The following is a 49257-nucleotide window of genomic DNA, read 5'->3' as shown; positions in this document are numbered from 1 at the left end:
GAGGCTGACCGCGCCGCCGTTGCTGGCGATCGCGCCGCCCGCGGTCAGGGTGCCCTTGGCATAAACGCTCAGAGACCCACCGTTGGTGGTGATCGCACCGAGATTGGCCGTACCGGTGTCGGTTGCGTAAGGAACATTGCCGACCGGATTGACGCCGGCATACATGGCAACATTGCCACCGGCCGTAGTCAGTGAAGATCCGTTGACAAAGTTGATATTGCCAAGCGCAGTATTGTCACCGGACTGAAGTGTGAGGGTGTTGCTGGTCAGGGCAGTCAGACTGACGGCCTGGGACGCGCCCGCAAACGTACCGACCTGAATCAGGTTTTTCGCCTGCAGGATGATATTGACGTCGCCAAGGCTATCGAGTTTGCCGTCGCTTATCTCGCCATTGCCGATGTTCACGTATGCAAAATCGATGGCCGATGCCGTTACGTTTGCATCCTCGGACCCAGTCGTGTCGGCACCATGAATCAGGTAGATATCATTCGGGTCGAGCAGAAGCGTCCCTGTCTTGCCCATGGGGGCAGCGGCACCCACCGTGCCATTGAAGGCAAGTCCGTCGCGGCCGGAGACTTCGACGAGGCCGCCATCCCCACCCTGTGCTCCGCCAGTTGCGCTGATGGAGCCGTCAAAACGTGTGCCTTGATCGGACCAGACCACCACCTTGCCGCCATCGCCGGTTCCAACGGCATCGGCCTTGATGCTCACATCCTTGCCGACATAAGTCGCGCTGGCGTTCTGTTCCTGTCCCTTGCCCTGCCAGTTGCCGCCGACCAGCGCCGTGCCGCCAGCGCCAACTCCCGAAACGTCGATCTTCGCCTGAGCGAAGAGACCGACCTTGTCGCCCAGCACCTTTACCGTACCGCCGGCCTGCCCGGCCCCGGTGCCCGAGGCATCCAGAGTGCCGGTGACACTGACCACGCCCGAACTGCCGCCACCGAGCCAGATTTCGCCGTTGCGGCTTTCGAGGCTACGCGCGCGAATGACGCCGTCGTTATTGAGCACGGTGGACAGCAACGCATCCTTGGCCTGCGCATTCATGACGACGCGGCCGCCGTCGGCGACGATGACGCCGCTGTTGTCGGCGCGCGCGGCAGCGGCGGCGACATCGACCTGGAAGCTCAGCAGGCCGTCGTGGTCGAAATCGAGATTCACCGAATCGCCGGCAGCGAGGCCGACGCTGCCGTTCGTTGCGGTGATGGTTCCGCTGTTGCTGACTTGCGGCGCGATCAGGGCAACGAAACCGCCATTGGCGACATTGATGCTGCCTTGATTGACCACCGTGCCGCCAGCACCAACTCTTTCGAACTGATATTTTCCGGCGAGGAAGTTGGCATCGGAAATGCCCAGCGACGAAGCCACCAGGCCGCCCACATCGACCTGCGCACCGGGAGCAAACAAAATGCCGCCGGGATCGACGATGAAGACGTTGCCGTTGGCCGTGATCCGGCCGAAGATCGCCGAGCCGCCGCTGGCACGATTGAGGATGACGGCGGAGGCATCCGGCTGAGCGAAGTTGACGTGGGCCTGGCTGCCGATATTGAAGCTGTCCCAGTTAACGATGGCGCTGCTGGAGCCCTGCTTGACGTCCATGCGCGCGCCGCTGCTGCTGATGTCGACCTGCCCGGCCACTACCTGGCCGTTGGTCGGCAAGGCAGTCGGCGACGGCTCTCCGGCGGCGGTCGCGCTGGCGGCACCCAGCGCGAGCACGGTACCGATGGCCACCGCGCCGGAAGCGCGCTTGCCGCGCGTGCGGGCAAATTCGGCGACGGCGATCCAGGTATTGCGCAGCTCGCTCCAGACCAGGCGGTAGGCGCGATTCAGGGTGGCGTGCTTGAACATGACGATGTCCTCTAGCAGTCGTTGCGCCCGGACGCAATGCTGTCCGGGGGGCGGGACGACATAACATTTTCGGCATTGCGTCCGCCGGCGGCAGACATCAGCCTGTTCTGAAACCTGGGCTTCCGGGCGGAGTGCACGGCGGCGCTTCCCAAATCAGAAGAATTTGCTGAACTGAAAGTAGAAGCGCGGATAGCGCAACAAGTGGTCCGCGGTGGCCTTGGTGGTGTCGCGGAAGGCCAGCGTGGTGCGCAGATACCAGTCGTTGGGAACTTCCCAGTTGAGGCCGATGCCGGGGCCGGCAATGCGGCGCAGCCGTTCCGCGTTGGCGGCGAAATCTGCGGCGGTGGGACGCTTGATCAGGATGGCGCGACCGAAATCGTAGAAACCGGTGAGCACCAGACTGCCGGGCAGATTTTCCTCGAAAGGCAGACGGTAGCGGAGTTCAAGGCTGGCGAAGTAGCCTTCGTCGCCGGCGCCTTCTCCCTGCGGATAGGCGCGCACGGCATTGGGCCCGCCAAGACTGAACTTTTCGCTCGGATCGAGGTTCTTGTTGGTGAACTGCTGGCTGTAGGAGCCATACAGCGCCAGTCGCTCTGCCACCGCCTGCAGGCGCGACACCGAAATGTTGGTCTTGCCGTAAAGACCCTTGGTCTTGCGGCCGGCCAGGTCGGCGGCTTCCAGGCCGGCGTTGCCGAATTTCAGTTCGCCCAGGGTGTAGGCGATATTGAAGACGTTGATGCCGCCGCCGCCGACACGGTCGCGGAAATCGCCGGACAAACTCAGCGAGCTGACGTCGGTTTTCTTGAGCGTCTCGGCGCCGGACGCCAACTGCATGTCGTAGAACTTGCGCTTGTCGTGCTGGCCGATTACCAGAAGATTGGTATTGCGCGAACGAATGATCGGATGAATGGCGATCAGCGAGTTGACCGCCGCCGCGCCATTGACCTTGAGCGCATCGAAAAGCGGAGTGCCGAGGCGGTACTTGAGCTCCGAGTAAGCCGCGCCCAGCTTGGTGCCCCAAGGGCCGAACGGAACCAGGATCGAGGCGCGGGCAAAGCGCAGGTTGCCGTCGATGGCATTGCTCGCGCGCAGGTTGATGAGTTCGCCGTAACCCAGCAGGCTGTTGCCGTCCACGCCGCCGCCGACGCGATGCAGGCCGGTGTAGATCGACCCGTTGGCGTCGAAATCGAGATTGGCGTCGAGCTTCTTGCCGGCGCTGACCTTGATGGTCAGGTCGGCGGTCCCCGCCGTTGCGCCGGGGGCGAAGCTGCTGCTGGCCACGATGCCGCGCAGGTCGTGAATCTGGAACAGGGCGCGCTCCACGTCCGCGGTCTGGATCAGTCCGCCCTCCTCCAGCGACGCGATATAGGATTCCAGCAAGGAACGGCTGATCGACACGGCAGGATCGACCTGTAGGCGGACTTTGCCCAGACGCCCTTCGAGAACCCGAAGTTCGACTATGCCGTCGCTGATTTTTTGCTCGGGAACGATGGCGTCGGCGAGGAAGTAGCCGCGCCCCGCAAGCTCCCGCTTGACTGCCGCAGCGGCATCGAGCAGATCCTGAAAGCGCTTGTTCGGACCGATGAAGGGAGCCAGTACTTGCGCCATCTCCGTCTCGGGCACCACCGTCAGACCGACAATGCGAAAGCCCTTGATTTCCAGTTGCATGCCCTCGACATCAGCAATGGCCCGTGGCTTGGAGAATCGGTCGTCGATGCTGGGGCCGCTGTCGGGACGAACCGTAGCCGGGGGCACGGTCTGCAGTATCTGGCCGGCACCGGGCGCTGCCTGGCCAAAAGCGGCCGCGGAGCCAAGCCATAGCAGGGCGATCGAAACCTGTCGGAGGGCGCAGGACACACCCCGACCGCGGAAAACGGCGGATCGATGCTTCAAGTTCATTGTTTTTGTTGCCCCTCCAACCGAATCAGCCGCGAGGGCGCCCGGAAAATTGCAGGACTATCCTGTCACTTCGCAATATGTTGCATAGTCCGTCAGCGCCCCAACCAAGTCAATGCCATCCCGATGCCATCAACATCATTTCGACATCGGACGTAGTAATCCTACCACAAGTGTATGCCTTCCGGCGCCCGGATGCCGAGGTCCAACTTCCCGATCGGGGCCGGCCGGGTCAATAACCCCGGGTAGGCAGTCGAAACGGCGGCCGGTAACCAAGCTCGACGGCCCGTTTTTCGAAGCGTGCGGCATCCGCCACGAGCCCGCCGTAATTGTAGTGCTCCGCGAGTTCCCAGCTTGCAAGGCCGCTGCCCAGTTCGGCGGCGAAACGCAACCATTGCTCCATGCGCCGGGAACTCGCCGCGACGCCGGACGTGCCCAACCTGTAGGCTAGCGCGATCAGGTACGCCGCGTCCTTGTCGCCCCGCACGGCCTTGCCCAGATTGCGCCGAAAGCTCGCATCGCCAACGGAATCCTCGAAAAAATCCCCGGAAAGACCGATCGAGCGCTGAATATCCAGCGCCCGGCGCGCGTGCGCCGCCACATCGCGGATCTGCGTGGCATACCGACCATCATCCGGTAAATCGCGCCCGCATTCCTCGCTCAACCGGATCAGTCTGGCCGGCTGTGAGGTCGCCTCGATCCGCGTCCAGCACTGTTCGCTACCATTGGTTGGCGTGGCCACCGGGAGCGGCGGTGGGTGACGGTCCGTGCGACTCGATTTCGCCTGAAACTTGACTTTGGTCTGTGCCTTGAGCGGACGTCCGGGCTCATCTTTCGGCTTGGCCCGAAGCCTGGCTTGAACTTTGCGGGCCTCCTTTTTCGCAAGGGCCTTGGGCTTGGGTCGATCCGCTGTCTCGCCGACAACACCCGCCGCAGCACCGCTGGCGGTGACGGGCGCGACCGGCTGTATCTCTCCGGTCCAGTTGCGGTTCTGGCCGAATGCCACGCCGGCACCCAAAACCATCGCCAGGATGGCGCCGCACCACAAGCCTGAACCGAAGCGACTTACGCCCGCGCTAGCTGCAAGAGTTGGCGCTGGCGAGACGGCGTCCGGCATCGTGTCGCGGCAGCGGGCCATGCCGATCTCAGTATCCGCGCGTCGCCAGCCGCGGCGGCGGCCGGTAACCCAGATCGAGCGCCATTTTCTCGAACCGGGCGGCATCGCCGACCTGTCCGCTCTGGTTGTAGAGCTCCGATAGTTCCCAACTGGCGATGCCGTTGCCCAATTCCGCGGCAAAGCGCAGCCATTGCTCGGTGCGCCGCGAATTGACGGTCACGCCCGAAGTGCCGTCGCGATAGGCGATCGCGATGCGATGCGCCGAATCCTTGTCGCCGCGCAGGGCCTTGAGCAGATCGTCGCGATAGCCCTTGTCGCCGACCGCCTCCGTGAACAGGTCGCTGGAAAGGCGGGCCGAGCGCTGGCTTTCCAGAGCCTGCTGGGCGCCGACTATCGCCACCCGGATCTGCTGGCTGAATTCGCTGCCGGGAAAGTCCCGCTCGAAATCCTTGCACAGGCGGATCAGGGTCGCCGGCCGCAGGGTCGCCTGTATCGCCTGCCAGCGCTGTTCCATGACCGCGACATCGACACCAATCAACGCCGGCCCCTTTTGCGTGCGGCGCAGCTCGAGTTCGCGGTTGCGAATCACGAAGCGACCGCGCAAATTGCCAGTGCTTTCCGGGAACTGCGGCGGTATTGTCAGCTTGACCTTGTCGAACTCCGCTTTAACCCGCGCCTGGCACTCGACGGCAGCAATCCGGAACAGGTCATCGATCGGCGTCACGCCGTTGGCCTCGCGCAGCACATCGACCACGGCGCCGGCAAAGAAAGTGTTGCGATCCGGACTGATCGGCGCCAGGGCCGGACGGCCGGCCCGGGTGGCGAAGAACACCAGCATGCCCTCGGGTGCCGCAATCTGGTTGAAGTCGTCGACACCCTTGCGGATGAAGGGGTCGGTGCGACAGGCGTCGATCAGCGCGATGCTGATACCGGGATAATGTTGGGGCAGGGCGACCAGGATGTCCTCGTTGAGCCGCAGGGATGAACTCAGCGCCTTGCCCGAAGATGGATCGACGCCGGCCGGCACCAGATAGTTGCGGCCTTCCGACTGGAATCCGTGCCCGCAGAAATAGAACACCACGGCGACGCCGCCTGGAAGATTGGCTTCGGAGACAGTGCGCAGTTCAGCGCCGAACTCGGTCAGCACGCGCATCATTCCCAGCGCATCGAGGTCACGATAATCCTTGACCTTGAACTCGTAGTATTGGAGTACATCCTTGAGGTCGGTGACGTTCTTGTGCGCCGGCGCAATATCCTTGCGATTCGGGTAATCCCGATTGCCTATCAGCAGCGCATATTTGGCACGCGGCGCATAGATGTCCTGAATCGGCTCGCCGCCGGACTGGGCGAACAGTTCCGGAGCAAACGACAGCGCACCTAGCGCCAGACCGGCACTGCCGCCGAGCAGCAAACTCCGCCGCAAGGGGCTGTCAAGTTCGTCAGGCGCCCGCGGCAACTTTGGGTGGCGACGGCCGGTCACGGCAGGGAACGCGCGACACGGAAACCAAGATTGTCGTGGCGCTCGTCTTTCGACGAGCGATCCCGATAAGCGGCGCGCAAGGTGGATGGCGGGCTGTTCCAGGCACCGCCGCGAAACACGCGCTCCGTACAGGAACCCGAAAGGCGCGGCGCGGCCAATTCAGGTGCGCCTGCGTAACCTTCGTTCCAACAGTCCTCTATCCATTCCCAAGCGTTGCCCAGCATGTCGTGCACACCGAAGGAATTCGCCGGAAAGCGGCCGACCGGTGAGGTATAGGCAAAACCATCGGAACACGGAAACATCGGGGAGCCGGGCGAAACGCTCTTGTACGACGTATCGGCGACGCTGGCGTAGCGACACACGGCAGCATTGTCCGTCTCGGCCCAGTGGCGGCTGCCGGTGCTGCCGGCACGGGCGGCGTATTCCCATTCCGCTTCGTTCAGCAAGCGATAGGGCTTGACAGCCTTCTTGCTCAGCCACTGGACATAGGCCTGGGCATCGTCCCAACTGACACAGACGACAGGCTCATCGTCCTTCTGCTCGAAACCGGGATTCTGCCAGGTGGCTTTCGGATTCTTGTGGAAAAACCCGCCGCGAGTGGAATTGCATCCGGGCTTGTGCTCGCGTCCGCTTTCCTTGACGAAAGCGGCATACTGGGCGCGCGTGACTTCGAACTTGCCGACCGCGACCGAAGCGGCAATGCGCACGCGATGTGCCGGTTCCTCGTCAGGCTCACGCATTTTTTCCTTCGGCCCGCTCCCCATCGTGTATTCCCCCGCCGGCGTCGCGATGAGTTCGGGGCATTCGGCACAATCCTGGATCAGCGTGCCGGGCGACGGTACCGCGGCTCCGGCCGCCACGGCAGCGGCGGCAGCGGGTGGCGCCGGCAGCACCGCAGCCGGCGAGGCCATCGACAACTGCTGCGGCGCGGGAGGCGCCGCTACCGCCTGGCGCTGGGCAGGTGCCGGCAGCACACCGCCATATTTCTGCACCAGCCAGCGCGCATAGGCCGCGCGCTGCGCGCCCGAGAACTGCTCCAGATAGGCAAGAAAATCTGCAGGGTTCCGGCTCTCCTTGATTCGCTCCCAATGAGCCCTTTCCTGCACCGGATCATAGGGAATCTGCGCCGCTTCCGCCGCCGCTTCATGCGTGGCAGCGACCGAGGCCGTGGGACGCTGCAGCGCGGCAATGTCTTCGGCGACATTGAAATAGAAGCTGCCGACTACGGAACTGGATGTCCATGGCACCTGTTCGCCGTTGGTATCCTGGACGACGCCGGTGCGCACGCGGCCGAAGACCTTGTCGATGTCGGTATCCTTGGTTTCGAGAGCGCGCAACAGATGCTTGGTGTAGAGACCGTTGCGTCCCGTGCCGTCAGCCGCGGTGGAACCCGGCGAAGTGGCGTAGGCGATAAACGTACCTCTTTCCGCCCGACCGACATTCATCACCCCGAGGCCCTTGTTGATCGTTCGTCGCGCCAATTGCAGGGGGTTGTTGCGGCAGGCATCGAGAATCACCACATTGATGCGGTTGCCCGCCTCGGCCATGCGCGAGAGGACGTACTCGGCACTGATCGACTTGTAGGCGATATCGGTTTCGTTGTCGAAGCCGACATCGACGGGAAGCAGAAAGTTCTGGTCCTTCAGCTGAATGCCGTGCCCGGCAAAGAAGAACAGGCCAATACCGCCCTTTTTGAGGTGCTTGGAAAAGATATCGACGGCTTCCTTGAGTCCCCGCTCACCGACATTCTCGCGCACCAGAACGGTGAAACCCTGCTTTTCCAGAGCATTCGCCAAGTCGCTGGCATCGTTCGCCGGATTATCCAGCGGAGCCGCCTTGTAGTCGGAATTGCCGATGATCAGGGCGACGCGACCTTCCTGCGGCTTCACCTGCCCAAACGCATTGCCAAGGGAGCCAAGCACCATCAGTCCGAGCACGATGGCGCAACACCATCGGCTGAAGTGACCCGATGACTTCCAGGGTGAATTGGCTAACGCGCTGATCGGCATCGGAAAATGCTGAATAAAAAATTATCCCGGGACTCAAAATCCAACTTTTTTTGATTATCCCACCCAAACTAGAAATTTCAACCATCTATGCATCATTGACAGGGTGCGCCTTGTCCGGTTCCCACCCTGCCTTCGATTCCTAATCGAACAGCACCTCGAACACTTCGATCGACTCGGCCTTGCCCTTGACGTGTATCACTTCGCGACGGCCGGTGCGTATGCCCTCGCCCGCAGCCTTGATCGAGGCTGCGCTGGCAACCACCACGCAGCCCAGTTCCTTGGTCACTCCTTCCAGCCGCGATGCCGCATTAACGGTGTCGCCGATCGCCGTGAATTCGCGGCGCTTGACCGAACCGATGTCGCCCATCACCGCCGGCCCGCTATGGACGCCGATGCCGATGCCGAACTCCGGCAGGCCACGATCGGGAAAACGTTGCTTCATCCAGGTCTTGAACTTCTCCGCCTCGCGCGCCATGCCCTGCGCCGCGAGCAAGGCTCGGCGCGCGTGATCGTCGTAGTGCACCGGCGAGCCGAACACCGCCATCACCGCATCGCCGATGAATTTATTCACCATGCCGCCGTGTTCCAGGATCGGCTCGCAGGTCAGGCCGAAGTAGGCATTGAGCATTTCCACGACCTCCTCGGCATCGAGCTTCTCGGAGATCGTGGTGAAGTTGCGGATGTCGGAAAACAGCACCGACACCTCGAGTTTTTCGCCGCTCAGGTTGGGGCGCTGGCCCTCGGCGATCAGCTTGTCCACCACCACGTCGGACACATACTGACCGAACATCGATTTGAGATGGGCGCGCTGCCTTTCCTCACCGGTCAGGCGCAACGCCAGGGTTCCCAGATAGGCCGTGGCCAGGGCCAGGTGGAAAGGCGCCACCGACAGCAGCAAATCCTTCTGGAACAGCGCATAGGCTGGAACGAGAACCAGCAGGGACAAGCCAACGCCGACGCCGAGTCCGCTGGCGGGGTGCAGACGCAGATAGAGGGCGACCGCCACCACCAGCACCAGCACCAGGGCCGGCCAGGCCGCCCATAGCGAAAGATTGCGCGGATAGATCCCCGAGAGAATCGTCTCGATCGCGTTCGCATGGATTTCGCCGCCTATCATCGGCTCGGCCGAATGTCCCGGCAGCACGCGCGAGTAGGGCGAAAAATGCCGGTCCGAGGTGCCGATGTTGTTGGGCGCAATGATCACGGAACGGCCTTTCAGTTTCTTGACGTCCGGATCGTTCAGGGCATCGGCCTGCAGCAGCTTGCTCATCGATATGGTGAGCATGCTGCCCGGGGGGCCGACGTAGCCGATGCGGCGGCGCTCCCTCTGGCGCGGATAATTCTCGCCGGCAAAGCTCCAGCCATCGCCCAGCGTATCGCCGCCGGTGGCCCGCAGCACCAGCTGCATGGCAAAGCCGACACCGGGAAACTGTTTGTCGGGAATCACCACCGGATAGAAGGTGCGCACCAGCTTGTCATTGTCCGGATAAAGGTTGGCAATGCCGGTGTCGAAGGCGCCGTTGGGCATCATCAGCAGATGTTCCTGGGGGGGGCCCATCACCTCCATGTCGCCTTGTGAAGTCTCGACCAGTTGCGCGATCAGGATCGCCTTGCCCTGGGCCAACTGGCCGCGGAAAGGGGCGTCGTAATTGCGCGAGACCTCGCTGTCCGGCAAATTGAGTTTGCGCAGCCAGGCTTCGGCGCTGACCGCATAGATGAAGTCCAGCCCGATGGACTTGACGCCGGCATCGGTGAGGTTCTGCATCGCCACGGCAAAAATCGGTTGCCAGAACGCCAGCGGATCGTCCTTGTATTGCAGCAGGGTGTCGTCGTCCACCGCGATCACGGCAGCATGCTGCGCCTCGCGCCGCTGGCCCGAGATCTGGTGCCAGTAGTCGTAATAGATGTTCTCGTAATCCTGCAGCCAGCCCAGCCGCTCGCTGCCGAGCGAGACCAGCAGCGCGAGCACCGTCACGGCCAGAAATTGCCAGGTCTTGCGAAATCTTTCGGCAGACATCCAGTGCGGCAGCGTCATGGGCTTTCCTTATCGGGGTGCTGACCAGCAGCCATGCAGGGAAGGACCAGCCTGCCGGCACTCGCAGCGGGGCATCTTACCCATTCTCCGGCAGGAGTCGAGAGCCCGGTGCATGCACTTCCGCCGCCCGGTTGAAATCGCCCCCGGCATGCCAATCTATATAATTCACCGCTCAACCACTCGCCGAAAGTTCTCCGCCATGAGTTCCCGTCACGCCCGCCTGCTGATCCTCGGTTCCGGCCCGGCCGGCTACACCGCCGCTGTCTATGCCGCCCGCGCCAACCTGAAGCCGGTGCTGATCACCGGCATGGCCCAGGGCGGGCAACTGATGACCACCACCGACGTCGACAATTGGCCGGCCGACGCCGACGGCGTGCAGGGTCCCGACCTCATGGCGCGTTTCGAGAAGCACGCCGTGCGCTTCCAGACCGAAATCATTTTCGATCACATTCATACCGCGGCGCTCAAGGAAAAGCCGATACGCCTGGTCGGCGACGCAGGCAGCTACACCTGCGACGCGCTGATCATAGCCACCGGCGCTTCGGCGCAGTACCTTGGACTGCCTTCCGAGGAAGCGTTTTCGGGCAAGGGCGTGTCGGCCTGCGCCACCTGCGACGGTTTCTTCTACAAGAACCAGAACGTGGCTGTCATCGGCGGCGGCAACACCGCCGTCGAGGAGGCCTTGTATCTGTCCAACATCGCCAGCCACGTCACGGTCGTGCATCGCCGCAACAAGTTCCGCGGCGAAAAGATCCTGCAGGACAAGCTGTTCGAGAAGGAGAAGGCCGGCAAGGTCACCATCAAATGGGACCACGTCCTGGATGAAGTCCTCGGCGACAAGTCCGGCGTCACCGGAATGCGCATCAAGCATGTGACGACCGGCGCCAAGGAAGACATTCCGCTGATGGGCGTGTTCATCGCCATCGGCCACAAGCCGAACACCGATTTGTTCATCGACCAACTCGAAATGGAAGGCGGCTACATCGTGACCCAGGCCGGCCGCAGCGGCAACGCCACGGCGACCAGCATTCCCGGCGTGTTTGCCGCCGGCGACGTGCAGGACCACATCTACAAACAGGCCGTGACCAGCGCCGCGACCGGCTGTCAGGCTGCGCTCGACGCCGAGCGCTATCTCGACAGCCTGGAGTAGGCCGCCACACCACGGCGTTCAGGACTCGGACCCGCTCCCGGCACTGCCGTCGGACGTGAGCAAGCGCGCCATACCGTCGGCCGAAGAACGGGCCGCGTTCCAACAGGCGATGGCCGATGTCGAGCGCCTGGAATGGGACCGCGTGCATCACGAACCACCGCTGCCGCCCGCGATTCCACGTCAGCACCTGCACGACGAGGCCGCGGCGCTCGACGAATCCCTGCACGGCCCGGTGCTGATCGACCTCTATCTGGAAGGCGGCGACGAAGCCGCCTGGCGGCGCGACAGCCTGCCCAAAGCCTGGCTGCGCGACCTGCGCCGCGGGCGCTGGGTGACCCAGGAAAAACTCGACCTGCATGGCCTGAATCGCGATCAGGCGCGAACTGCGGTCCTGACCTTCCTGGCCGAATGCCGGCAGCACGGCTACCGCTGCGTGCGCATCGTGCACGGCAAGGGCCTGAGCTCGCCGGGCCGCGAGCCGGTGCTGAAGAAGCTGGTGCTGGGCTGGCTGAGCCAGCGTCAGGAGGTGCTGGCCTTCTGTCAGGCGCGCGCCGCCGAAGGCGGTGCCGGTGCGGTGGTGGTACTACTGGCCGCCTGAGACAGCCTTCGTGCCCGTCAGCGCCCGATGCGCGCGCAGGCGGGCATCCGGGACGTCAGGCCGGCAGCGGCGTACTGCTCTTCTTCTGCGTCGCGTCGAACACCTGGAAATGATTTCTGCCTTTCCGTTTGGCGACGTACATCGCTTGGTCCGCATGACGCAGCAAGGTCTCCGGGTCGCTATCGTCGAGGGGAAACAAGGTCACGCCAATGCTCGCGGAAATGGATACGGTTTCGCTCTCTATTCCAAAAGGCCGCCCCAGCGTGGAAAATACCCGCTCCAGCGCGGGTCGGCACTCATTTGCATCGTCGAGCTCCCCCAGCAGCAATGCGAACTCGTCCCCGCCGAGCCGGGCGACCGTGTCGCCGCCGCGGACAGCGTCCGCCAATCTGCCCGCGACCTCGGCCAACAGACGATCGCCAGCCGGGTGGCCGTAGATGTCGTTGATCGGCTTGAAGTCGTCGAGATCGAGATAGCAAACCGCCAACAGCTTGCCAGTGCGGCGCGCTTGCGCCAAGGCGATCCGCAAACGGTCGGCGAACAGCACCCGGTTCGGCAATTGGGTCAGCGTGTCGTAATGCGCCATGCGTTCCAGTCGGCGCTGGCTCTCCTTCCGCCCGGTCATGTCGGAATAGACCCCGACGTAGTTCCGCACCCGGCCATTGGCGCTGCAAATGGCAGAAAGGGTCAGCAGCTCGGCGTAGATTTCGCCGTTCTTGCGGCGGTTCCAGATTTCCCCGCGCCAGACGCCCTCCCGTGTCACGGCGGCCCAAAGGGCTGCGTAGAACTCGGGAGCATGCCGTCCAGATTGAAGCAGGCGTGGATTGTTGCCGACCAGTTCGTCGGCCGCGTACCCGGTGATCCGCATGAAGGCGTCGTTGACCTGGAGAATCCGCCCCGCCCGGTCGGTGATCACGATGCCGTCATGGGCGTGCTCGAATACGCTGGCGGCCAGTTGCCGCCTCTGCGCGTTGGCCGCACGGACAGTCTCCGGTTCACGCCGGCTTCGATCCCGTATCAAGATACCTCCCGTCGATTCCGTTTCCCCACCACGCCATAAATGAGTCGTAAAAGCCGTGGCTATATAAGGATCATAACGCCACGATTGGCTTTATGCCAAGCCAAGCGTCCAAACCCGACAACGCGCTCGTCCTGATCGGTGCAGCAATGCGTTCCCTGCGTAAGGAAAAGAAAATCTCCCAGGAGACTCTCGCCTACCTGGCCGAAATCGACCGCAGCCACATGGGGAAAATCGAACGCGGCGAACGCAATGTGACAGTCCTCAATGTCATCAAGATTGCCCGCGCCTTGGGTTGTCGTCCCTCGGAGCTATTTGCCCAGGCCGGACTTTAAGCGCAATGGCATGAATCGATACTAAGGAATCCTTAGTATCGGTCAATCAGAAATGCATGAACCTTGGGCGATTCACCTTTCCCAAGACTCATGTCCGATACGACGATTTTTTCAAAGCGATTGCGGGAAGCCCGATTGCGTTGCGGGCTCTCGCAAATGGCGCTGGGCGTGGCGGCGGGAATCGACGAATCCTCCGCCAGCCCTCGTATCAACCAATACGAACGAGGCAAGCATCACCCGGATGCCTTGACGGCAGCCAGGTTGGCGCGGGTATTGAAAGTGCCTTCCGCGTATTTCGCGGCGGACAATGACGATCTTGCGGAACTGCTCGCACTCTGGGAGGGGTTGGAGCCGAAGCAAAAGGACCATCTCCTTGCTACAGTCCGGGAAATGTCCTCGTCCTAATCCGGCCCATGGCCGCCACGGATGTCGCGGCGGTGCGGGTGGCTGCTGAATAATCGAGCGCAGCGAGCCAACATAGTCACTCCGTTCCCCGGAGCGAGGCGGGAATTCGCTGGGAGCATGCTCCGCGCCGCAGCCGGCCGGCTGCGCAAAGTCGGCCGGGAAAAGAGGCCGGGGGACAGGCCCTCCAGTTTGCCGCCAAGCAGCAATCCGGCCGGCCCAGAGTCCGGTCAGATGGCCGCTTCGTTCGCCTCACCGGTGCGGATGCGCACGACTTGCTCGACCGCGGAGACGAAAATCTTGCCGTCGCCGATCTTGCCGGTGCGCGCCGCCTTGATGATGGCCTCGATGGCCGGTTCAACGGTTTCGTCGGCGACGACGATCTCGATCTTGATCTTGGGCAGGAAATCGACCACGTACTCCGCTCCGCGGTAAAGCTCGGTATGGCCCTTCTGGCGGCCGAAGCCCTTGACCTCGGTGACAGTCAGTCCCGTCACACCGACGTCCGACAGCGCTTCGCGGACTTCGTCGAGCTTGAACGGCTTGATCACGGCTTCGATTTTCTTCATGTCTGGTTTCCCTTGATTCAGTACTCGTCTGGATAACGCGATGTTATCGGATAGCGCCAATCCTTGCCGAATCCGCGTTGCGTGACGCGAATCCCGACCGGCGCCTGGCGCCGCTTGTATTCGTTTTTCTTCAGCATGCCGACCACCTTGCGCACCTCCGCCTCGGGGTAGCCGCGGGCGATGATCTGGCGCGGGCTTTCGTCGCGCTCCATGTAGGCCTCGATGATCGCGTCGAGCACTTCGTAGGATGGCAGGGTGTCCTGGTCGGTCTGTCCGGGCTTGAGTTCGGCCGAGGGCGCGCGCGCGATGATGTTCTGCGGAATCACGTCGGAAACCGCGTTGCGCCAGCGCGCCAGGTCATAGACGAAGGTTTTCGCGACGTCCTTGATTACCGCAAAGCCGCCGGCCATGTCGCCGTAAAGCGTGGCATAGCCGACCGCCATTTCGCTCTTGTTGCCGGTGGTCAGCACGATGCGTCCGGTGCGATTCGACAGCGCCATCAGCAACATGCCGCGAATCCGCGCCTGCAGGTTCTCGTCGGTAGTGTCCCAGGCCGGTTTCGGGCCCGCAGTTTTCTCGATGGCGGCAAAAGTCGGCGCCAGCATGGCGGCGAACTGGTCCATTGCCGCCGCAATGGGAATCTCGTCGTACTGCACGCCGAGCCGCCGCACCATTTCGCGCGAATCGTCGAGGCTCATCTGCGCGGTCCAGGGCGAGGGCATCATCACGCAGCGCACGCGGTCGGCACCCAGCGCGTCGACCGCGATCGCCAGCGTCAGCGCCGAATCGATGCCGCCGGAAAGGCCGATGATGGCGCCGGGAAAGCCGTTCTTGCCGAGGTAATCGGCCACGCCCAGCTTCAGCGCGGAATAGACCTCCGCTTCGCGCGAAGGCGGCTCGGCCACGGGGCCGGGCAGCAGATTGCCGTCGGCATAATCGACGAATTCCAGGGCCTCGACGAAAGCCGGCAACTGGTGGGTGAGGCGGCCCTGTCCGTCCAGCGCGAAGGAGGCGCCGTCGAACACCAGTTCATCCTGGCCGCCCACCAGATTGGCGTAGATCACCGGTTTGCCGGTGGCCGCCACCCGGTCGCGCAGCACCTCGTAGCGCCGCGCCTGCTTGTTCATGTGGAAGGGCGAGGCGTTCAGCGTCAGGATCAGTTCGGCTCCGGCCACGGCGGCCGCCTCGGTGGCGCCGTATTCCCAGACATCGGCGCAGATCGCCAGGCCGCAACGGACGCCATTCAGTTCGATCACGCAGGGTTCGCGGCCTGCGGCGAAATAGCGCTCTTCGTCGAAAACTTCGTAGTTGGGCAGGCGATGCTTGCGGTAGGTCGCCGCCACCCGGCCGTTGAGCAATAGCGACGCGGCGTTGTAGCGCTTGCCGGCCGATTCCTCGGGATAGCCGATCACGATCGGCAGCGCGACAGCGCGCGCCAGACGATCGAGCTGTGCTGCGCAGGCGCGATAAAAATCCGGCCGCATCAGCAGATCTTCCGGCGGATAACCGCTGAGCGCCAGTTCCGGCGTCAGCAGTACATCGGCACCCGCGTCACGGGCGCGCGCGGCGAACTCCAGAATCCGGGCGGAATTGCCGGCAAGATCGCCAACATGGGCGTTGAACTGGGCAATGGCTACGCGAAGACGGCTCATGGGTCTAACTATAGCGGATGGCGCCGCATCCCACCGGGGGATACCGTCCGCGCCTCAGGCGCGGACATTCCTCTGGATACCGTCCTCGCTGCGCTCGGACATAAAAAAGCCTGCCTGGCGGCGGGCTCAGACGGGGCGGAAGAAACTCAAAACGCTGGCTTATCCTTGGCGGCCTCATAGGCGGCAACGCCTTCCATGATTTCCTTCTTGGCGTCTTCGACGCCCAGCCAGCCCTGAACCTTGACGAACTTGCCGGGTTCGAGATCCTTGTAGTGCTCGAAGAAATGCGAGATCTGGTCGAGCATGATCTGCGGCAGGTCGCGCGGGCTATCTACGTTCCGGTACATCGGCGTCAGCTTATCCACCGGCACGGCCAGCAGTTTCGCGTCCTCACCCGCCTCGTCGGTCATCTTCAGCATGCCGATCGGCCGGCAGCGCACCACCACGCCCGGCGGCAGGGCGAACTGCGACATCACCAGGACATCCACCGGGTCGCCGTCGCCGGCGATGGTGTGGGGGATGTAGCCGTAATTGCACGGGTAGTGCATGGCGGTGCACATGAAGCGATCGACGAATATCGCGCCGGAATCCTTGTCGACTTCGTACTTGATCGGCTCGGAGTGCATCGAAATCTCGATAACCACATTGAAATCATTCGGCAAATCCTTGCCGGAAGGAACGCGATCGAGGCCCATGGCCACTCCTTTTTGCTAAAGCGCGAATTATAGCGCCGCAAGATTTCGCCTTCCTGACGAAGCCATGTATGTGCGCCGCCACACGTCAGCCAGAAAACTCGGTATTCCCTATTGACAAAGCGGTCCTCATCATTGAGAATCATTCGCATTCCGTTTCGCATTTATCTCTAACCGCCATGAAGACCGAAGCCCTGCCGCTGAACATCAAGCCCGAACTGCCGCGCAGCAGCGCCGAGGCGCGGCACCCGCTGGACAGCGCGGTCCTGCTCGGAGCCAAGGGGGAAGTCGAGATCACCCATCAGGGCGAAACCTACCGCCTGCGGCGCACCCGGCAGGGCAAGCTGATCCTCACCAAGTAAGCCAGGAGCCGTCATGTACGTCTGCATCTGCAATGCGGTCACCGAAAGCGATATCGGCAGCGCCGTTGCCGAAGGCTGCTGCAGTCTGCGACAATTGCGCGAGCAACTCGGCGTTGGTGCCTGCTGCGGCCGCTGTACGGGTTGCGCGCGCGACGTGCTGAAGAATTCCCTGCACGCTCACACGCCCCATCGACCCGCTTCCGCCGGGCAACTGGCGGCAGCCTGAACGACAAGAGGCTCCCCATGAAAGGCGACAAGAAAGTCATCCAGCTCCTCAACAAGTGCCTGGTCAATGAGCTGACCGCGATCAACCAGTACTTCCTGCATGCACGAATGTACAAAAACTGGGGCTTTGACGCGCTGGGCAAGCATGAGTACAAAGAGTCAATCGAGGAAATGCACCACGCCGACCACCTGATCGAACGCGTATTGTTCCTCGAAGGCCTGCCCAACCTGCAGGCGCTGAACAAGCTGAACATCGGCGAAAACGTACCCGAATGCCTGGCCGGCGACCTCAAGCTGGAACACGGTGCGCACGCCGACACCAAGGCGGCCATCACCTACTGCGAGAGTGTGCATGACTATGTCACGCGCGAGATTCTCGAAGAGATTCTCGACGATACCGAAGCGCACATCGACTACCTCGAAACCCAGCTCGAACTGATCGAAAAAGTCGGCACGCAGAATTACCTGCAGTCGGCGATGGGAGAATCGCCCGCATCCTAGCCACACCCGGCGGCGCCGGCGCCCCAGCAGGCGCCGCCTTTTTCCAGCCAGCCAGCCCAGCCATCCCGAATGGCGGCAAGCCAGCCAAAGTTGAATTTTGTTTCCTTTGGAGGTTTGCCATGTCGTTCCCCATATCGTTCCCCTTGCGTCCCCTCGCTTTCGCCGCACTCGCCGCGACGTCCCTTTCCGCCGCCGCCCTGGAATATCCCATTGGCGTGCCGCAGAACCTCGCCGGCATGGAAGTGGCCGCCGTCTACCTGCAGGCCGTGGAGATGGAACCCGAAGGCCACATGCGCAAGGCAGCCGAGTCCGACATCCATCTCGAAGCCGACATCCACGCCCTGGCCAGCAATGCCAACGGCTTTGCCGAGGGTTTCTGGATTCCCCACCTGCTGGTCAAGTACGAACTGACCAAGCTGCCCGGCGGCGAAGTCGTCAAGGGCGACATGATGCCGATGGTGGCCAGCGACGGCCCGCACTACGGCGACAACGTCAAGCTCAAGGGACCGGGCAAGTACAAAGTGAAGTTCACCATCTATCCGCCCAACGCGAAAGAGAATGCCGCCGGCAACATGTTCGGCCGCCACACCGACCGCGCCACCGGCGTGCGTCCCTGGTTCAAGGCCGTCGAAGCCGAATGGGAATTCACCTACGCCGGCGTCGGCAAGAAGGGTGGATACTGAAATGAATTTCACCCGCAATCTCATGGTCGCGGCCGTGGCGGGGGCCTTCGCCCTGCCCGCCCTGCCCACGCTGGCCGCCGACGACATGAGCGTCCTCAAGGCCGAACTGAAACGCCTATCCGAGCGCATCGAGAGCTTGGAGCGCAACAACAAGGAAATGGAAAAAGCGCTGGCCACCGAGCGCGTCAGCGAGAAGGAACCGGAAGTCGTCACCCGCCTCAAGGCGGTCGAGTTCCAGACCCTGTCGATGCAGAAGCAGGCGCGCCAGATCGAGGCACTGGAAGGCATCACGGTCGGCGCCAGCTTGACCGGCGTGGTACAGAAAGTTGGCGCTGGCAGCACGGCGAGCGGCGTGGATGAAACGCGCGCCAACTATCGCGGCGATATTTCGGTGACCCTGCCGGGCGGCGAGATGGGCAATGCCGAAGGCAAGATCTTCGGCCACTTCCGTTTCGGCCAGGGCACCGGCATCGGCCTGCGCCCGACCTACACCAGCAGCGCCAACACCACGGCCTTCGAAGTCGGCAGCACGCCGGCCGACGATTCCTTCGGCATCCTGGCGCAAGCCTGGTACCAGCTCAAGATTCCGCTGATGGACGACGGCATGAAGGCCAACGCCCGCGAGCATCTGCACCTGACCGCCGGCAAGATCGATCCCTTCGTCTTCTTCGACCAGAACGCCGCCGCCGACGACGAATCGGCGCGCTTCATGAACAATGCCTTCGTCCATAACCCGCTGCTCGACTCCGGCGGCGACATCCGCGCCGACGCCTATGGCTTCGCCCCGGGCATGATCGTGCAGTACGCCAACGAGCGCCAGAAGGGCGCGGAGTGGGGCCTCTCGCTGGGCATGTTCGGTTCCGGACCGGGCGCCAACTTCACGGGTTCGCTGGCCGGCCCCTTCGTCATCGCCCAGGCCGAAACCGCCGCGCGCATCAACTACCTGCCCGGCAACTACCGCGCCTATCTGTGGCACAACGGTCGCGGCGCCGGCTATGACGGCATCGAGCGCAAGCACGCCGGGATCGGCTTCTCGGCCGACCAGAAAGTCACCGACGACGTCACCTTGTTCGGCCGCTACGGCCATCAGCTCACCGGCAAGACGCGTTTCGACCGCGCCCTGACGCTCGGCGCGGAACTCGCCGGCACGCCCTGGGCGCGAGCATCCGACGGTGTCGGCGTGGCCTTCGGCGCCCTGCGCACCAGCAACGACTTCCGCAACGACTCGTTGACCGTCGACGCCGATGGCGACGCGGTGCCCGACTTCGGCTACCAGGCGAGCGGTTCGGAAAAGCAGATGGAGATCTACTACCGCTACAAGTTCAACAGCCACGTCGAGCTGACGCCCGACTTGCAGTGGATCCGCCAGCCCGGCGGCAACGCCGGCGCGGCGACGGTGAAGGTCCTGGGCCTGCGCGCCAAGGTGGGGTTCTAAGCATGCTGCCCGTACCCGTGGTCCGCGTGGCCTTTATCCTGACACTCTGGTTCGGGCTGGGTTGGGCCACGGCACCGCGGGCGCAGACGCCGCCCGCGGAAGCGGTCACCTTCGACGTCGTGATCAAGAACGGGCGCATTGTTCCGGCCCGGCTGGAAGTCCCTGCCGGACGCAAGATCAAGCTGGCGATCAAGAACGAGGGGCCCGGCCCCAGCGAGTTCGAGAACCTCAGCCTGCGGGTCGAGAAAGTGCTGGCGCCGGGCGCCTCGTCCTTCCTCGTGATCCATCCGCTCAAACCGGGAAGCTACCGCTTCATCGACGAATTCCACCCGGACACTTCCGAAATGCTGCTGATTGCCAAGTAAGGATCCACCGTGCTCAATGCCCTCATCGTCGTCTTTCGCGAAAGCCTCGAAGCCATGCTGGTGATCGGCGTGCTGCTGGCCTGGATCGCGCGTCAGCCCAATCCGGCCGCGCTGCGACGCGGGCTGTGGGCCGGCGTCGGCGCCGGGCTCGGACTGGCGCTGGCGCTGGGCTTCGCCACCTTCGCCGCCCAGAGCCAGATGCAGGGGGAAGCGCTGGAGAAGTTCCAGGTGGGCATGGTGCTCTTCGCCGCAGGCCTGATCGTGCAAATGGTGCTCTGGATGCATCGTCACGGCCGCCACATGAGGCGCGAACTGGAAGCCCAGGCCGGCCGCGCCGCCGGCGCCCTGGGCATCGGCGCGGTGGCGGCTCTGGCCGTGGCGCGGGAAGGCGCCGAAACCGTGGTCTTCCTCTATGGCCTGGGCCTCGAAAGCCAGGGCGGCGACCGCCTCGGCCTGCTCGCCGCCGCGCTGGCCGGCTTCGCCCTGGCAGCCGCCACCGGCGCGCTGGTGGCGCGCGGCGCACGCTTTCTCAGTTACCGCACGCTGTTTGCCGTCAGCGAAATCCTGCTGCTGGTCATCGCCAGTTCGCTGCTGATGGCCGGCGTGGACCGCATGATCGGCCTCGACTGGTTGCCGCCACTGCTCGATCCGGTGTGGGACAGCTCGACCCTACTCGACGACGGCAGCGGCGCCGGGCGGCTCTTGGCGGACTTCGCCGGCTACCGGGCGCGGCCCTCGGCCAGCCTGCTGCTCGCTTACGCGGCGTTCTGGTCGTTTGCGCTCTGGCGTCTGCGCCGCAGCGCCAAACCGGTGTCTTGACATCATGGCGCAGACGCACATCCTCAACTTCGTCCCGCCGCTACCGCGCCCGCGCCTGGCCCGCCTCGGCGACTGGATGGCGCGCCGTCGCCGCGCCATCCTGGCGATCCAGTGGGTCATCGTCGTCTTCTACCTGGTACTGGTTGCGCTGCCGGCCTTCCTGCCCCACCCGCACCCGGAGGCGCGGCTGTTCTCCTCGGATTTCGGTGCGAGCTCCGCGATCGACCCCAATCTGTGCGCCACCGGCGCGCAAAGCCCGGTAGACAAGGCTGCCTACGTAGCCTGCTGGCGCGACCGCATGGTGCTGCTCGCGCAGTACCTGTTCTGGGGCGTCTGGTGGCCCTTCGTGATCCTCTCGATCATGCTCATGGGCCGCGTCTGGTGCGGCGTGCTTTGCCCGGAAGGCGCGCTGACCGAATTCGCCAGCCGCCACGGGCGCGGCGGGCACATCCCGAAATGGCTGCGCTGGAGCGGCTGGCCGGTGGTGGCCTTCATCCTCACCACCGTCTACGGCCAGCTCGTCAGCGTCTATGACTACCCGCAGGCGGCGCTGCTGATCCTCGGCGGCTCCACCGTCGCCGCAGTCGCCGTGGGCTGGATGTACGGCCGCGGCAAGCGCGTCTGGTGCCGCTACCTGTGTCCGGTGTCGGGCGTGTTCAGCCTGTTGGCGCGCATTGCGCCGATCCATTTCCGCATCGACCGCGCCGCATGGGACGCCCATCCGCAACGCAGTGCCGCCGTCGATTGCGCGCCGCTGCTCGACGTCAAGCACCTCAAGGGCGCCGGCCAGTGCCACGCCTGCGGCCGCTGCAGCGGCCACCGTGACGCCGTGAGCCTGGCGGCGCGCTCGCCCAACGCCGAGATCCTCGGCGCCGGCGGCGAAACGCCGCGCAGCAGCGAAGCCGCGCTGCTCCTGTTCGGCATGCTCGGCGTCGCCATGGGCGCCTTCCATTGGACCGTCAGTCCCTGGTTCGTGCAAGGCAAGCAGGCTGCCGCCGAGTGGCTGGTGGCGCACGACATTTTCTGGCCGCTGGCGGAGAGCCCGGCGTGGTGGCTGCTGACGCGCTACCCCGAAGTGGGGGACGTATTCTCCTGGCTCGACGGCTCAGCGATCCTGGTCTGGATCGCGGCCTATGCGCTGCTGCTCGGCGGCGGGTGCTGGCTGGCGGTGCGTACCGCCGCACGCCTGGCCGGCATCGACTGGCGCCGCCTGGCGCTGGGCCTCGTGCCCTTGGCCGGCATCGGTCTGTTTCTCGGACTGTCGATGATGAGCGCCACCCATATGCGCGCCGAAGGCGTGGCGCTGGGCTGGCTCCCGGCGCTGCGCGGCGTTCTGCTTGCCATCGGCATCCTGTGGTCTGCCTGGCTGGGCGGGCAACTCGTGAGAGTTGGCGCTGGCGGTACGGCGCACCGCCTGCTGGCCGGGCTGGTCTGGCTGCTGCCGCTGGGCGCCGTGGGCGGCATCTGGTGGCTGATTTTCTTTGTCTGGTAAGCGCGGCCGCCAGCATGCACGCCGCCCCCGGTAGAAATGCATGAAGCTGCCTGCTGAAACCAAACCCACGCTGGCAACCCTGGTCCTGGAACCGCCGGCCAGCGGCCAATTGCCGCTGATCGCAGCGGATCAACTGTTCCGCCAGGGCAACACCCTGCGCATCGAGCATGCCGGGCAGATTTACCAACTGCGCGTAACCCGCGAGAACAAGCTGATCCTGACCAAATAACCGCAGCCAGCGCGGCGCCGATATCGCGCGCCTGACCTCGGACATCGCCCTGCTGGAAGACGACATCGGCCGCGTCGCCGACGCCAAGCAACTGGCCAACGCCACCATGGCGCTGATCGGCCGCAATTTCCAACTGGCGCTCGGCGCCAACAGCGGCATCCTCGCCGCGGCGGCCTTCGGCGCGCTGACGCCGGTCGCCTCCTCGGTGCTGCACAACGGCAGCACCATCGCCATCCTGCTCAATGCCCTGCGCGGCGGCACCACGTCGCGCAAGATCCCGAACCAGTAAGCCGACATGTTGAAACCGATGGATGTAGGAGCGAGCTTGCTCGCGACAACGGCCTATCGCGAGCAAGCTCGCTCCTACAGGGAATGCGCCTTTTCCTTGCGCCTTTTCCTTGCGCCTTTTCCTTGCGCCTTTTCCTTGTTGACTGACTACTAGCTCTCAGCGCAGCAGCTGGCGGCGGTGCGAGGCCAGGTGTAGCGCCAGGAAGGCGAGGAACACGCCGCCGCTCACGGCATGCCAGCGCTTGCCGACGGCCAGTGCCAAGAGTGATGCCGCCAGGCTGCCGAGCATGCCGCGATTGACGTTGGTGTTGCTGCGCACGCGCGCGTGCCTGACGCGAAGCGGCGCGTGCCGCGCGCCGATCGCCGCGGCCGCAGCGGCGGCAACCGCGGCTTCCATGCGCCCGGCGTCGAACTCGGCGGCGTAGACGATCACCAGACTGCCCGCTGCCGCGTTGGCGCGCACCGAGCTGACACCCTCCAGCGCCGCCAGTTCCGCGCGCAGCCTTGCCAGCCGCTGCGGCTGGCGCAAAGAGGAATCGCGTAGCCGGATGCGTCCCGGCAGGGATGAAACGATATGGATCACGGAATAACCCTATTGACGGATGTAATGCGAATGGTTATCATTTAGTTACATTTTACCGGAGCCAGCCAGCCAACGCCAGCCAGCGTCTCCAAACCGGAAATCCCATTGATGGAAACCAAGCTGGCCCCCCCCCACGAAACTGCCGTCCCTAGCTGTCGCCTACGCGAACGACGGGTTCGCTTGTCATGACGGCTGGACCTTATGCTCACCGGCGCCCGATCTCCCGCGCCGGCCTGGGCTTCGTCGTCGCGCTCCATGCTGCCGCCTTCTGGGGCCTGTTGCAGATGAAGCTGATCGCCCTGCCGGCGCCGCTCGCCGTGCTCAGCGTGAGCCTGCTGGCGCCGGCCGAGGCGATCAAGCCGAACCCGGAGATCGTGCCGCCCAAGCCGAAGCCGGTGGAGCGGCGGCCGACCCCGGTGCCGCAGCCGATCCAGCTTGCCGCGCCCATCGATTCACCCGCCCCGGTCGCCGCCACCGTGGCGCCAGCGCCAACTATTGCCGCCGCGCCGGCCCCGGTTGCACCGGCGCCCGCGCCGGTGGCGACGCAGCCGCGCTTCGACGCCGGCTACCTCGACAATCCCAAGCCGGTTTATCCGGCAATCTCGCGCCGCCTCTCCGAACAGGGCCGCGTCGTATTGCGCGTCCAGGTCGAGGCCGACGGCCGCGCCGCCGAGGTGCAACTGCATAGCTCCAGCGGCTCGCCGCGCCTCGACCAGTCGGCGCTGGACACCGTGCGGCGCTGGAAATTCGTTCCCGCGCGGCTCGGCCAGACGCCAGTCGCCGCCTGGGTGCTGGTACCGATTGCATTCACCTTGAAGGATTGACCATGGAAACTTCCCTCGGCTTCGGCCACTTTCTCGCCAATGCCGACGGCATTGCGCGTTTCATCCTCGCACTGATGGCCATCATGTCGGTCGGCACCTGGTACCTGATCGTGACCAAGGGCCTCCAGTCGATCCGCTCTCAGCGCCTGAGCGCGGTCTTCCTCAAGGCCTTCTGGGCCGCGCCCAACCTCGACGCCGTGGCCCGCCACCTGCGCCAGGGCGGCGTCGCCGAGCCCTTCTCGCACCTGGTGCATCACGGCTTCACCGCCATCGAACAGCACAAGGCCGGGCGCGAGACGCGCGGCCTGGTCGATGCCGGCACGCCGGACGAATTCCTCACGCGGGCCATGAAGCGCGCCATCGCCCAGGACAAGTCGCGCCTCGAATACGGCCAGACCTTCCTCGCCACGGTGGCATCCTCCGCGCCCTTCGTCGGCCTCTTCGGCACCGTCTGGGGCATCTACCATGCGCTGATGGCGATCGGCATCAGCGGCCAGGGCACGCTGGACAAGGTTGCCGGTCCGGTCGGCGAGGCGCTGATCATGACCGCGGTCGGGCTGGCCGTGGCGATCCCCGCAGCCGTGGCCTACAACGCCTTCGCCCGCAGCAACCGCAACACGCTGGCCGAACTCAACTCCTTCGCCCACGACGTGTTCACCTTCCTCGCCACCGGCCTCAAGAACGCGCCGCAGCAGGGCGACGTCGCCGCCACCTCGGAGCGCATCATCGCCCGCATGCAGGCTGGCACGCGCGCCACAGCATAAGGACTGAATCATGAGCTTCGCCTCCCTCCACGACGATGACGACGGCAACCAGGCGCTGGCCGAGATCAACATGATTCCGCTGATCGACGTCATGCTGGTGCTGCTGGTGATTTTCATCGTCACGGCGCCCTTGCTGACCCACGCCGTCAAGGTCGACCTGCCCAAGGCCTCGTCGAGTGCCAACCTGACCAAACCCGACAACGTGCAACTCGCCATCGACGGCGCCGGCCGGGTGTACTGGAACGGCGAGGTGGTCGCCACCGCGGTGCTCGATCAGAAGCTGCGCGCCGCCGCCGCGCTGACGCCGCAACCCGAACTGCACCTGCGTGCCGACCGTGTCACGCCTTACGAAAAAGTCGCCGATGTCATGTCGGCCTCGGCGCGCGCCGGGCTGACCCGGATCGCGTTTGTGACAAATCCGGTCACGGATCCATCGCGAACGAATTAGCCACCGCCCACTATCCACCCGCAATCCGGCAAGCCAGGCGATTTCTCCCAGCCAGCCACAACCCTGAGGAGTCGCACCCATGTTGTTTCATCTCCGCATCAAACCCTTGACCATCGCCGTCATGGCCAGCTTCGGCGCCATCGGTCAGCTGCACGCTGCCGACACGGCCCTGCCGCAGGTCAACGTCCAGGACCAGACCGAACGCGCCGACGGCCCCGTCACCGGCTATCGCGCCACGCGCTCATCCACCTTCACCAAGACCGACACCCCGCTCAAGGAAGTCCCGGCCTCGATCAGCGTGATTCCGGAAGCCCTGATCAAGGACCAGGCCATGTCCGGCATGGCCGATGCGCTGCGCTATGTTCCCGGCGCCCATGGCGCGCAGGGCGAAGGCAACCGCGACCAGGTCATGCTGCGCGGCATCAACACCACGGCCGACTTCTTCGTCGACGGCGTGCGCGACGACATGCAGATATTCCGCGACTTCTACAACCTGGAGCGCCTCGAAGTGCTCAAGGGCCCCGGCGGCATGGCCTTCGGCCGCGGCGGCGCGGGCGGCGTGATCAACCGCGTGGTCAAAAAACCCCAGTTCGGCCACATCGGCGAAGCCAGCATCAGCCTTGGCAGCTACAGCCGCCTGCGCGGCAGCGTCGATCTCGGCAACAAGGCCAATGACACAACCGCCTGGCGCCTGAATGCCATGGCCGAGAACGGCAACAGTTTCCGCAACGGCTTCGACATGAAGCGCTACGCCGTGAACCCCACCGTGACGGTTCTGGTGGCGCCGCGGACCACGCTGACCCTCGGCTTCGAACATGCGCGTGACGAACGTACAGCCGATCGCGGCATTCCCGCCGCCGCGGCCACCCTGGCGCCGTTCGAGACCGATCGCTCGACCTTCTTCGGCAATGCCGACCAGAGCGAAGCGCGCTCCACGGTCAATGGCTTCTCGGCCGTGCTGGAGCATGATTTCGGCGGCGGCACCCAGATCAAGAACAATTTCCGCGCCACCTACTACGACAAGTTCTACCAGAACGTCTTTGCCAACGGCGCCGTCACCGGGGCCGGCCTGGTGCGCATCGAGGCCTACAACAACACCGACAAGCGCACCAACGTCTTCAACCAGACCGACCTGACGACGAAGTTCAGCGCGGGCGGCTTCGACCATACCCTGCTCGCCGGCCTCGAACTTGGCCATCAGGACAGCAGCAGCGTGCGCAAGAACGGTTTCTTCGGCGCCGCGACCTTCCTCAACGTGGCCGCCGGCTCGCCCTACGCCGTGGCGACGGATTTCCGCGCCGCCGGCACCACGGGCGACAACGTGGTCAAGGTCGACCTGGCCGCGGTGTACCTGCAGGACCAGATTGCACTGTCCAAGGAATGGAAGCTGCTGGCCGGCCTGCGCTACGACCACTTCAAAACCAGCTTCGACGACCGCCGCACCCTGGTCGCCGCCACCGATCTGGCGCGCACCGACAACGAGCTGAGTCCGCGCCTGGGCCTGACCTGGTCGCCCAGCGCGAACACCACCTGGTATCTCAGCTACAGCTCGTCCTTCCTGCCCTCCGCCGAGCAGTTGAGCCTGGCCGCCAACACCGCGCAACTGGCGCCGGAAACCGCCAAGAACTACGAAGCCGGCGTGCATTGGGACCTGCTGCCGAAACTGACGCTCTCCGGCGCCGTGTTCCGCACCGACCGCGACGACGTCAAGGTGGTCGATCCGAACAATCCCGCCCTGCTGATCCTCGCCGGACAGCAGCGCACCGACGGCGTCGAACTCGGCCTGCAGGGCGAAGTGGCGAAGAACTGGGATATCTACGCCGGCTACGCCAATCTCGACGGCCGCATCGTCAAGGGCACCACTATCCCCGCCGGCCGCCGCGTCGGCCTGGTGCCGCAGGACAGCCTGTCGGTTTGGAACAAGTTCGGCTTCGGCGGCGGCTGGAGCGCAGGCCTCGGCGTGATCCACCAGTCCGAGGTGTATGCCTCGACCAACAACACGGTCAAGCTGCCGGCCTACACCCGCGCCGACGCCGCGCTCTACTACGCCTTCGCCGACGGCAAGACGCGGCTGGCGCTGAACGTCGAAAACCTGTTCGACAAGAAGTACTACCCGACCGCGCACAACGACAACAACATCAGCCCGGGCGCGCCGCGCAACGCCCGCCTGACGGTGAGCACCCGCTTCTGATGCAAACCCTGCTGCGCTGGCGACCTGCCGGCGCAGCAGCCTCGCCGTGCCGCCAGCGCCAACTCTTGCGTCGGACGCGTCGAAATCAAGGAAGCACCGAAATCAATCCTTTGACTCGAAACTGCTTTACTTTCCAATTGCGAATGATTATCATTTGCTTCGTAATCCGAGTCGCCAGCCACCCATGGGATCTGCGCCGCAGCATCCGCCCGAGGCAGCCAGCCAGGAACACCCACTGTTCAACTGGAGACTGCACCATGCAAAGCCACGATCTCTATGCCGGGGCCCTGACCCTGGTAATGCGCCATGACCTGACCGGTTGCGCGCGCTCGGCCCACCAGGCCGTCGATCTGCTGGAACGCCTTGCCGCGTCGTCGACGCTCGATGGCGACACCCGCAGCCTGTGCGAACAGATGTGCGAGCGGCTGCTGGACCAGGCGGAACACGCGCTATGAAAGCCGACGTCGTCGCCGGCCTGTTCCCGACTATTCCCGGCACGGGCGCCGTGCTGCCAGCGCCAACTCTTGCGATGGCGCCGCCACACCGCCTCAAGCTGTGGGAACTGGAAGAAAAATACCATTGCCCGGTGATCGGCACCTGCGTGCCGATGGAGGATCTGGTGCGCTTCGCCAAGCGCTTCAATTTCTGCGCCGAACTGCATGACGAATTCGCCCTGCACGTGGAGGCAGTGAACTATTCCATCGCGCGCAACGAATTTGCCGAGGCCCTGCAAAAACATCTCGAACGCCGGTACGCCGTGACCGTCAAGCACTTCAACGCCGCGCGCAGCGACGAGGAGGTGCGCGGCCTCTGGCGCGAATCCCTGGCGCGCGGCGAGGTCGCCGCGCCGATGTGGGCGACGCTGACCCACAAGCACGCCAGTACCGCCACGCGCCACCTCGTCTACGCCGATATCCACATGCTGTCGCACCAGGTCGGCGCCGGCAAGGCGGCCGATGCGCGGCGGCTGGGCTTCCTCGAAAGGGAAAACGCCGAGCAGCGCCACAGCCTCGTAGCCGAGCGACGCACCGCCGAGCGGCGGGAAGCCGTACTGGCACGCCGCGTCGAGGAACTCGAAACGAAGCTGGCGCGACTGGGCAAGGCCGAACAGGAAGTGTCCGAACTGCGCGCGCGCCTGGTTCAATTCGAGGAAGGCGGCGTCATGGTCGGCATGGGGCGCCGCCTCGCCGAACTCGAACACGCCAACCAGCGCCTGCTGGCCGAATCCCAGCGCATCTGGCTACTCGAAAAAACGCTCGCCGCGACGCGCGCCGAAGCGACCCGGTTTGCCGCCGAGCGCGACCAACTCGGGGCCGAATGCGATGCGCTCGAGCGCATGTTGATGCCCGATGAAGGCTGCGATGGCGACTGCGACTCGGGGTGCACCCTCCCCGCCGATGCCGGCGACGAGCCGCGCAGCGTGCTCTGCGTCGGCGGCCGCACCGGGCTGGTGGCGCAGTACCGCGCACTGGCGCAGCGCCTCGGCATCCGCCTGGTGCACCACGACGGCGGCCAGGAAGAAGCGCTGTCGCGCCTGCCCGACATGATCGCCGGCGCCGATGCCGTGATGTGCCCCACCGATTGCATCAACCACGCCGCGTATCACCAGTTGAAGCGCCATTGCAAGCGCAGCGGCAAGCCCTGCCTGCTGTTCAGGGGCGCCAGCGTTTCCGGCTTTGCCGTGGCGCTGGCGCGCCTGTCCGCCGGCCAAGTCAGCATTGCCGCCGCACCCATGGCACCCATGGCACCCATGGGTTAAGCGGCAACCGGAGCACAGCCAGCAAGGTAGCCGCGCGTCGCGCAAGCCACCCAGCCAGCCAAGACAACGACATTATCTTGGAGGCTTTCCCATGCAGTTTTTCAGCAAACAAACCTTGGCCGTTCTCGTCGCGGCTGCCTGCAATCCGGCCGCCGCCAACGAGGCCGCGCTGAAGGACGTGGTGGTCACCGCCACCCGCAGCGAAGCCGAGATCGACAGCGTTCCGGCAACCGTCACCAGCATCGATCGCAAGGCGCTGGACCGGCGGCTGGCGGCCGACGATGCCGATCTGTTCAAGGACGAGGCCGACATCTCGATGGCGCGCGACCTGCGTCGTCACGGCTCCACCCGCGTCAATATCCGCGGCATCGAGGACAACCGCGTGATTCAACTGGTCGATGGCGTGCGCCTGCCGGATTTCTACAACGGCGGCGGCCCGACCAATTTCACCATGAGCGCCTCGCCCACCGCGATGCCGGATTTCCTCAAGCGGGTCGAAATACTGCGCGGCGCGGCGTCCAGCCTCTACGGCTCCGACGCCATCGGCGGCGTGGTCGGCTATGTCACGCTCGACCCCGCGGATCTGCTGCAGGCCGGCGCCCAGAACGGCCTGCGTCTGCGCGCCGGCTACTACGGCGCCAACCGGGGCCAGAGCCTGACCCTGCTCGGCGCGCGGCGCGGCGCAGCGGGCGAACTCCTGCTCGGCTACAGCCACGCCGGCGGCAAGGAAATCGACAACCAGGGCGACAACAATGCCACCTCGGCCAGCCGCAGCACGCCCAACCCGATCACCACCGAAGACGCCGGCGTGCTGGCCAAGCTGGTGGTCCGCCCGGCCGCCGGCCACAAACTGAGCGCGACCGTCGAGGGCCGCGACCAGGGCAGCGCAACCGACATCCTGCGTCTGTCGGCCTCGCTGCCGCGCGTGAGCTGGATGCACGGCGACGACAACAGCCGCCGCGTCCGCGCCAGCCTGGAATGGGAGCACCTGCCCGCCGACGCGGCCTTCTACGACCGCCTCACGGCGCGCCTCCACCACCAGCAGGCGGACACGAAAAACTACAATTTCCAGCGCCGGACCAACACCTCGGCCGGGTGCTCCGCCGTCGCCGCCGGCGTCAACACCTGCTATATCGAAAGCGATTTCTTCTTCGAGCAGCAGAATACCGGCGCCAGCGTCCAGATCGAGAAGCAGCTCAGGAGCGGAGCGCTGTCCCACCTGTTGACCTATGGCGCCGATCTCGGCCGCGTGCGCGCCGAAGAGTTGCGCGACGGCCGGGTGTGGAACCTGACCACCGGCACGTTTACAAAGTCGCTGGCAGGCGAGAACTACCCATTGCGCGACTTTGCCATTGGCATCACCGACAGCGCCGGCCTGTTCGTTCAGGATGAGGTCAGCGGACTGGCGGCCGGCCGCTTGGCGCTGACCCCAGGCCTGCGTTATGACCGCACCGGCCTGAAACCTGACGTGGACCCCATCGCCCAGCAGGTGCTGACCCTCATCGGGCGCCAGGCGGTCAAGCAGGAGTACGGGTCGCTGTCGCCCAAGCTCGGTGCGATCTGGCGCTTCGATCCGGTGCTGGCCGCCTATGGTCAGATCGCGCGCGGCTTTCGCGCCCCCAACTACAACGAGGTCAATGGCGCCTTCCGCAATACCGCGCAGAGCTATGGCGTATCGCCCAATGCGGAGCTGAAGCCCGAAACCAGCATCGGCGTCGAGTTCGGCCTGCGCCTCAATAGCGGCAAACTGCGCGGCCAGCTCAGCGCCTTCGACAACCGCTACCAGGACTTCATCGAGAGCGTCCGCCTGGGCTGTCCGGCCGATCCGCGTTGCATAACCGGCCTGGGCACGACCTTCATGTCGGTCAACCTGAGCCGGGTCCGCATCTACGGCGCCGAGGCCCGCGCCACCTGGGACTTCGCCCCTGGCTGGAGCACCGGCGGCACGCTGGCCTTCAGCCACGGCACGGATGGAACCACCGGACAGCCGCTCAACAGCGTCGAACCGAGCCGTCTTGCCGCCAGCCTTGCGCGCGATTTCGGCACCTGGGGCGCCGACGGACGTTTGCGCGCCGCCGCCCGCAAGACCCGCGTCGACGACACCGGCGGCGCCTGGTATCGCACGCCGGGCTATGCCGTCGCCGACCTTTCGCTGTGGTGGAAGCTCGACCGCCGCGCCCAGCTCACGCTCGCCGTGAACAACGCGTTCGACAAGAAGTACTGGCTCTGGAGCGATATCCGCCAGGCCGATGCGCGCAATCCCGTCGGCATCGACTTCTATACCCAGGCGGGGCGCAGCCTGAGCCTGGCGCTGCAGGCCGATTTCTGAGCCCGCCATGAAACCCGACGAGCTGCCCGATCCCATCGCACTGCTGACCTCGGCGCTGGCGGTAATGACGCGCTTCATCCAGACCGGCTGCCCCCGCCAGGGGGCGCTGGTGCGCCGCCAGCTCGATGTCCTGCAGAGCTATCCCGACCATCTGCTGCCGCCGCCCTTCAAGGCCACCGCGCGCCGCCTGCACGGCGACTGGGACTTGATGCTGCTGGGCAGCGCGCAATGCAATGCCGCCACCTCCTCCACCCTGCAATGAGGTCCGCCATGAACGCCACGCTCGATCCGATACCCTCGCGCCACGACACCTTCGCCGCCATCCGCCGTCTGCGCGGGTCGCGCCGCGCCGACCCCGCGGCGCCGATTCTGGTGCGCGAGGAACTGCTGTTTCCGCCGGCGCCGGCCGAGGACCTGGAACGCGACATCGCCGACTTGCTGCAAGCCATGCGCCGCAGTCCGGGCTGCCTCGCCTGCGCCAGCCGGCGCGCCGCGGACACGCCGGAGCAGGCCCACTTCCGCCTGGAAAGCCGCTGGTCCTCGACCGACAACTTCGTCGCCTGGACCGGGCGCACCCTGTTCGCCGCGATCGCCGGTCAATTGCGCGGCCGGCGGCTGCGCATCGAAGCGCTGGCATGAGCGCCCCCCGCCGGGCCGCCCCAAGGGAGGCGCAGTCAGCCACACGGAGCGAGCGAAGCGCGCGAACCACCGTCACCCCCTTCCTTGGGAAGGGGGATGGGGGGATGGCGCCATGAACGCAGACTGGTTCTTGCGCCGCGCCTCGGCCTGCCTGCTGCTGCTCGCCGCCGGCGCCGCCCATGCCGCCTCGGCGCTGTTCATCAGCAGCAGCCCGATCCAGCCGGGAAAGTTCCGCCTGCTGGCCGAGCACGCGGCGGCGCATGGCGTCCGCGTCGAGGCGCGCTTCATCGAGAAGTTGCCGCCGGATGTCGACGCCGGCCTGTTCCGCGGCCATGACTTCGTCTTCTTCGACACCCCGCGCGACCACCTGCGCGACGCGGTGCAGGCCAGGCTTGCGCCCGCCCTGCAGGCACTGAAGACACCCTCGCTGTGGCTGCATGACGGCCAGCCGAGCTGGAACGGCCTGCCCGATGCCCTGGCGAAACGGCTCCATGCCTATTACATGAATGGAAGCAAGACCAATTTCACGGGCTTCTTCCAGACCCTGGCCGCCCACCATGCCGGCCGCTCCTGGAGCGGGATCGCCCCGCCCGTGGTGTTCCCCAAGACGGCTATCTATCATCCCGCCGCGCCCGGACTGGTGTTCGCCGACACGGCCGGCTACCTGGCCTGGAAAAAGGTGGATGCCACCGGCACCGGCAAGCCGCCGGTGATCGCCATCGCCCTGCACCAGCAGTACATCGCCGCCGAGCAGACGGCCTTCATCAACGACCTGATCGCCCGCATCGAGGCCGCCGGCGCCGTGCCGCTGGCCTTCTACAGCCCGGTGATGGATGCCGACGCCATGCGCCGGATCATGGCTCCGGGCGGCCGTCAACTGGCCGAGGTGCTGATCAACACCCAGATCATGTTGAACCCGGAAGGCCGCCGCAAGGAGTTCGAGGCCATGGGCGTGCCGGTGATCCAGGCCATGCCCTACCGCAAGGGCGACGCCGCCGCCTGGGCCGCCGACCCGCAGGGCGTCGCGCTGATGGACGTGCCCTTCTACCTGGCCCAGGCCGAATACGCCGGCGTCGCCGACATCCAGATCGCCGCCGCCACCGACAAGCAGAGCGACCAGATCGCGCCGATCGCCGCGCAGTCCGCCGCCGTCGTCGCCAAGGCGCTGAACATGGCGCGCCTCCAGAAGAAACCCCATGCCGAGAAGAAAATCGCCGTGCTGTTCTGGAACTACCCGCCGGGCGAGAAGAACCTGGGCGCCTCCTACATGAATCTTCCGCGCAGCCTGGAGGGCACCCTGGCGGCGCTCAAGAACGCCGGCTACCGCGTCGACAGCGCCGGCGAAAAGGAACTGACCCAACTGCTGCAGCGCCTGCTGGCGCCCGTCTACCGGCCGCCGACGGACAACCGCGAACTCGACCTCCTGCTGCAGGACGGCCTCGCCGAACTGTTTCCGGTGAGCAGCTACCGGCAGTGGCTGGACAGCCTGCCGCCGGCCGTGAAAGACGCCCTGATGAAAGACTGGGGCGAGCCGGAAAAGTCGGCGATGGCGGTACGGCGCAACGGGCAGGCGTACTTCGCCATTCCCCGCCTCAAGCTCGGCAACGCCATCGTCATGCCGCAGGCGCCGCGCGGCGAACGTGGCCAGGACAAGGAGAAAGCCCTCTACCATTCGAGCACCGCGGCGCCGCCCCACTTCTACCTCGCCACTTACCTCTGGATACGCCAGCAGTTCGGCGCCGACGCGCTGATCCACTACGGTACCCATGGCACCCAGGAATGGCTGCCGGGCAAGGAGCGCGGCCTCTCGGTCTACGACTACCCGCTGCTCGCCATCGGCGACCTGCCGGTGATCTATCCCTACATCGTGGACAACATCGGCGAGGCCACCCAGGCCAAGCGTCGCGGCCGCGCCGTGACCATCACCTACCAAACGCCGCCCTTCGCCCCCGCCGGCCTGCACGAGGCACTGACGAAAATCCACGACCTGCTCCACGCTTGGCTGGCGCAGGACGAAGGCGCGGTGAAGGAGAAGCAGAAGGCCGAATTTCTCCAGTTGGTGAAGAAGGAGCGCATCGACAAGGACCTGGCCTGGAGCGATGCCCGCATCGAACAGGATTTCCGCGGCTTCATCGACACCGTGCATGACCATCTGCACGAACTGGCGCGCAGCGCGCAGCCCATGGGCCTGCATACTTTCGGCAAGGGGGCCGACGAACAATGGCGTCTCGGTACGGTGCTGCTGATGCTGGGCAAGAACTTCATCGAAGCCGCCGCGGGCCCCGACGAGGAAGCCGACGAGGCCCTGGTCGGCGACTACGCCAAGCTCGTCGAATCCTCGCCCTATAAGTTGCTCAAGCGCCACGTCGTCGACGGCGTGCCCAGCGCCGGCCTCACGCCGAAGCTGAAAGAGGCGGTCGACCGTGGCCGGCGCTGGTACGCCGATCTTGCCGCCGGCGGCGAAATGACGGGCTTGCTGGCCGCGCTCGACGGCCGCTATGTCCCCACTTCCTACGGCGGCGACCCGATCAAGAATCCCGACTCGCTGCCCACCGGGCGCAACCTCTACGGCTTCGACCCCTCGCGCATCCCGACCAAGGCGGCCTGGGAAGCCGGCAAGGAGGCCATGGAAAATCTGATCGCCGCCCACCGCAAGCAGTCCGGCCGCGCGCCGAAAAAGCTCACCTTCTCGCTCTGGTCGGTGGAAACCATGCGCCACCAGGGCCTGCTCGAAGCGCAGGCGCTGTGGGGCCTCGGCGTCGAGCCGGTATGGGATGCCGGCGGCCGCGTGGTCGACGTCAGGCTGGTGCCGCGCGAGCAACTCAAGCGGGCGCGCGTGGACATCGTGCTCTCCGCCACCGGCCTGTACCGCGACCATTTCCCCAACGTCATGAAGCAGCTCGCCCGGGCGGCGCAGCTCGCCGCCGAAGCCGGGGTTGCCAATGCGGAGTCGGACAACCCGGTGGCGGCCAATGCCCGCGCGATCAGCGCCAGCCTTGTCAAGCAGGGCTGGTCCAAGGACGCCGCGCGCAAGGCCGGCCAGACCCGGATCTTCTCCGCCGCGTCGGGCAGGTACGGCACCGGTCTGGATGACGCGGCGCTGGCCACCGACACCTGGGCCAGCAAGGCCGAAGGCGACCGGAAGCTGGCCCAGCTCTATCTCTCGCGCATGCAATTCGCCTACGGCCCGGACGAGGCCGACTGGGGCAAGAGCGCGCAGGAACTTTCCGGCGGCAAGGCCGGGAAGGAGGCCAACCTCTACTCGGCGCACCTGAAAGGCACCGAAGGCGCGGTGCTCTCGCGCAGCTCCAACCTCTACGGCATGCTGACCACCGACGACCCTTTCCAGTACCTCGGCGGCATCGCGCTGGCCGTGCGCCATCTCGATGGCACGGCGCCCGAGCTTTACATCTCCAATTTGCGCGGCACGGGCAGCGGCAAGGTCGAAGGCGCCGCGCAGTTCCTCGCCAAGGAACTCGCCACGCGCAACTTCCACCCCGGCTACATCAAGGGCCTGATGGCCGAGGGCTATGCCGGCACGCTGGAAGTGCTCGACAGCATGAACAATTTCTCGGGCTGGACCATGGTCGCGCGCGAGATCGTGCGCGACGACCAGTGGCAGGAATTCGCCGACGTCTATGTGCGCGACAAGCATCGGCTCGGCCTCAGGCAGTGGTTCGAGCGCGAGAACCCCCACGCCCTGGCGCAGACCATCGAGCGCATGCTCGAAGCGGCGCGCCACGGCTACTGGCAGGCCGATCCCGCAACTCTGGAGGAACTCAAGCAGACCTACCGCGACCTGGCCCGACGCCACGAGGTGCGCAGCGACAACGCCAAGTTCGAGTCCTTCGTCGGCATGCAGGGCTTCGGCCTCGGCGCCGCTCAGTTGCCAAAAGCACCCGCGCCAACTCCTGCGACCCAGGGCGCCAGCGCCGCACCCAAGCCAACCGCGCCGCCGCAGATCACCGGCATGAAGCTGGAGCAAGTCCCGCCGCAGGTTATTCAAGCGCTGGGCGCCCTGCTGATCGCCGCCATCGCCCTGCTGGTGCTCTTTCCCCTTGCCGGCGCCTTGCGCCAGTGGCGAAAGGGAGCCAGCGCATGACTACCCTGGCCCCGGCAATCCTCAACCCCATCAAGGAAAAATCATGAACGAATCCTCAATCATCGAGCTGGTCATGTACCAGATCGGACAACTCTTCCTGCTGCCCGTGCTGCTGCTGGTCGCCGCGATGTTCGCCTACGCGCTGTATGCGCTGGGAGGTTTTGTGGTGCAGATGCTGCAGCGCCGCCGCCGTACGCCCGGCCAGTTCGGCGGCTTGCCTCTGCTGGCCTACGTGCAGGCGCGGCCCGCAGCCACCCTCGACGAACTCGACCTGCATGCCCACAAGCTGCTCGAACCGGCACGCCTGGCCAGCCGCATCGCCCCGATGCTGGGCCTGGTCGGCACCATGATCCCCATGGGCCCGGCGCTCAAGTCGCTCTCCGACGGCAACCTGGCCCAGGTCTCGGGCAACCTGACCGTGGCTTTCTCGGTGGTGATCCTGGCCCTGATCGCCGCCAGCATCACCTACTGGATTTCCAACGTGCGCCGCCGCTGGCTGGCCGAGGAGCTGCTCGAGATCCAGAACGTGCGCCAGGTTTCGGGAACCGCAGCATGAGTTTGAAGCTGCTGCACGAACCAGAGAACGACGACCCGATCCTCTCGGTGGTGAACATCATCGACATCTTCCTCGTCATCATCGCCGCCTTGCTGATCACCGTGGCGCAGAACCCGCTGCTCAACGCCTTCTCCCGCCAGGACGTGACCGTCATCACCGATCCGGGCAAGCCGAACATGGAAATGATGGTGAAGAAAGGCGAAAAGATCGAGCGCTACAAATCCAGCGGCGCGATCGGCCAGGGCGAGGGCGCCAAGGCCGGCGTCGCCTACCGCATGAAGGACGGTTCCATCGTCTATGTCCCGGAGGGCAAGGAGTAAGCCGCGCCGGCTGCAAGCTTTTGTCAGTGGCGCCTCGACGATCCGCGCCTGAACCCGCGCCGACTTTGCGCAGCGAGCGCGGGCGAGCCCTGTCGCACCATGAAAATCCAAAGTCAGGCTTTCGATTTTCGTGGCCTCGCGCGGCCCATGATCGGACGACTTTCCCGTGCCGGCGAGATCGGCACCCTGCTGTGCGAGCTTCCCGTCGTCGCCATCGTCGGCGCCCGGCGAACTTGAAAGACGACGCTCGCGCAACCCAGCGCCGTCCCGCCGGCGCCGACTTTCGCATGCAAGTGGGGCGGCTTGTCGGCCTTAACGGCCGTTGGCCTGAGTCATGGAATCGGGCAGCAATATGCCTCATTCCTGCCGTTCAGTCTTGTGAGGTCGGGAACGGCGGCATTCCAATCTGGGGAATGCGTACTCTCGACCCAAAGCGGCACGTCAGAATAATCGCAGCTTCGTCTGTTAAGGGCTCAAATGCAGCCGCACCAATCCTTCAACTTTTGATGCAAAAAGCGACACCATGTGCTGGTGAACCGCTAAACATTGGCGTATGTGGTTAGTAGTGTGGCGCATTCTGCATATAACCGTCTGGGCCGAATTTCTATACTCCTTACATGCACTTCCGAGGTGCCTACCGCATGTTTAACCAGTTTAAGGAGTATGCAATGTCCAAACAAGTCGCCCTTATTACCGGTGGTGCCACCGGCATCGGTAAAGCCGTCGCCCTCAAGCTTGTCGCCCAAGGTGTTAACGTCATTATGAGCGGCCGCCGCGCTGAAGTCGGCAGGGCTGCTGTGGCCGAGGTTTCAACCGCATCCCGTGACGGCGCCCAAGTTCGCTTCGTGCAGAACGATGTATCCGATGAAGCCGCAGTCAAGGCAATGATTGAAGGCATCGTGGCTGAGTTCGGCCGCCTCGACATGGCCGTCAACAATGCCGGGCTGTCCAACGAGACAGGGACGCTTGTGCAATCGAGCAGCGACAACTATCGTGCGATGGTCGAGACAAACATCATGGGCGTCTACTACAGCATGAAGCATGAACTCACTCAAATGGAGAAGCAGGGCAAGGGCGCCATCGTTAATCTGGCCTCCATCGCAGGCCTGAATGGTATCGCTTGGGCCGGGCCGTACGGTTCCACGAAGCACGCTGTCGTAGGTCTGACCAAGTCGTCCGCGCTTGACCACGCAACCCAAGGCATCCGTGTCAATGCTGTGGCGCCTGGAGCTATCAGAACAGACATCATCGCCGCCCAACTAGAAGGTGGGGACCCGAACTACAACGAGGCCAGCATTGCGGCGATGCACCCGATGAACCGTCTGGGCAGACCCGAAGAAGTGGCGAATGCTATTTGCTGGCTTCTTTCCGACGAAGCCAGCTTCGTCACCGGACACGTGCTCAACGTGGACGGCGGCTTCCAGGCGAAATAAACGCAATGAGTAGTTCCGTTCCAGACAAGATGAAGGTGTCCAGCACGCTATGGGAGGGCATCAAGCGGGTTGGGCTCGACCGTGCGGAGGTAGTCCGCCGTGCGGCACTGCCGCTCAATGTACTAAAGGACGACACGCCGATTTCCACGGCTCAGTTCTTCGCCCTATGGCGAGCCATCGAGGCAGTCAGTCAAGACGCTACTATCGGACTGCGCATCGCATTATGTCTGGACGGGGCGGTCATGCCCCTGGCTTTCGTCGCCGCCCAGCATGCTAGGGACTTCCGTGACGCGCTGAATCGGGTAGCGCGGTTCAAGCGCTTGTGTGCTCCCGAGGATGTTGTACTCACGGAGGATGGTGACCGTGGCGACATTGTCGTCCACTGGCCGCATGCCGGCTCTGGTTCCATTCCGTATTCCTTGGTCGACGCCACGATGGTGTCGTTCCTGGAGCTAGGTCGCCGAGGAACGTCGGAACGGCTGGTGCCAATTGCACTGGAACTGGCCCGCCCTGCGGCATCAAGGTCTGCGCTCGAACGGCATTTCGGCTGCCAGGTTAGGTTTGACGCCACGGAAGACCTCATCAGATTCCGGCGGGATGACCTCGACAAGCGGTTCGCTACCTACAACAAGGAATTGCTGGAGGTTCTCGCCCCGGAACTGGACCGGCGGCTTGAACAGCATATGGTGTCGGAGTCTGTTGCTGAGCAGACCCGCTGGGTGCTTCGCCGACGGCTGACGGCAGGACGGCCTGACATCCGTTCGGTCGCAGCAGAACTGGCCATGAGCGAGCGCTCCCTTCAGCGGCGCCTGACGGATGAGGGTGTCAGTTTCCAGACGCTGATGAGCGATACAAGACATCAGTTGGCGCTTGAGCATTTGGCCGACGCATCGTTGACGCTCATCGAGGTTGCCTACTTGCTTGGCTACGAAGACCAAAACTCGTTTTTCCGAGCCTTCAGGCAATGGGAAGGGCAAACGCCATCAGCGTGGCGGGCCACTAACACAGAGCCTTGTCTGGCAAACGTGCAGGGGCCGCGATGAACGTGCTGTTGTTTGGAGCGTCGGGAATGCTGGGAGGCGGCGTTCTGCGCGAGTGCCTTCTCACGCCTGACGTTGAACGTGTGGTGTCTATTGGTCGCTCGGCCCTACCCAATAGCGATGCAAAACTCGTCCAGAGGGTGCGGCCTAATTTTGCAGTAGACGCCTCAGAAATATCAGATGATGACCTGCGTAACGTGGATGCCTGCTTTTTCTGCCTAGGGGTATCTGCGTCGGGTATGTCCGAGGAGAAATACACGGCGCTGACATTTGGTCTCACGATGGCGGCGGCTGAGCGCCTGGCTAGACTCAGCCCGCAGGCGACGTTCGTGTATGTATCGGGCGCTGGTGCTGATAGTAGCGAACAAGGTTCAAGCATGTGGGCCCGAGTTCGGGGCAAGACGGAGAATGCGCTGCTACGCTTATCTTTCAAGCGTGTGCATGTCCTGCGTCCCGCAATAATTCAGCCGCTGAACAATGCGGTCTCCAAGACTGACTCCTATCGTATCCTCTACAAGGCCTTGGGCCCCTTGCTCACCATTGGCCGGAAGCTGTTCCCGTCACGAATTCTGAGCACTGAGGTCATCGGGCAAGCTATGCTCCAAATTGCGCGCAGTGGTGCGCCAGTATCTGTATTGAACGCTGCTGCCATTTATGATGTTTCACTTTCAAATGGCAAAAGTGGCCTACAGAGATGACGCAAAGCTGTCGGCGCAGCGGCTTCCCAACGACTTAATTTGGGGAGTTAGCGGTCGTTTCGGCGAGTGATTCCTGAGTCTGCTTCTGGCCGGTAGTGTGAGTCAGACTTGGAGGCGGCCCTTCCTGGCTACCTTCAAAGAACGCATGACATGATAATGAGCGACTTTGCAACGAGCCGCTTTTATCATGGAACCACGTATCGAAGGAAAGTTGAAGAACTGGAATGAGGACAAGGGGTTCGGATTCATCACCCCACTGAATGGTGGCCAAGATGTTTTCGTCCACATCTCAAGCTATCCCCGTCGTGGTGGAAAACCCGTGGTGGGCGAAGCACTTTCCTTCGAAGTAACCTTGAATGCGGACCAGAAGAGAAAGGCGGTGAATGTTCAGCGTCTTGGGCGAGTGCAGGGAAAATCTGCGTCGCCACGCCAGCCAAATTCGTCAGGGCGTCGAGGCGGTTCGTTTCTGGGGACGGTGACCAGCTTCGCTTTGATTGGTGTGCTCATCTTTTCAGGGTACCAGGCACTGATGCCCCGACTCAAAGGGACCACTTCACCAGCCACAATTACTGCTCCTGTCACTGCGGCAGAAATGCCCGGAAAGTATTTTTGCGACGGCCGACGCTATTGCTCCCAGATGACGTCGTGCGAGGAAGCCTCTTACTTTCTACGGCACTGCCCAGGAACAGAGATGGATGGTAACGGAGATGGAGTGCCTTGCGAGTCGCAGTGGTGCTCTAGCCCGTTTCCCAAGTAGGCAGCTAAGAAGCCACTCCCCCCAGACTTGTCTCTGATGGTAGTCTCAGCCTGATACCTGCCATTCGAACACCCTTGACCGTATGACCGGATTGGCCGAATAACCGCCGTGTCGCCAGCGCCAACTTTCAGTATTGAACAGTACGGCCGTTGTGGCCGAACACCCGCCAAGCCCACCTCTTCCCCGCCGTCCCACCATCCGCAGCGGCGAGGAGAGCGTACTTTGCTCGACCGCCCTGCTGCGCAGTTGCTTCATCAGCGCCGACTTTCCCGGCTTGACCGGACCGCCCGACCAGCGTAATCGACTGCGACCGCTCGGGTCCTGCGCGCCGACCGGACGCTGGCGGCGTCTGTAGCGAGGGCCTCCTCGACCGCTGAATACCCGCCACGTCACGAAAGTTGGCGCTGGCAACACGGCGCTTCCCGCACCGCAAACCGCCCGATTCGACGATCCGATCGGGACTGATAGCCCATGCCTATTCGATCGATTTCAACAATCAATTAGACGATGGCGATTGCGATAATTAATATTCACTCCATCGCAGCAAATCATTTCAACCACCCAAGGAGCCACACCATGAACGCATCCCTGATCAACACCGAAATCCTTCCCTTCAAGGCCACCGCCTTCCACAACGGCAAGTTCGTTCCCGTCACCCAGGACGACCTCAAGGGCAAGTGGTCGGTGGTGTTCTTCTACCCGGCCGACTTCACCTTCGTCTGCCCGACCGAACTCGGCGACCTCGCCGACCACTACGCCACCTTCAAGTCGCTCGGCGTCGAGATCTACGCCGTATCGACCGATACCCACTTCACGCACAAGGCCTGGCACGACACCTCCGAGACCATCGGCAAGATCAAGTACCCGATGATCGGCGATCCGACCGGCGCCATCACCCGCAACTTCGGCGTGATGATCGAGGAAGCCGGCCTGGCCGAGCGCGGCACCTTCGTCATGGACCCGGCGGGCAAGATCCAGATCATCGAGATCAACGCCGGCGGCATTGGCCGCGACGCGACCGAACTGCTGCGCAAGCTGCAGGCCGCCCAGTACGTGGCCAGCCACCCGGGCGAAGTCTGCCCCGCCAAGTGGAAGGAAGGCGAAGCCACCCTGGCGCCGTCGCTCGACTTGGTCGGGAAAATCTAACAACAAGCCCCAACCCCAAACTTCCCGCCCCGGCCACACATACCCCCCGCCGGGGCCGGGATTGCAGCGTAAAGGCCGCCTCACGACGGCTGTCTTTGCCGTGCAATCCACATCGGAGAACGACATGCTCGAAACCGCCATCAAGACGCAACTTGCCGCCTACCTCGAAAAGCTCCAGACCCCGATCGAACTCGTCGCCTCGCTCGACGCCAGCGATGCCGCGCGCCAGATGCGCGAACTGCTGGCCGAGATCGCCGCGCTCTCGCCCAAGGTCAGCGTGCGCGAGGATGGCAAGGACGCGCGCAAGCCTTCGTTCTCCGTCGGCCGCACCGGCGAGCCTGCGCGCATCCGCTTCGCCGGCATCCCGATGGGCCACGAATTCACCTCGCTGGTGCTGGCCCTGTTGCAGACCGGCGGCCACCCGCCCAAGGTCGACGCGGCCGTGATCGAGCAGATCAAGTCGCTTGGTGGTAACGGCACCGGTTCGTTCCGCTTCGAGACCTACATCTCGCTCTCGTGCCACAACTGCCCGGACGTGGTCCAGGCGCTCAACCTGATGGCCGTGCTGAACCCCGGCGTCGAGAGCGTGATGATCGACGGCGCGCTGTTCCAGGACGAGGTCAACACACGCCAGATCATGGCGGTGCCGACCGTCCTGCTGAACGGCGAAAACTTCGGCCAGGGCCGCATGACCATCGAGGAAATCCTGGCCAAGGTCGACACCGGCGCCTCTGAACGCGATGCCGACAAGCTGAATGCAAAAGACGCCTACGACGTGCTCGTCGTCGGCGGCGGCCCGGCCGGTTCGGCGGCGGCGATCTACGCCGCGCGCAAGGGCATCCGCACCGGCGTGGTGGCCGAGCGCTTCGGCGGCCAGGTGCTCGACACGCTGGGCATCGAGAACTTCATTTCCGTGCAACGCACCGAAGGCCCCAAGCTCGCCATGGCGCTGGAGCAGCACGTCAAGGAATACGAGGTCGACATCATGAATCTGCAGCGCGCCGAGGCCCTGATTCCGGCCGGCGCGGACGGCCTGGCCCAGGTCAGGCTGGCGAATGGAGCGACGCTCAAGGCGAAGAGCGTGATCCTCGCCACCGGCGCGCGCTGGCGCGAAATGAACGTGCCCGGCGAAAAGGAATACAAGGCCAAGGGCGTCTGCTTCTGCCCGCACTGCGACGGCCCGCTGTTCAAGGGCAAGCGCGTCGCGGTGATCGGCGGCGGCAACTCGGGCGTCGAGGCGGCGATCGACCTGGCCGGCATCGTCGCCCACGTCACGCTGCTCGAATTCGACAGCAAGCTGCGCGCCGACGCCGTATTGCAGGCCAAGCTCGGCAGCCTGCCCAACGTCACGATCATCACCGGCGCCCAAACCACCGAAGTCACCGGCGACGGCGACAAGGTCAATGGCATCGCCTACCGGGACCGCGACAGCGGCGAGGTCAAGCGCGTCGAACTCGAAGGTATCTTCGTCCAGATCGGCCTCTTGCCCAACACCGACTGGCTGAAGGGCACGCTCAATCTTTCGCCGCGCGGCGAGATCGAGGTCGATGCACGCGGCCAGACCTCGCTGCTCGGCGTGTTCGCCGCCGGCGACGCGACGACCTCGCCCTACAAGCAGATCATCATCGCCATGGGTGATGGCGCCAAAGCCAGCCTGAGCGCCTTCGACCACCTGATCCGCAGTCCGGCGGCGGCGGTGCCCACCGCTACGGCAAAGCTTGATCTGGCTCAGACTGCGTAAGCAACGACAGGGTATTCTGACAGCCTTATCCGTTCGACATTTCACCGCAAAGGAGCTTCCACCATGAAAACGAAAAAGCCCGCCAAGATCACAAAAGTCGCCAAGCTCGACATCGGCATTTCCGACACCGATCGCGCCGCCATTGCGCAAGGCCTGTCAGGCCTGCTGGCCGACAGCTACACGCTCTACCTGATGACGCACAACTTCCATTGGAACGTCACCGGGCCGATGTTCAACACCCTGCACATCATGTTCATGGGCCAGTACACCGAGCAGTGGACCGCGCTCGACCTGATCGCCGAACGCATCCGCGCCCTGGGCCATCCGGCGCCCGGCACCTACAAGGAATTCGTCAAGCTGGCGACCATCAAGGAAGTCGAGGGCCAGCCGAAAGCCCTGGAGATGGTGCGCCACCTCGTCGCCGCGCAGGAAGCCACGGCACGCACCGCGCGCAAGCTGTTCCCGCTGGTCGAAAAAGCCAACGACCAGCCCAGCGCCGATTTGCTGACGCAACGCATCGAAGTGCACGAGAAAACGGCCTGGATGCTGCGCAGCTTGCTCGAAGAGTAGTCGCCTCACCAATCATGAGCCGCAAGGAGAACAAACCATGAGCAACGAAAGCAAATGTCCCTTCGTCGCACAACACGGCGCCCGCACCGCCGACAGCATGCAGTCGAATCGCGACTGGTGGCCGAAGCAGCTGAACCTCAATATCCTGCACCAGCACTCCTCCAAATCCAACCCGCTGGGCGAGGACTTCAATTACGCCGAGGAGTTCAAGAAGCTCGACCTGGCTGCGGTGAAGAAGGACCTGACCGCGCTGATGACCGATACGCAGGACTGGTGGCCGGCCGACTGGGGTCACTATGGCGGCCTGTTCATCCGCATGGCCTGGCATAGCGCCGGTACCTACCGCATCTCCGACGGGCGCGGCGGCGCCGGCCACGGCAACCAGCGTTTCGCACCTGTCAATAGCTGGCCCGACAACGTCAACCTCGACAAGGCGCGCCGCCTGCTGTGGCCAATCAAGCAGAAGTACGGCAACAGGATTTCCTGGGCCGACCTGCTGATCCTGGCCGGCAACGTCGCGCTGGAATCGATGGGCTTCAAGACCTTCGGCTTCGCCGGCGGGCGCGAGGACATCTGGGAACCGGAAGAGAACGTCTACTGGGGCGGCGAGGCCGAGTGGCTGGGCGACGCTCGACACAAAAGCGGCTACAGCGGCGAGCGCGAGCTCGAAAACCCGCTGGCCGCCGTGCAGATGGGCCTGATCTACGTGAACCCCGAAGGCCCGAACGGCGTCCCGGATGCGGTCGCCTCCGGTCGCGACGTGCGCGAGACCTTCCGCCGCATGGCCATGAACGACGAAGAAACCGTCGCGCTGGTCGCCGGCGGCCACACTTTCGGCAAGTGCCACGGCGCGGGCGACCCGAAGCTGGTCGGGCCCGAACCCGAAGCGGCTCCGTTGGAACAGATGGGCCTGGGCTGGAAGAACGCCTTCGGCACCGGCCGCGGCGGCGACACCACCAGCAGCGGCATCGAAGGCGCGTGGACCCCGAACCCCACCCAATGGCATAGCGAGGCTAGCAGCTACTTCGACATGCTGTTCGGCTACGACTGGAATCTGGTGAAGAGTCCTTCCGGCGCCTGGCAGTGGGTGCCGGTGAATCCGGCCGAGAAGGACCTTGCGCCGGCGGCGCACGATGCGTCGAAGAAGGTCACCACCATCATGACCACGGCCGACCTCTCGCTGCGCATGGATGCGGCCTACGCGCCGATTTCGCGGCGCTTTCACCAGCATCCGGAGCAGTTCGCCGATGCCTTCGCCCGCGCCTGGTTCAAGTTGACCCACCGCGACCTGGGGCCCCGCTCGCGCTATCTCGGCCCGGAGGTTCCCGCCGAAGAGCTGATCTGGCAGGACCCGGTGCCCGCCGCCGACCACCCGCTGATCGATGCCAGGGACATCGCCGACCTGAAGGTGAAGATTCTCGCCACGGGCCTGTCGGTCCCCGAACTGGTGTCTACCGCCTGGGCCTCGGCCTCCACTTTCCGCGGCTCCGACAAACGCGGTGGCGCCAACGGCGCGCGTATTTGCCTCGCGCCGCAGAAGGACTGGGAAGCCAACCAACCGGCGCAACTGGCCAAGGTGCTGTCCGCCCTCGAAGGCGTCCGGAAGGCCTTCAATGGCGGAAGCAAGAAGGTCTCTCTGGCCGACCTGATCGTGCTGGGCGGCTGCGCCGCCGTCGAGCAGGCCGCCAAGGCCGCCGGCCATGCCGTCGCGGTGCCTTTCACGCCCGGCCGTACCGACGCGTCGCAGGCGCAGACCGACGTCGAGTCCTTCGCGGTGCTCGAACCCGTCGCCGACGGCTTCCGCAACTACATCAAGGTGACTGGCGTGCCGGCCGAGGAGCGGCTGCTCGACAAGGCGCAACTCCTGACGCTGACCGCGCCGGAAATGACGGCGCTGATCGGTGGCTTGCGCGCGCTCAACGCCAACGTCGGCCAGTCCACCCACGGCGTCTTCACCAAGAAGCCCGGCACCTTGAGCAACGACTTCTTCGTGAACCTGCTCGACATGGGCACGGTGTGGGTGCCGACCTCCGAGGCCAAGGACGTGTTCGAAGGCCGCGATCGCGCCACCGGCAAGCCAAAGTGGACGGCGACGCGCGTCGATCTCGTGTTCGGCTCGAACTCGCAGCTGCGGGCTCTGGCCGAGGTCTATGCGCAGGCGGATGCGAAGGACAAGTTCGTGCGTGACTTCGTGGCGGCCTGGAACAAGGTGATGAACCTCGATCGCTTCGACGTGAAGTGAAGGCAGGCGGGCGGCGCGCGCTTCATGCGCCGTCCCGCCGTCTGTTCCCGCCATGAGTGACGGATGCAGCGCCCCTGCAACAGGGGCGCCCCGGCGTCGCGAGTTGATGCGCTTACTTGCTGAACGGCGTCGGACGCGGCGTCTTGTCCGAGGACGGCGGCAGGATCGGCAGCGCGAAGTTCGGTTGGTCGCCGGTAAGACTCTTCAGGAAGGCGACGATCTTCGCATTTTCGTCCTTGCTGTACTTCTTGCCCAGTTGCAGGCGACCCATGACATCGACGGCTTCGGTCAGGGTGTTGGCGGCGCCGTCGTGAAAGTAGGGATAGGTCATTTCCACATTGCGCAGCGTCGGCACCTTGAAGTTGAGGCGGTCGGCATCCTTGCCTGTTACCGCGCTGCGGCCTTCAGCCGGGCTGTTGGCCTTGTAGGCGGCAACCACGCCCATCTTCTGGAACGAAGCACCGCCCACCGCCGGACCATTGTGGCAGGCCACGCAACCGGTTTCCTTGAACAGTTTGTAGCCGGCCTGCTCATCGGCCGTGATGGCGTCCTTCTTGCCCAGCAGCCACTGGTCGAAGCGTGAGTTCGGCGTGACCAGGGTCTTCTCGAACTCGGCGATGGCCAGCGTCACTTCCTCGATCGTGATCTTGTCCTTGCCGAAGACCTGTTTGAATTCGCGCACATAGGCGGGAATCGATTCCAGCACGCCCAGCGCCAGAGTGTGGGTGAAGGCCATCTCGCCGGGATTGGCGATCGGGCCGCCGGCCTGCGCCTTGAGGTCAGCCGCGCGGCCGTCCCAGAACTGGGCCACGTTGAGGCTGGAATTCAGCACCGTTGGTGCGTTGATCGGCCCCTGCTGCCACTTGTCGCCGATCGACGTCGGAATGTTATCGGTGCCGCCCATCGACAGGTTGTGGCAGGAATTGCAGGAAATGAAACCGGACTTCGATAGTCGCGGATCGAAGTAGAGTTTCTTGCCCAGTTCGACCATGCCGAGGTTGATCTGCGAAGCCGGCGTGATCGGCTGGATCGGCTCTTTGGACTGGGCGAAGCCGACGCTGGCGGAGAAACCGAGTGCGATGATCGAGGCGGCGATGAAGCTTGTTTTCATGGTGAGACTCCTGATGATGAACAAAAATAGTTGGACGTCTGTTGGAGTGCAGAATATCCATACTAAAATCAGGGGTGTTGACGTAAGTCAATGATTTTTAATTAGTTTTTAGCTATAAAGAACATAGCTCCCACCTATAGGTATAGATATGAAATTTTCCGCATTGCGCTATCTGGTGGCCTTCGCCGACGAAGGCTCTTTCAGTCGGGCGGCCGAGCGCTGCCAAGTCAGCCAGCCGACCCTGAGCGTCGCCCTACAGAATTTCGAGGCCGAGTTGGGCGTCACCCTGATCGAGCGGGGCAAGAGTCACGTCGCGCTGACCGACATCGGCTGGCAGGTGGTTGCCCAGGTGCGCAGGACCCTCGACGAAGCCCGGCGAATAGAGCTTGTCGCACAAACCGGCAAGGACCCTCTGGGCGGCGATTTCCGGCTGGGCGTGATTCACACGATCGGGCCCTACCTGCTGCCCGACTTCATCGGCGCGATGCAGCAGATTTCGCCGACGACCCGCCTCTACATCGAGGAAAGCATGACCGCGCTGCTGACCGACAACCTCAAGTACGGTAGCGTGGACGCTGCGATCATCGCCCTGCCCTTCGACGTCAAGGGCCTGAAAGTACAGCCGCTATATGACGAACCCTTCGAGGTCATCGTACCCAGGGGTCATCCCTGGGCGAAACGCAAGAAGATCGCCAGGCACGAAGTTCGCGGCGAGAACGTCCTGGTACTCAAGGCCGGCAACTGTTTTCGCGAATGGGGTATCCACTTAGCTCCACTAAGCGGTTTTCCTTGCTTTTTTGCTCTTGA

The 49257-nt window shown here is 64.3% G+C and carries 48 protein-coding genes; 36 read left to right on the top strand and 12 right to left on the bottom strand.

What is annotated here, in order from left to right; all coding sequences use genetic code 11:
- From RMO95_RS05875 to RMO95_RS05850, 6 genes are all read right to left on the bottom strand, one after another.
- The coding region (locus RMO95_RS05875; protein WP_310449665.1) for a filamentous hemagglutinin N-terminal domain-containing protein at positions 1-1845 on the bottom strand (1845 nt) is incomplete at its 3' end.
- 153 nt (positions 1846-1998) lie between these two features.
- Entirely contained in the window at positions 1999-3600 is a 1602-nt protein-coding gene (locus RMO95_RS05870) for a ShlB/FhaC/HecB family hemolysin secretion/activation protein (RefSeq protein WP_310449664.1), read from the bottom strand.
- A gap of 373 nt (positions 3601-3973) precedes the next feature.
- On the bottom strand, positions 3974-4879 hold the full coding sequence (locus RMO95_RS05865) for a hypothetical protein (RefSeq protein WP_310449663.1): 906 nt from the start codon (positions 4877-4879) through the stop codon (positions 3974-3976).
- 7 nt (positions 4880-4886) lie between these two features.
- A complete protein-coding gene (locus RMO95_RS05860) occupies positions 4887-6281 on the bottom strand; it encodes a caspase family protein (protein WP_310449662.1) in 1395 nt (464 codons plus the stop codon).
- Between the two features lie 53 nt (positions 6282-6334).
- Positions 6335-8275: an SUMF1/EgtB/PvdO family nonheme iron enzyme gene (locus RMO95_RS05855; RefSeq protein WP_310449661.1), complete on the bottom strand. Its 1941-nt coding sequence runs from the start codon at positions 8273-8275 to the stop codon at positions 6335-6337.
- A gap of 211 nt (positions 8276-8486) precedes the next feature.
- The gene (locus RMO95_RS05850; RefSeq protein WP_310449660.1) at positions 8487-10382 is read right to left on the bottom strand and encodes an adenylate/guanylate cyclase domain-containing protein; all 1896 of its coding nucleotides are present in this window, start codon (positions 10380-10382) and stop codon (positions 8487-8489) included.
- Between the two features lie 199 nt (positions 10383-10581).
- Here RMO95_RS05850 and trxB point away from each other — a divergent pair, with 199 nt between their 5' ends.
- The gene (trxB, locus tag RMO95_RS05845; RefSeq protein WP_310449659.1) at positions 10582-11532 is read left to right on the top strand and encodes a thioredoxin-disulfide reductase; all 951 of its coding nucleotides are present in this window, start codon (positions 10582-10584) and stop codon (positions 11530-11532) included.
- Positions 11533-11587: 55 nt separating this feature from the next.
- Positions 11588-12130 (top strand): Smr/MutS family protein, encoded by a 543-nt coding sequence (locus RMO95_RS05840; protein WP_310449658.1) that lies wholly within the window; start codon positions 11588-11590, stop codon positions 12128-12130.
- 55 nt (positions 12131-12185) lie between these two features.
- Here RMO95_RS05840 and RMO95_RS05835 read toward each other — a convergent pair whose 3' ends face one another.
- On the bottom strand, positions 12186-13151 hold the full coding sequence (locus tag RMO95_RS05835; protein WP_310449657.1) for a diguanylate cyclase domain-containing protein: 966 nt from the start codon (positions 13149-13151) through the stop codon (positions 12186-12188).
- Positions 13152-13297: 146 nt separating this feature from the next.
- On the opposite strand from RMO95_RS05835, the gene RMO95_RS05830 reads away from it, so the two are divergent.
- Entirely contained in the window at positions 13298-13483 is a 186-nt protein-coding gene (locus RMO95_RS05830; RefSeq protein WP_310449656.1) for a helix-turn-helix transcriptional regulator, read from the top strand.
- 90 nt (positions 13484-13573) lie between these two features.
- Positions 13574-13888 (top strand): helix-turn-helix transcriptional regulator, encoded by a 315-nt coding sequence (locus RMO95_RS05825; protein WP_310449655.1) that lies wholly within the window; start codon positions 13574-13576, stop codon positions 13886-13888.
- Between the two features lie 227 nt (positions 13889-14115).
- Here RMO95_RS05825 and RMO95_RS05820 read toward each other — a convergent pair whose 3' ends face one another.
- From RMO95_RS05820 to ppa, 3 genes are all read right to left on the bottom strand, one after another.
- The gene (locus tag RMO95_RS05820; protein ID WP_310449654.1) at positions 14116-14454 is read right to left on the bottom strand and encodes a P-II family nitrogen regulator; all 339 of its coding nucleotides are present in this window, start codon (positions 14452-14454) and stop codon (positions 14116-14118) included.
- 17 nt (positions 14455-14471) lie between these two features.
- Positions 14472-16106 carry an NAD+ synthase gene (locus tag RMO95_RS05815; RefSeq protein WP_310449653.1) on the bottom strand — a complete coding sequence of 545 codons (1635 nt, stop codon included), beginning with the start codon at positions 16104-16106 and terminating at the stop codon, positions 14472-14474.
- 146 nt (positions 16107-16252) lie between these two features.
- The gene (gene ppa / locus RMO95_RS05810; RefSeq protein WP_310449652.1) at positions 16253-16801 is read right to left on the bottom strand and encodes an inorganic diphosphatase; all 549 of its coding nucleotides are present in this window, start codon (positions 16799-16801) and stop codon (positions 16253-16255) included.
- A gap of 176 nt (positions 16802-16977) precedes the next feature.
- Between ppa and hemP (RMO95_RS05805) the strand changes: the two genes are divergently transcribed.
- From hemP (RMO95_RS05805) to RMO95_RS05760, 10 genes are all read left to right on the top strand, one after another.
- Positions 16978-17160 (top strand): hemin uptake protein HemP, encoded by a 183-nt coding sequence (hemP, locus tag RMO95_RS05805; RefSeq protein WP_310449651.1) that lies wholly within the window; start codon positions 16978-16980, stop codon positions 17158-17160.
- Positions 17161-17173: 13 nt separating this feature from the next.
- Positions 17174-17386 carry a bacterioferritin-associated ferredoxin gene (locus RMO95_RS05800; RefSeq protein ID WP_310449650.1) on the top strand — a complete coding sequence of 71 codons (213 nt, stop codon included), beginning with the start codon at positions 17174-17176 and terminating at the stop codon, positions 17384-17386.
- Between the two features lie 17 nt (positions 17387-17403).
- A complete protein-coding gene (gene bfr, locus RMO95_RS05795; RefSeq protein WP_310449649.1) occupies positions 17404-17886 on the top strand; it encodes a bacterioferritin in 483 nt (160 codons plus the stop codon).
- 119 nt (positions 17887-18005) lie between these two features.
- Entirely contained in the window at positions 18006-18569 is a 564-nt protein-coding gene (locus tag RMO95_RS05790) for an iron transporter (RefSeq protein WP_310449648.1), read from the top strand.
- A 1-nt stretch (position 18570) separates the two neighbouring features.
- On the top strand, positions 18571-20004 hold the full coding sequence (locus RMO95_RS05785; RefSeq protein WP_310449647.1) for a carbohydrate porin: 1434 nt from the start codon (positions 18571-18573) through the stop codon (positions 20002-20004).
- A 2-nt stretch (positions 20005-20006) separates the two neighbouring features.
- Positions 20007-20369, top strand: a complete 363-nt coding sequence (locus tag RMO95_RS05780; RefSeq protein ID WP_310449646.1) for a cupredoxin domain-containing protein — start codon at positions 20007-20009, stop codon at positions 20367-20369.
- Positions 20370-20378: 9 nt separating this feature from the next.
- Positions 20379-21188, top strand: coding sequence for an FTR1 family protein (locus RMO95_RS05775; RefSeq protein ID WP_310449645.1), 810 nt, complete (start codon positions 20379-20381; stop codon positions 21186-21188).
- A 4-nt stretch (positions 21189-21192) separates the two neighbouring features.
- Positions 21193-22680, top strand: a complete 1488-nt coding sequence (locus RMO95_RS05770) for a 4Fe-4S binding protein (RefSeq protein ID WP_310449644.1) — start codon at positions 21193-21195, stop codon at positions 22678-22680.
- A 40-nt stretch (positions 22681-22720) separates the two neighbouring features.
- Positions 22721-22909 carry a hemin uptake protein HemP gene (gene hemP / locus RMO95_RS05765; protein ID WP_310449643.1) on the top strand — a complete coding sequence of 63 codons (189 nt, stop codon included), beginning with the start codon at positions 22721-22723 and terminating at the stop codon, positions 22907-22909.
- A 106-nt stretch (positions 22910-23015) separates the two neighbouring features.
- On the top strand, positions 23016-23198 hold the full coding sequence (locus tag RMO95_RS05760; protein ID WP_310449642.1) for a hypothetical protein: 183 nt from the start codon (positions 23016-23018) through the stop codon (positions 23196-23198).
- Positions 23199-23354: 156 nt separating this feature from the next.
- Here the strand turns inward: RMO95_RS05760 and RMO95_RS05755 are convergent, their stop codons facing one another.
- On the bottom strand, positions 23355-23780 hold the full coding sequence (locus RMO95_RS05755; RefSeq protein ID WP_310449641.1) for an HMA2 domain-containing protein: 426 nt from the start codon (positions 23778-23780) through the stop codon (positions 23355-23357).
- Positions 23781-23965: 185 nt separating this feature from the next.
- Between RMO95_RS05755 and RMO95_RS05750 the strand changes: the two genes are divergently transcribed.
- The 21 genes from RMO95_RS05750 to katG all read left to right on the top strand — a co-directional run bounded on the left by RMO95_RS05750 (position 23966) and on the right by katG (position 47339).
- Positions 23966-24604, top strand: a complete 639-nt coding sequence (locus tag RMO95_RS05750; RefSeq protein ID WP_310449640.1) for a TonB family protein — start codon at positions 23966-23968, stop codon at positions 24602-24604.
- A 2-nt stretch (positions 24605-24606) separates the two neighbouring features.
- Positions 24607-25368, top strand: a complete 762-nt coding sequence (locus RMO95_RS05745) for a MotA/TolQ/ExbB proton channel family protein (protein ID WP_310449639.1) — start codon at positions 24607-24609, stop codon at positions 25366-25368.
- 10 nt (positions 25369-25378) lie between these two features.
- Complete coding sequence (locus RMO95_RS05740; RefSeq protein ID WP_310449638.1) at positions 25379-25816, top strand: biopolymer transporter ExbD; 438 nt, start codon at positions 25379-25381, stop codon at positions 25814-25816.
- Positions 25817-25895: 79 nt separating this feature from the next.
- Complete coding sequence (locus RMO95_RS05735; RefSeq protein ID WP_310449637.1) at positions 25896-28007, top strand: TonB-dependent siderophore receptor; 2112 nt, start codon at positions 25896-25898, stop codon at positions 28005-28007.
- 257 nt (positions 28008-28264) lie between these two features.
- Positions 28265-28462 (top strand): hypothetical protein, encoded by a 198-nt coding sequence (locus tag RMO95_RS05730; RefSeq protein WP_310449636.1) that lies wholly within the window; start codon positions 28265-28267, stop codon positions 28460-28462.
- On the top strand, positions 28459-29766 hold the full coding sequence (locus RMO95_RS05725) for a DUF2325 domain-containing protein (protein ID WP_310449635.1): 1308 nt from the start codon (positions 28459-28461) through the stop codon (positions 29764-29766). Before RMO95_RS05730 ends, RMO95_RS05725 begins: the two co-directional genes overlap by 4 nt.
- A 91-nt stretch (positions 29767-29857) precedes the next feature.
- A complete protein-coding gene (locus tag RMO95_RS05720; RefSeq protein WP_310449634.1) occupies positions 29858-32095 on the top strand; it encodes a TonB-dependent hemoglobin/transferrin/lactoferrin family receptor in 2238 nt (745 codons plus the stop codon).
- Between the two features lie 7 nt (positions 32096-32102).
- Positions 32103-32357: a hypothetical protein gene (locus RMO95_RS05715; protein ID WP_310449633.1), complete on the top strand. Its 255-nt coding sequence runs from the start codon at positions 32103-32105 to the stop codon at positions 32355-32357.
- Between the two features lie 8 nt (positions 32358-32365).
- Positions 32366-32734, top strand: a complete 369-nt coding sequence (locus RMO95_RS05710; RefSeq protein ID WP_310449632.1) for an antibiotic biosynthesis monooxygenase — start codon at positions 32366-32368, stop codon at positions 32732-32734.
- A 112-nt stretch (positions 32735-32846) separates the two neighbouring features.
- Entirely contained in the window at positions 32847-36836 is a 3990-nt protein-coding gene (gene cobN / locus RMO95_RS05705; RefSeq protein WP_310449631.1) for a cobaltochelatase subunit CobN, read from the top strand.
- A 43-nt stretch (positions 36837-36879) separates the two neighbouring features.
- The gene (locus RMO95_RS05700; protein ID WP_310449630.1) at positions 36880-37392 is read left to right on the top strand and encodes a MotA/TolQ/ExbB proton channel family protein; all 513 of its coding nucleotides are present in this window, start codon (positions 36880-36882) and stop codon (positions 37390-37392) included.
- Positions 37389-37712 (top strand): DUF2149 domain-containing protein, encoded by a 324-nt coding sequence (locus tag RMO95_RS05695; protein WP_310449629.1) that lies wholly within the window; start codon positions 37389-37391, stop codon positions 37710-37712. The genes RMO95_RS05700 and RMO95_RS05695 overlap by 4 nt, the downstream gene beginning before the upstream one ends.
- Positions 37713-37811: 99 nt before the next feature.
- A complete protein-coding gene (locus tag RMO95_RS05690; RefSeq protein ID WP_310449628.1) occupies positions 37812-37949 on the top strand; it encodes a hypothetical protein in 138 nt (45 codons plus the stop codon).
- A gap of 431 nt (positions 37950-38380) precedes the next feature.
- Positions 38381-39145, top strand: a complete 765-nt coding sequence (locus RMO95_RS05685; protein WP_310449627.1) for a glucose 1-dehydrogenase — start codon at positions 38381-38383, stop codon at positions 39143-39145.
- Positions 39146-39150: 5 nt separating this feature from the next.
- Complete coding sequence (locus RMO95_RS05680; RefSeq protein ID WP_310449626.1) at positions 39151-40188, top strand: AraC family transcriptional regulator; 1038 nt, start codon at positions 39151-39153, stop codon at positions 40186-40188.
- Positions 40185-40883, top strand: a complete 699-nt coding sequence (locus tag RMO95_RS05675; RefSeq protein ID WP_310449625.1) for a hypothetical protein — start codon at positions 40185-40187, stop codon at positions 40881-40883. Before RMO95_RS05680 ends, RMO95_RS05675 begins: the two co-directional genes overlap by 4 nt.
- A 187-nt stretch (positions 40884-41070) precedes the next feature.
- Positions 41071-41640: a cold shock domain-containing protein gene (locus RMO95_RS05670; protein WP_310449624.1), complete on the top strand. Its 570-nt coding sequence runs from the start codon at positions 41071-41073 to the stop codon at positions 41638-41640.
- A gap of 576 nt (positions 41641-42216) precedes the next feature.
- Positions 42217-42786 (top strand): alkyl hydroperoxide reductase subunit C, encoded by a 570-nt coding sequence (gene ahpC, locus RMO95_RS05665; protein WP_310449623.1) that lies wholly within the window; start codon positions 42217-42219, stop codon positions 42784-42786.
- Between the two features lie 124 nt (positions 42787-42910).
- Positions 42911-44527: an alkyl hydroperoxide reductase subunit F gene (ahpF, locus tag RMO95_RS05660; protein WP_310449622.1), complete on the top strand. Its 1617-nt coding sequence runs from the start codon at positions 42911-42913 to the stop codon at positions 44525-44527.
- Positions 44528-44590: 63 nt separating this feature from the next.
- A complete protein-coding gene (locus RMO95_RS05655; RefSeq protein ID WP_310449621.1) occupies positions 44591-45097 on the top strand; it encodes a Dps family protein in 507 nt (168 codons plus the stop codon).
- 37 nt (positions 45098-45134) lie between these two features.
- A complete protein-coding gene (katG, locus tag RMO95_RS05650; RefSeq protein WP_310449620.1) occupies positions 45135-47339 on the top strand; it encodes a catalase/peroxidase HPI in 2205 nt (734 codons plus the stop codon).
- Positions 47340-47451: 112 nt separating this feature from the next.
- Here katG and RMO95_RS05645 read toward each other — a convergent pair whose 3' ends face one another.
- Complete coding sequence (locus RMO95_RS05645; RefSeq protein WP_310449619.1) at positions 47452-48450, bottom strand: cytochrome-c peroxidase; 999 nt, start codon at positions 48448-48450, stop codon at positions 47452-47454.
- 148 nt (positions 48451-48598) lie between these two features.
- Here RMO95_RS05645 and RMO95_RS05640 point away from each other — a divergent pair.
- Positions 48599-49257: LysR substrate-binding domain-containing protein (locus RMO95_RS05640; RefSeq protein ID WP_310449618.1), on the top strand; the 659-nt coding region annotated here is incomplete at its 3' end.

This window comes from Sulfuritalea sp. (genome assembly GCF_031426875.1).
Lineage (GTDB): Bacteria > Pseudomonadota > Gammaproteobacteria > Burkholderiales > Rhodocyclaceae > Sulfuritalea.
This window is presented reverse-complemented; position numbering and strand designations above follow the sequence as displayed.

What these genes read in the sequence shown, in the direction of transcription:
- RMO95_RS05865 (WP_310449663.1), bottom strand. Translation starts at nt 4,879, where the DNA reads ATGGCCCGCTGCCGCGACACGATGCCGGACGCCGTCTCGCCAGCGCCA.
- RMO95_RS05850 (WP_310449660.1), bottom strand. Translation starts at nt 10,382, where the DNA reads ATGACGCTGCCGCACTGGATGTCTGCCGAAAGATTTCGCAAGACCTGG.
- trxB (WP_310449659.1), top strand. Translation starts at nt 10,582, where the DNA reads ATGAGTTCCCGTCACGCCCGCCTGCTGATCCTCGGTTCCGGCCCGGCC.
- RMO95_RS05830 (WP_310449656.1), top strand. Translation starts at nt 13,298, where the DNA reads ATGCGTTCCCTGCGTAAGGAAAAGAAAATCTCCCAGGAGACTCTCGCC.
- RMO95_RS05825 (WP_310449655.1), top strand. Translation starts at nt 13,574, where the DNA reads ATGTCCGATACGACGATTTTTTCAAAGCGATTGCGGGAAGCCCGATTG.
- RMO95_RS05820 (WP_310449654.1), bottom strand. Translation starts at nt 14,454, where the DNA reads ATGAAGAAAATCGAAGCCGTGATCAAGCCGTTCAAGCTCGACGAAGTC.
- RMO95_RS05815 (WP_310449653.1), bottom strand. Translation starts at nt 16,106, where the DNA reads ATGAGCCGTCTTCGCGTAGCCATTGCCCAGTTCAACGCCCATGTTGGC.
- ppa (WP_310449652.1), bottom strand. Translation starts at nt 16,801, where the DNA reads ATGGGCCTCGATCGCGTTCCTTCCGGCAAGGATTTGCCGAATGATTTC.
- hemP (WP_310449651.1), top strand. Translation starts at nt 16,978, where the DNA reads ATGAAGACCGAAGCCCTGCCGCTGAACATCAAGCCCGAACTGCCGCGC.
- RMO95_RS05800 (WP_310449650.1), top strand. Translation starts at nt 17,174, where the DNA reads ATGTACGTCTGCATCTGCAATGCGGTCACCGAAAGCGATATCGGCAGC.
- bfr (WP_310449649.1), top strand. Translation starts at nt 17,404, where the DNA reads ATGAAAGGCGACAAGAAAGTCATCCAGCTCCTCAACAAGTGCCTGGTC.
- RMO95_RS05790 (WP_310449648.1), top strand. Translation starts at nt 18,006, where the DNA reads ATGTCGTTCCCCATATCGTTCCCCTTGCGTCCCCTCGCTTTCGCCGCA.
- RMO95_RS05785 (WP_310449647.1), top strand. Translation starts at nt 18,571, where the DNA reads ATGAATTTCACCCGCAATCTCATGGTCGCGGCCGTGGCGGGGGCCTTC.
- RMO95_RS05780 (WP_310449646.1), top strand. Translation starts at nt 20,007, where the DNA reads ATGCTGCCCGTACCCGTGGTCCGCGTGGCCTTTATCCTGACACTCTGG.
- RMO95_RS05770 (WP_310449644.1), top strand. Translation starts at nt 21,193, where the DNA reads ATGGCGCAGACGCACATCCTCAACTTCGTCCCGCCGCTACCGCGCCCG.
- hemP (WP_310449643.1), top strand. Translation starts at nt 22,721, where the DNA reads ATGAAGCTGCCTGCTGAAACCAAACCCACGCTGGCAACCCTGGTCCTG.
- RMO95_RS05760 (WP_310449642.1), top strand. Translation starts at nt 23,016, where the DNA reads ATGGCGCTGATCGGCCGCAATTTCCAACTGGCGCTCGGCGCCAACAGC.
- RMO95_RS05750 (WP_310449640.1), top strand. Translation starts at nt 23,966, where the DNA reads ATGACGGCTGGACCTTATGCTCACCGGCGCCCGATCTCCCGCGCCGGC.
- RMO95_RS05745 (WP_310449639.1), top strand. Translation starts at nt 24,607, where the DNA reads ATGGAAACTTCCCTCGGCTTCGGCCACTTTCTCGCCAATGCCGACGGC.
- RMO95_RS05740 (WP_310449638.1), top strand. Translation starts at nt 25,379, where the DNA reads ATGAGCTTCGCCTCCCTCCACGACGATGACGACGGCAACCAGGCGCTG.
- RMO95_RS05735 (WP_310449637.1), top strand. Translation starts at nt 25,896, where the DNA reads ATGTTGTTTCATCTCCGCATCAAACCCTTGACCATCGCCGTCATGGCC.
- RMO95_RS05730 (WP_310449636.1), top strand. Translation starts at nt 28,265, where the DNA reads ATGCAAAGCCACGATCTCTATGCCGGGGCCCTGACCCTGGTAATGCGC.
- RMO95_RS05725 (WP_310449635.1), top strand. Translation starts at nt 28,459, where the DNA reads ATGAAAGCCGACGTCGTCGCCGGCCTGTTCCCGACTATTCCCGGCACG.
- RMO95_RS05720 (WP_310449634.1), top strand. Translation starts at nt 29,858, where the DNA reads ATGCAGTTTTTCAGCAAACAAACCTTGGCCGTTCTCGTCGCGGCTGCC.
- RMO95_RS05715 (WP_310449633.1), top strand. Translation starts at nt 32,103, where the DNA reads ATGAAACCCGACGAGCTGCCCGATCCCATCGCACTGCTGACCTCGGCG.
- RMO95_RS05710 (WP_310449632.1), top strand. Translation starts at nt 32,366, where the DNA reads ATGAACGCCACGCTCGATCCGATACCCTCGCGCCACGACACCTTCGCC.
- cobN (WP_310449631.1), top strand. Translation starts at nt 32,847, where the DNA reads ATGAACGCAGACTGGTTCTTGCGCCGCGCCTCGGCCTGCCTGCTGCTG.
- RMO95_RS05700 (WP_310449630.1), top strand. Translation starts at nt 36,880, where the DNA reads ATGAACGAATCCTCAATCATCGAGCTGGTCATGTACCAGATCGGACAA.
- RMO95_RS05695 (WP_310449629.1), top strand. Translation starts at nt 37,389, where the DNA reads ATGAGTTTGAAGCTGCTGCACGAACCAGAGAACGACGACCCGATCCTC.
- RMO95_RS05690 (WP_310449628.1), top strand. Translation starts at nt 37,812, where the DNA reads ATGAAAATCCAAAGTCAGGCTTTCGATTTTCGTGGCCTCGCGCGGCCC.
- RMO95_RS05685 (WP_310449627.1), top strand. Translation starts at nt 38,381, where the DNA reads ATGTCCAAACAAGTCGCCCTTATTACCGGTGGTGCCACCGGCATCGGT.
- RMO95_RS05680 (WP_310449626.1), top strand. Translation starts at nt 39,151, where the DNA reads ATGAGTAGTTCCGTTCCAGACAAGATGAAGGTGTCCAGCACGCTATGG.
- RMO95_RS05675 (WP_310449625.1), top strand. Translation starts at nt 40,185, where the DNA reads ATGAACGTGCTGTTGTTTGGAGCGTCGGGAATGCTGGGAGGCGGCGTT.
- RMO95_RS05670 (WP_310449624.1), top strand. Translation starts at nt 41,071, where the DNA reads ATGGAACCACGTATCGAAGGAAAGTTGAAGAACTGGAATGAGGACAAG.
- ahpC (WP_310449623.1), top strand. Translation starts at nt 42,217, where the DNA reads ATGAACGCATCCCTGATCAACACCGAAATCCTTCCCTTCAAGGCCACC.
- ahpF (WP_310449622.1), top strand. Translation starts at nt 42,911, where the DNA reads ATGCTCGAAACCGCCATCAAGACGCAACTTGCCGCCTACCTCGAAAAG.
- RMO95_RS05655 (WP_310449621.1), top strand. Translation starts at nt 44,591, where the DNA reads ATGAAAACGAAAAAGCCCGCCAAGATCACAAAAGTCGCCAAGCTCGAC.
- katG (WP_310449620.1), top strand. Translation starts at nt 45,135, where the DNA reads ATGAGCAACGAAAGCAAATGTCCCTTCGTCGCACAACACGGCGCCCGC.
- RMO95_RS05645 (WP_310449619.1), bottom strand. Translation starts at nt 48,450, where the DNA reads ATGAAAACAAGCTTCATCGCCGCCTCGATCATCGCACTCGGTTTCTCC.